The sequence below is a fragment of the Vibrio sp. FE10 genome, assembly GCF_030297155.1.
Lineage (GTDB): Bacteria > Pseudomonadota > Gammaproteobacteria > Enterobacterales > Vibrionaceae > Vibrio > Vibrio apostichopi.
Map to the genome: position 1 here is coordinate 1,730,146 of NZ_AP028068.1, position 57,671 is coordinate 1,787,816.

At 42.8% G+C, this 57,671-nt stretch carries 49 protein-coding genes (2 of these 49 only partly in view); 35 read left to right on the plus strand and 14 right to left on the minus strand.

Annotated features, from left to right (window positions below; translation table 11 throughout):
* The 5 genes from QUF19_RS24555 to QUF19_RS24575 all read left to right on the plus strand — a co-directional run.
* Nucleotides 1–759, plus strand: the 3' portion of a protein-coding gene (locus tag QUF19_RS24555; RefSeq protein WP_016785269.1) for a ketoacyl-ACP synthase III. Its footprint begins 339 nt before the window's first position; the window shows 759 of its 1,098 coding nt (coding positions 340–1,098); the start codon falls outside the window, past its left edge; its stop codon occupies nucleotides 757–759.
* Nucleotides 760–791: 32 nt separating this feature from the next.
* The gene (locus QUF19_RS24560) at nucleotides 792–1,256 is read left to right on the plus strand and encodes a GNAT family N-acetyltransferase (protein WP_286303301.1); all 465 of its coding nucleotides are present in this window, start codon (nucleotides 792–794) and stop codon (nucleotides 1,254–1,256) included.
* Nucleotides 1,257–1,365: 109 nt separating this feature from the next.
* On the plus strand, nucleotides 1,366–2,598 hold the full coding sequence (locus QUF19_RS24565; protein ID WP_286300607.1) for a glycosyltransferase: 1,233 nt from the start codon (nucleotides 1,366–1,368) through the stop codon (nucleotides 2,596–2,598).
* Nucleotides 2,599–2,807: 209 nt separating this feature from the next.
* Complete coding sequence (locus QUF19_RS24570) at nucleotides 2,808–3,269, plus strand: YeeE/YedE family protein (protein WP_286300608.1); 462 nt, start codon at nucleotides 2,808–2,810, stop codon at nucleotides 3,267–3,269.
* Nucleotides 3,269–3,700, plus strand: a complete 432-nt coding sequence (locus QUF19_RS24575) for a YeeE/YedE family protein (RefSeq protein WP_286300610.1) — start codon at nucleotides 3,269–3,271, stop codon at nucleotides 3,698–3,700. Before QUF19_RS24570 ends, QUF19_RS24575 begins: the two co-directional genes overlap by 1 nt.
* Nucleotides 3,701–3,863: 163 nt before the next feature.
* Here the strand turns inward: QUF19_RS24575 and QUF19_RS24580 are convergent, their stop codons facing one another.
* Nucleotides 3,864–4,739, minus strand: coding sequence for an endonuclease/exonuclease/phosphatase family protein (locus tag QUF19_RS24580; RefSeq protein WP_286300612.1), 876 nt, complete (start codon nucleotides 4,737–4,739; stop codon nucleotides 3,864–3,866).
* A 303-nt stretch (nucleotides 4,740–5,042) separates the two neighbouring features.
* Between QUF19_RS24580 and nrdD the strand changes: the two genes are divergently transcribed.
* Together nrdD and nrdG are read left to right on the plus strand one after the other, a co-directional pair.
* Nucleotides 5,043–7,163 carry an anaerobic ribonucleoside-triphosphate reductase gene (gene nrdD / locus QUF19_RS24585; RefSeq protein WP_286300613.1) on the plus strand — a complete coding sequence of 707 codons (2,121 nt, stop codon included), beginning with the start codon at nucleotides 5,043–5,045 and terminating at the stop codon, nucleotides 7,161–7,163.
* Nucleotides 7,164–7,336: 173 nt separating this feature from the next.
* Nucleotides 7,337–7,807 carry an anaerobic ribonucleoside-triphosphate reductase-activating protein gene (gene nrdG, locus QUF19_RS24590; RefSeq protein WP_286300614.1) on the plus strand — a complete coding sequence of 157 codons (471 nt, stop codon included), beginning with the start codon at nucleotides 7,337–7,339 and terminating at the stop codon, nucleotides 7,805–7,807.
* Nucleotides 7,808–7,921: 114 nt separating this feature from the next.
* Here the strand turns inward: nrdG and QUF19_RS24595 are convergent, their stop codons facing one another.
* A complete protein-coding gene (locus QUF19_RS24595; RefSeq protein ID WP_286300615.1) occupies nucleotides 7,922–9,307 on the minus strand; it encodes an MATE family efflux transporter in 1,386 nt (461 codons plus the stop codon).
* Nucleotides 9,308–9,439: 132 nt separating this feature from the next.
* Here QUF19_RS24595 and QUF19_RS24600 point away from each other — a divergent pair, with 132 nt between their 5' ends.
* The 4 genes from QUF19_RS24600 to QUF19_RS24615 all read left to right on the plus strand — a co-directional run bounded on the left by QUF19_RS24600 (nucleotide 9,440) and on the right by QUF19_RS24615 (nucleotide 14,317).
* Entirely contained in the window at nucleotides 9,440–10,276 is an 837-nt protein-coding gene (locus QUF19_RS24600) for an AraC family transcriptional regulator (protein ID WP_286300616.1), read from the plus strand.
* Between the two features lie 211 nt (nucleotides 10,277–10,487).
* Complete coding sequence (locus QUF19_RS24605) at nucleotides 10,488–11,672, plus strand: amino acid aminotransferase (RefSeq protein WP_192890866.1); 1,185 nt, start codon at nucleotides 10,488–10,490, stop codon at nucleotides 11,670–11,672.
* An 11-nt stretch (nucleotides 11,673–11,683) separates the two neighbouring features.
* Nucleotides 11,684–12,385 (plus strand): putative ATP-dependent zinc protease, encoded by a 702-nt coding sequence (locus QUF19_RS24610; RefSeq protein ID WP_286300619.1) that lies wholly within the window; start codon nucleotides 11,684–11,686, stop codon nucleotides 12,383–12,385.
* Nucleotides 12,386–12,709: 324 nt separating this feature from the next.
* Entirely contained in the window at nucleotides 12,710–14,317 is a 1,608-nt protein-coding gene (locus tag QUF19_RS24615; RefSeq protein WP_192890865.1) for an ABC-F family ATPase, read from the plus strand.
* 195 nt (nucleotides 14,318–14,512) lie between these two features.
* Here the strand turns inward: QUF19_RS24615 and QUF19_RS24620 are convergent, their stop codons facing one another.
* From QUF19_RS24620 to QUF19_RS24630, 3 genes are all read right to left on the minus strand, one after another.
* Nucleotides 14,513–16,399 (minus strand): methyl-accepting chemotaxis protein, encoded by a 1,887-nt coding sequence (locus QUF19_RS24620; RefSeq protein ID WP_286300621.1) that lies wholly within the window; start codon nucleotides 16,397–16,399, stop codon nucleotides 14,513–14,515.
* Between the two features lie 311 nt (nucleotides 16,400–16,710).
* On the minus strand, nucleotides 16,711–17,235 hold the full coding sequence (locus QUF19_RS24625) for a hypothetical protein (protein WP_176679660.1): 525 nt from the start codon (nucleotides 17,233–17,235) through the stop codon (nucleotides 16,711–16,713).
* Nucleotides 17,236–17,346: 111 nt separating this feature from the next.
* Complete coding sequence (locus tag QUF19_RS24630; RefSeq protein WP_286300624.1) at nucleotides 17,347–17,736, minus strand: YgiW/YdeI family stress tolerance OB fold protein; 390 nt, start codon at nucleotides 17,734–17,736, stop codon at nucleotides 17,347–17,349.
* Between the two features lie 285 nt (nucleotides 17,737–18,021).
* Between QUF19_RS24630 and QUF19_RS24635 the strand changes: the two genes are divergently transcribed.
* From QUF19_RS24635 to modC, 4 genes are read left to right on the plus strand one after another with little or no spacing between them, the layout of a single operon-like run.
* The gene (locus QUF19_RS24635) at nucleotides 18,022–19,488 is read left to right on the plus strand and encodes a cobyric acid synthase (protein ID WP_286300626.1); all 1,467 of its coding nucleotides are present in this window, start codon (nucleotides 18,022–18,024) and stop codon (nucleotides 19,486–19,488) included.
* A 56-nt stretch (nucleotides 19,489–19,544) separates the two neighbouring features.
* Nucleotides 19,545–20,303, plus strand: a complete 759-nt coding sequence (gene modA, locus QUF19_RS24640) for a molybdate ABC transporter substrate-binding protein (protein ID WP_286300628.1) — start codon at nucleotides 19,545–19,547, stop codon at nucleotides 20,301–20,303.
* The gene (gene modB, locus QUF19_RS24645) at nucleotides 20,304–21,002 is read left to right on the plus strand and encodes a molybdate ABC transporter permease subunit (protein WP_102298714.1); all 699 of its coding nucleotides are present in this window, start codon (nucleotides 20,304–20,306) and stop codon (nucleotides 21,000–21,002) included.
* Nucleotides 20,999–22,105, plus strand: coding sequence for a molybdenum ABC transporter ATP-binding protein ModC (gene modC, locus QUF19_RS24650; protein WP_286300634.1), 1,107 nt, complete (start codon nucleotides 20,999–21,001; stop codon nucleotides 22,103–22,105). Before modB ends, modC begins: the two co-directional genes overlap by 4 nt.
* A gap of 315 nt (nucleotides 22,106–22,420) precedes the next feature.
* Here the strand turns inward: modC and QUF19_RS24655 are convergent, their stop codons facing one another.
* Complete coding sequence (locus QUF19_RS24655; RefSeq protein WP_004731036.1) at nucleotides 22,421–22,858, minus strand: DUF3069 domain-containing protein; 438 nt, start codon at nucleotides 22,856–22,858, stop codon at nucleotides 22,421–22,423.
* A gap of 152 nt (nucleotides 22,859–23,010) precedes the next feature.
* On the opposite strand from QUF19_RS24655, the gene QUF19_RS24660 reads away from it, so the two are divergent.
* Both QUF19_RS24660 and QUF19_RS24665 read left to right on the plus strand, forming a co-directional pair.
* The gene (locus tag QUF19_RS24660) at nucleotides 23,011–23,961 is read left to right on the plus strand and encodes a GGDEF domain-containing response regulator (protein ID WP_286300647.1); all 951 of its coding nucleotides are present in this window, start codon (nucleotides 23,011–23,013) and stop codon (nucleotides 23,959–23,961) included.
* Between the two features lie 78 nt (nucleotides 23,962–24,039).
* A complete protein-coding gene (locus tag QUF19_RS24665; protein ID WP_102435159.1) occupies nucleotides 24,040–25,050 on the plus strand; it encodes a Solitary outer membrane autotransporter beta-barrel domain in 1,011 nt (336 codons plus the stop codon).
* Between the two features lie 188 nt (nucleotides 25,051–25,238).
* Here QUF19_RS24665 and QUF19_RS24670 read toward each other — a convergent pair whose 3' ends face one another.
* Complete coding sequence (locus QUF19_RS24670; RefSeq protein ID WP_286300653.1) at nucleotides 25,239–26,480, minus strand: GGDEF domain-containing protein; 1,242 nt, start codon at nucleotides 26,478–26,480, stop codon at nucleotides 25,239–25,241.
* A 338-nt stretch (nucleotides 26,481–26,818) separates the two neighbouring features.
* Here QUF19_RS24670 and QUF19_RS24675 point away from each other — a divergent pair, with 338 nt between their 5' ends.
* The 9 genes from QUF19_RS24675 (at nucleotide 26,819) to QUF19_RS24715 (ending at nucleotide 35,408) form a co-directional block, all read left to right on the plus strand.
* On the plus strand, nucleotides 26,819–27,187 hold the full coding sequence (locus tag QUF19_RS24675) for a late competence development ComFB family protein (RefSeq protein WP_065105775.1): 369 nt from the start codon (nucleotides 26,819–26,821) through the stop codon (nucleotides 27,185–27,187).
* Between the two features lie 39 nt (nucleotides 27,188–27,226).
* Nucleotides 27,227–27,508 (plus strand): HlyU family transcriptional regulator, encoded by a 282-nt coding sequence (locus QUF19_RS24680; protein ID WP_286300658.1) that lies wholly within the window; start codon nucleotides 27,227–27,229, stop codon nucleotides 27,506–27,508.
* Nucleotides 27,509–27,807: 299 nt separating this feature from the next.
* Entirely contained in the window at nucleotides 27,808–29,355 is a 1,548-nt protein-coding gene (gene pntA, locus QUF19_RS24685) for a Re/Si-specific NAD(P)(+) transhydrogenase subunit alpha (protein WP_286300660.1), read from the plus strand.
* 10 nt (nucleotides 29,356–29,365) lie between these two features.
* Nucleotides 29,366–30,745, plus strand: coding sequence for a Re/Si-specific NAD(P)(+) transhydrogenase subunit beta (pntB, locus tag QUF19_RS24690; RefSeq protein WP_102435155.1), 1,380 nt, complete (start codon nucleotides 29,366–29,368; stop codon nucleotides 30,743–30,745).
* A gap of 297 nt (nucleotides 30,746–31,042) precedes the next feature.
* A complete protein-coding gene (gene vxrA / locus QUF19_RS24695) occupies nucleotides 31,043–32,494 on the plus strand; it encodes a sensor histidine kinase VxrA (RefSeq protein ID WP_198595844.1) in 1,452 nt (483 codons plus the stop codon).
* Nucleotides 32,469–33,128, plus strand: a complete 660-nt coding sequence (gene vxrB / locus QUF19_RS24700) for a response regulator transcription factor VxrB (protein WP_017107022.1) — start codon at nucleotides 32,469–32,471, stop codon at nucleotides 33,126–33,128. The genes vxrA and vxrB overlap by 26 nt, the downstream gene beginning before the upstream one ends.
* Nucleotides 33,128–34,015 carry a DUF2861 family protein gene (locus tag QUF19_RS24705; protein ID WP_192890851.1) on the plus strand — a complete coding sequence of 296 codons (888 nt, stop codon included), beginning with the start codon at nucleotides 33,128–33,130 and terminating at the stop codon, nucleotides 34,013–34,015. The genes vxrB and QUF19_RS24705 overlap by 1 nt, the downstream gene beginning before the upstream one ends.
* A 50-nt stretch (nucleotides 34,016–34,065) precedes the next feature.
* The gene (locus QUF19_RS24710; RefSeq protein ID WP_286300664.1) at nucleotides 34,066–35,214 is read left to right on the plus strand and encodes a conjugal transfer protein TraF; all 1,149 of its coding nucleotides are present in this window, start codon (nucleotides 34,066–34,068) and stop codon (nucleotides 35,212–35,214) included.
* A 41-nt stretch (nucleotides 35,215–35,255) separates the two neighbouring features.
* Nucleotides 35,256–35,408, plus strand: a complete 153-nt coding sequence (locus QUF19_RS24715) for a YoaH family protein (RefSeq protein ID WP_004731009.1) — start codon at nucleotides 35,256–35,258, stop codon at nucleotides 35,406–35,408.
* Nucleotides 35,409–36,206: 798 nt separating this feature from the next.
* Here QUF19_RS24715 and QUF19_RS24720 read toward each other — a convergent pair.
* Nucleotides 36,207–37,514, minus strand: coding sequence for a GGDEF domain-containing protein (locus tag QUF19_RS24720; RefSeq protein ID WP_286303302.1), 1,308 nt, complete (start codon nucleotides 37,512–37,514; stop codon nucleotides 36,207–36,209).
* Nucleotides 37,515–37,892: 378 nt separating this feature from the next.
* Between QUF19_RS24720 and QUF19_RS24725 the strand changes: the two genes are divergently transcribed.
* The 4 genes from QUF19_RS24725 to QUF19_RS24740 all read left to right on the plus strand — a co-directional run bounded on the left by QUF19_RS24725 (nucleotide 37,893) and on the right by QUF19_RS24740 (nucleotide 40,232).
* Nucleotides 37,893–38,075, plus strand: coding sequence for a hypothetical protein (locus QUF19_RS24725; RefSeq protein WP_286300673.1), 183 nt, complete (start codon nucleotides 37,893–37,895; stop codon nucleotides 38,073–38,075).
* Nucleotides 38,062–38,256, plus strand: coding sequence for a hypothetical protein (locus QUF19_RS24730; protein WP_286303303.1), 195 nt, complete (start codon nucleotides 38,062–38,064; stop codon nucleotides 38,254–38,256). Before QUF19_RS24725 ends, QUF19_RS24730 begins: the two co-directional genes overlap by 14 nt.
* Before the next feature lie 346 nt (nucleotides 38,257–38,602).
* A complete protein-coding gene (locus tag QUF19_RS24735) occupies nucleotides 38,603–39,343 on the plus strand; it encodes an abortive infection family protein (protein WP_286300675.1) in 741 nt (246 codons plus the stop codon).
* A 739-nt stretch (nucleotides 39,344–40,082) separates the two neighbouring features.
* The gene (locus QUF19_RS24740) at nucleotides 40,083–40,232 is read left to right on the plus strand and encodes a hypothetical protein (protein WP_286300677.1); all 150 of its coding nucleotides are present in this window, start codon (nucleotides 40,083–40,085) and stop codon (nucleotides 40,230–40,232) included.
* Nucleotides 40,233–40,618: 386 nt separating this feature from the next.
* On the opposite strand, the gene QUF19_RS24745 is transcribed toward QUF19_RS24740, so the two are convergent.
* From QUF19_RS24745 to QUF19_RS24755, 4 genes are all read right to left on the minus strand, one after another.
* On the minus strand, nucleotides 40,619–40,885 hold the full coding sequence (locus tag QUF19_RS24745; protein WP_286300679.1) for a hypothetical protein: 267 nt from the start codon (nucleotides 40,883–40,885) through the stop codon (nucleotides 40,619–40,621).
* A 76-nt stretch (nucleotides 40,886–40,961) separates the two neighbouring features.
* On the minus strand, nucleotides 40,962–42,179 hold the full coding sequence (locus QUF19_RS24750; protein WP_286300681.1) for a GAF domain-containing protein: 1,218 nt from the start codon (nucleotides 42,177–42,179) through the stop codon (nucleotides 40,962–40,964).
* A 170-nt stretch (nucleotides 42,180–42,349) separates the two neighbouring features.
* Nucleotides 42,350–42,547, minus strand: coding sequence for a DUF3653 domain-containing protein (locus tag QUF19_RS26530; protein ID WP_434784927.1), 198 nt, complete (start codon nucleotides 42,545–42,547; stop codon nucleotides 42,350–42,352).
* A 677-nt stretch (nucleotides 42,548–43,224) separates the two neighbouring features.
* The gene (locus tag QUF19_RS24755) at nucleotides 43,225–44,559 is read right to left on the minus strand and encodes an ISNCY family transposase (protein WP_286303304.1); all 1,335 of its coding nucleotides are present in this window, start codon (nucleotides 44,557–44,559) and stop codon (nucleotides 43,225–43,227) included.
* A gap of 858 nt (nucleotides 44,560–45,417) precedes the next feature.
* On the opposite strand from QUF19_RS24755, the gene QUF19_RS24760 reads away from it, so the two are divergent.
* The 4 genes from QUF19_RS24760 to QUF19_RS24775 all read left to right on the plus strand — a co-directional run bounded on the left by QUF19_RS24760 (nucleotide 45,418) and on the right by QUF19_RS24775 (nucleotide 51,641).
* The gene (locus tag QUF19_RS24760) at nucleotides 45,418–46,938 is read left to right on the plus strand and encodes a site-specific integrase (protein WP_286300682.1); all 1,521 of its coding nucleotides are present in this window, start codon (nucleotides 45,418–45,420) and stop codon (nucleotides 46,936–46,938) included.
* Nucleotides 46,901–48,571: a site-specific integrase gene (locus QUF19_RS24765; protein WP_286300684.1), complete on the plus strand. Its 1,671-nt coding sequence runs from the start codon at nucleotides 46,901–46,903 to the stop codon at nucleotides 48,569–48,571. The genes QUF19_RS24760 and QUF19_RS24765 overlap by 38 nt, the downstream gene beginning before the upstream one ends.
* Nucleotides 48,572–48,688: 117 nt before the next feature.
* Nucleotides 48,689–51,151: a hypothetical protein gene (locus QUF19_RS24770; protein ID WP_286300687.1), complete on the plus strand. Its 2,463-nt coding sequence runs from the start codon at nucleotides 48,689–48,691 to the stop codon at nucleotides 51,149–51,151.
* The gene (locus QUF19_RS24775; protein ID WP_286300689.1) at nucleotides 51,144–51,641 is read left to right on the plus strand and encodes a hypothetical protein; all 498 of its coding nucleotides are present in this window, start codon (nucleotides 51,144–51,146) and stop codon (nucleotides 51,639–51,641) included. The genes QUF19_RS24770 and QUF19_RS24775 overlap by 8 nt, the downstream gene beginning before the upstream one ends.
* Before the next feature lie 227 nt (nucleotides 51,642–51,868).
* Here the strand turns inward: QUF19_RS24775 and QUF19_RS24780 are convergent, their stop codons facing one another.
* A complete protein-coding gene (locus tag QUF19_RS24780; RefSeq protein WP_286303305.1) occupies nucleotides 51,869–52,990 on the minus strand; it encodes a hypothetical protein in 1,122 nt (373 codons plus the stop codon).
* Nucleotides 52,991–53,221: 231 nt separating this feature from the next.
* Between QUF19_RS24780 and QUF19_RS24785 the strand changes: the two genes are divergently transcribed.
* Nucleotides 53,222–54,457 (plus strand): chromosome partitioning protein ParB, encoded by a 1,236-nt coding sequence (locus tag QUF19_RS24785; RefSeq protein ID WP_286300691.1) that lies wholly within the window; start codon nucleotides 53,222–53,224, stop codon nucleotides 54,455–54,457.
* A 274-nt stretch (nucleotides 54,458–54,731) separates the two neighbouring features.
* Here QUF19_RS24785 and QUF19_RS24790 read toward each other — a convergent pair whose 3' ends face one another.
* Nucleotides 54,732–57,671, minus strand: partial view of a type I restriction endonuclease subunit R gene (locus QUF19_RS24790; protein WP_286300693.1) — the 3' portion only. It continues 288 nt past the right edge of the window; only the last 2,940 of its 3,228 coding nucleotides appear in the window; its start codon lies beyond the right edge, outside the window; the stop codon is at nucleotides 54,732–54,734.

Below are 57,671 nucleotides of genomic sequence, written 5' to 3' on the forward strand. Positions count from 1 at the left end.
ACTGGATTTATTTACGGTGTTGAAACCGCGACTCGATTGATTCAAGCGGGCAACTACCGCAATGCGATCGTTGTCGGTGCTGAACGTCTTTCTTTCTTCATCGACTGGACCAAACGTGATACTGCAGTTCTGTTCGGTGATGGCGCTGGCGCTGTGGTTCTATCTCGCACTGAAGAACAAGTTGGTTTGCAAGAAGCTCAGATCGGTTGTGATGCTGAAGGACGCGATATTCTAGCGGTACCAAAATTCGGTACTTCTATGGACCGCTTTGCGGCTGATAACGGCTACTGGGACTTTGATTTCGTTGGTAAAGAGATCTTCAAACGTGCAGTGAAAGGCATGGGCGCAGCGGCACACACAGTATTGAGCCGCACAGGTATCTCAACCGACAACATTGACGTTGTGATTCCGCACCAAGCGAACATCCGAATCATTCAAACTCTGTGTGATATGGCAGGTATCGATCGCGAGAAAGCGTTTGTTAATATCCAAAACTACGGCAACACATCCGCAGCGACTGTGCCAATCGCATTGTGTGAATCGCTAGAACAAGGTTTCGTTAAGCCTAACGACAACATTCTTGTTGCGGCATTTGGTGCGGGCTTAACGTGGGGGGCTGGCCACATTAAATGGGGTAGCCGTGTTGAACCGCTAGGTCAATCAGATGCTAAGCTTCCAGAAGCCGACAAATCTGCTTTAGAGCTTCTAGAAAGAGCCATTTTACACTGTAAAACACACCCGAATTCAGCGAGCGAATAACGCTGATGGATACAGTAACCAAAGTACGTCTTATGACGAAAGCCGACCTTGATGGGGCGGCTTTAGTCCACCAAGCTACGTTTGTTCGACAACAGAACTCAAAAGATTGGTTACAATGTAACTTAAATGCCACGCCGCGCTTTCTTAACTTTGTTGCAGAGAGTGAAGGTGAGATCGTGGGTTACATCATCTGGGTTCAGAAAAGCGGCTTTAGACCTGAAGCTGTATTAGAGTTAGAACAACTTGCGGTATTAATGAACGCACAGGGGCAAGGATTGGGTAAAAAGCTGATTCTAGATTCCCTGCCGCAGGTAAAACAGCATTTGGCGCAGCAAGGCTCAACACTAAAGCATGTTTTAGTGACCACCAGAGCGGATAACTTTGCACAGAAGCTGTATCAGTCGACATTGGGTGCAGAGGTCGAAACCACGATTTCAAACCTGTACTCTGCGGATGAAGTGCTTATGATAGCTCGCAATGTGGGTGAGCGGATCTGATCGCTGAGTTCTTAGAATCAATTATAATCAGCGGTACAAACCGACCATCATCGATAAACGTTTAATTAGGGACTAATCTAGTCCCTTTTGTTATTTCTTAGGAAGTGTTTTGAAGAAAGTTTTAGCAATTGGCTACGTTTGGCCAGAACCGAATTCATCGGCGGCTGGTAGCCATATGATGTCTCTTTTACGTCTATTTAAGAGACAAGGTTGGTCTGTTGAGTTCGCAACGCCAGCTCAAGAAACCGAGCACATGATTGATCTCTTTGAAGAGGGCATCACCAGCCAATCCATTCAGCTAAATTGCGATAGCTTTGACCAGTACATCGAAGAGCTGCAACCCGATGTCGTGATGTTCGACCGTTTCATGATGGAAGAGCAGTTTGGTTGGCGTGTTGAGAAAGTAAGCCCGAATGCCTTTAAGTTACTGGATACGGAAGACTTGCAGTTCCTACGTAACGCGCGCCATGAAGCTGTTAAGAAAGAGACAGAACTGACTAAAGCGCATTTGTACAGTGACTTGGCTAAACGTGAAATTGCCGCGATTCTACGCTGTGATCTTTCGTTGATCATTTCTAGCCATGAGATGGAGTTGCTTCAATCTGAGTTCAATATCGATCCAAAACTGCTTCATCACTTGCCGTTCATGGTTGATCTCAATACTCTACCTGAAAGCACGAAAAGCTTTGAAGAACGTAAGCATTTCATGACGATAGGCAACTTTAGACACGCACCGAACTGGGATGCTGTACTTCAGTTGCAAAAGATTTGGCCGAAGATTCGTAAACAGTTACCTGAATCTGAGCTTCATATTTACGGATCTTACCCGCCGCCGAAAGCAACGGCTTTGCATAACCCTAAAACTGGCTTCCATATCAAAGGTTGGGCGAAAGACGCTCAAGAAGTGATGGAGCAGGCTCGTGTGTGTGTAGCACCTCTACGATTTGGCGCAGGCATTAAAGGCAAGTTACTTGATGCGATGAAGCTACAGACTCCGAACGTGACGAGTGAAATCGGTAGCGAAGGCATGTTGCCACAAGGAGAACTGCAATGGCCGGGCGCGGTTGCTGATGATATCGATGAGTTTGTTGAACAAGCTATCGCGCTCTATAAAGATGAAGAGAAGTGGCTTAAGGCACAAAGCCAATGTCATTCAATCCTTGAAGCGCACTACGAGCAGAATAAACTGGGCGACACATTGATTGAGCGATTGATTGCGTTAGAGTCGGATCTTGAATCTCATAGACTGGATAACTTCTTTGGTTCGATGCTCAAACACCACAGCATGGCGAGTACTAAGTACATGTCGCAGTGGATAGCTGAAAAGAACAAGACTAAGTAGCTTACACAATACAACCAATACAACCGAATTAAATCATAAGCCCTTAGGTTAACGCCTAGGGGCTTTTTTCATGCAGGGTGCTTGTTAATTCCAGACTTACAAAACGAAACATACCTTTAGTACATTAGCATTGACTAATTTATATTTATTAGTAAACTCTAATTTAAAGGTTGTTATGAGTTTATGATGTTTGTGGATAGGAGAGGTCTGTGCTTAGTTTGATTCCTTGGGATGCTTTTTTCGGTGGCATGTTGTTAGGCGTGTCGGCCATTGTTTTAATGTTGGGGATTGGTCGAGTTGCTGGCATTAGTGGCATTGTCAGCCGATTATTGCCAATTGGCACCAGTAACAAAGAACGTAATGACGCGGATACAGCAAACACCGAAACACATTGGCGCATCGCCTTTGTTGTGGGAATGGTCGCAAGTGGTTGGCTATTGATTCCGACGGGCTACCAACTTCCGCAGTTAGAAGAGATGAATCTCACTTTAGTGATTATTGCTGGCCTTCTGGTGGGCTTTGGTACTAAAACAGCGAACGGTTGTACTAGTGGCCATGGCATTGTCGGAATGGCTCGTTTATCTAAACGTTCTATTGTTGCGACCTGTGTATTTATGGGTGTGGCAATCGTAACCGTGTTTATCAAGAATCTGACTGGCTTGGGGGCATAATGAAAAACGCTTCATTTACTATCGTTATCGGTTTGGTCGCAGGTATTCTTTTTGGCTCTGGCATGATCATCTCAGGGATGGTTGATCCTGAGAAGGTACTCGGCTTCTTAGACATTACCGGTAACTGGGACATTAGTTTGGCATTCGTCATGGGTGGCGCGCTATTGGTCTTTGCACCGTTTTATCATCTGGTCATTAAAAAGCGCGCTAAAGCCATCAATGGCGAGCCGTTAGATAGCCGTAACAATTCGTTGATAGACAGAAAGCTGATTCTAGGCTCAACAGCATTTGGCTTAGGTTGGGGGATTGCAGGCTTTTGCCCAGGCCCTGCGGTAACTAGCCTAAGTGGCGGCAACCCGACGGTGTGGGTGTTTATGATAAGCATGTTGGTGGGAATGTGGCTAGCGGGTCGTACGAACAAAACCTGTTAGTAGCAAGCTTATCGCTGATTACATTGGCTTTGACGTCATTCGTTCTGAGCTGACCAAGCATAGAGGTTGACTCGCTTTCAGCAAGAAAGCCAGTCAGCCTCTTTTTATATCTACTGTTTCTACTATTTGCAGTTATCTACAATCTGCTGTTATCTAAAATCTATTATTTAATAGTCGTTGAAACTGGGCAGTGATCACTGAGTTTGTAGTCCAGCACATCTTGCGTTTCAAATACCTTTTGCTTAGCAGGAGAGGCATCCAAGGACTTGCTCACCACAATATGATCAATCACCGAACGGAACTGGTGTGTACGGTGATTGTTGCGGTTTGAGCGTACCTTACAATCTGCTCGAGTTTTTCGTGTTGCCAACTGAGCATCGGTATTTTGCGTCATATCTTTCCACATCCAATCTCTTGAATAGGAGAGGTTGTGGTTAAAGTCGCCCAGAATCGCGTAGTCTTCGCCTTTACGTTCTCTTTGCTGTATCCACTTATTCAGTTGTTGAGCTTGGTCTTTGAGCCTTGAACAATCGCGGTTAGACTTATACGCGCCGCTGCAACCCGCCTTTAAATGCACAGACAACATGTGAATTGGTTTTGTGTCCGTTTCTACAACCATATAGCTAGCAAACCTAAGCTTGCTGTTAGTACTCGTTTCTAGAGGAAAGTCAGCGTAGTCAGTGAGAGCGATTCCTTTACGAACCGCGAAGCCCGTATATTGGTTAACTTCTTTGAATTGTCGGTTACTATTTTTGGGCAATGAACGATCAGACATCAAGATTTCATATTGGTCACCAGCGATGCGTTGAATGGCATTTATGTCATCGACTTCTTGAAAAGCAACCACATCCGCATCTAAGGATTGGAAATACTGTTCGAGTTTATCGAAATCCGCTTGATCACGTTGGGCAGAAAACTTATTCACAGCCACATTGGTTGATAACCATTCGATATTCCAACTGGATATGGTCAAAGGTTCAGCAAATGCGTGGCTACTGAGTAAGCAACTTAGCATTACCCACTTTTGAAGTCGTTTCATTCCAAATATCCCTAATTTTGTCGTCCAATATAGTTGAGCCGTTATCCTACAACACTTACCAAAAATTCAACTCTTTTTAGCAGTTTTTTTATTGTTACATTGTTTCTTTTCGACTTGAGAACTCACGTAATAATATTGGATTTATCTTGTTCAGCGTGCGCGTTTTATTGATCCAAATCAATACTCAAAGTTGGTGGTTCTCGTTAAATACGCCACAATATCTAGTGTTAGTTAAACGATAAATCGCTCTATATAGTGTGTTTGTGGATAAGTCTGTGAATACCTCAAGAGTAAGGAGAAGTGGTGAAATCAATCGTAATCAAGCGTGATGGCTCAAGAGCTCCATTCAGTAGAGATCGCATTCAAGCTGCAGTGGAAGCAGCATCAGACAAAGCCGATAAGGAAATTGCTATTTATGCTCTGAATGTGGCATTAGCAGTTGAGTTGAAGCTCGAAGACTACGATGAAGTTCATATCTCTGAAATTCAAACCATGGTCGAGAACGAGCTAATGCAGGGACCTTATAAGTCTCTGGCTCGTGCCTACATTGAATATCGTCATGACCGCGACATCGCACGTGAAAAGCAAAGCGCTTTAACGCGTGAAATCGAAGGCCTGATCGAAGAAAGCAATGTTGATCTGATCAATGAGAATGCCAACAAAGATGGCAAAGTTATCCCAACTCAGCGTGATTTGCTGGCGGGTATCGTGGCTAAACACTATGCGAAAACTCACATTTTGCCGCGTGACATCGTACAAGCTCACGAGTGTGGTGACATTCACTACCACGATCTAGACTACGCACCGTTCTTCCCAATGTTTAACTGTATGCTTATCGATCTGAAAGGCATGTTAACGCATGGCTTCAAGATGGGTAACGCTGAAATCGACACTCCTAAGTCTATTTCTACGGCAACAGCGGTAACGGCGCAGATCATCGCGCAAGTAGCGAGCCACATTTATGGCGGTACAACGATTAACCGTATCGACGAGGTTTTAGAACCTTACGTAATGGCGAGCTACGAGAAGCATTTATCTCTAGCGAAAGAGTGGGACATTCACAGCCCAGAAGCTTTTGCTATCTCTCGTACTGAGAAAGAGTGTTACGACGCATTCCAATCTCTGGAGTACGAAGTAAACACGCTGCACACAGCTAACGGTCAAACACCATTCGTAACATTTGGTTTTGGTCTAGGCGAAAGCTGGGGTTCAAAACTTATCCAGCAATCTATCTTGAAAAACCGCATTGCAGGTTTGGGTAAGAACCGTAAAACAGCCGTGTTCCCTAAACTGGTGTTTGCGATTAAAGATGGTTTGAACCACCAGAAGCAAGATCCGAACTACGACATCAAGCAATTAGCGCTTGAGTGTGCGTCTAAGCGTATGTACCCAGACATTCTTAACTACGACAAAGTAGTAGAAGTGACAGGGTCATTTAAAACGCCTATGGGTTGCCGTAGCTTCTTGAATACTTACGAAGAAAATGGTGAGTTGATTCATGAAGGACGTAACAACTTAGGTGTTGTTAGCTTGAACTTGCCACGTATCGCGATTAACGCGAAGCAAGATATGGTTAAGTTCTACGAACTGCTTGATGAAAAACTCAAGCTGGCTCGTCGTGCTCTAGAAACTCGTATTTCTCGTCTAGAAAACGTGAAAGCGCGTGTTGCTCCAATCCTATATATGGAAGGTGCGTGTGGCGTTCGCTTGAAAGCAGACGACTCTATTGCCGATATCTTCAAGAATGGCCGTGCTTCTGTTTCTCTTGGTTACATCGGTATCCACGAAGCGATGACCGCACTTTACGGCACTGACGTTCACCTGTACGACGACGGCGAAATGCGTACTAAAGCGCTTGAGCTGGTGGAATACATGAAGCGTGAAGTGGAATCTTGGACAAAAGAGACAGGTTACGCATTCAGCCTATACGGCACACCAAGTGAAAACCTATGTAGCCGTTTCTGCAGCATCGATACCAAAGAATTTGGTGTGATTGATGGCGTAACAGACCGTGGTTACTACACAAACAGCTTCCACTTAGACGTACAGAAGAAAGTGAACCCATACGACAAGATCGATTTCGAGATGCCTTATCCTGAAATCTCTAGCGGTGGTTTCATTTGCTACGGTGAATTCCCGAACATGCAGAAGAACATCGAAGCACTAGAAAACGTATGGGATTACAGCTACACACGTGTTCCTTACTACGGCACCAATACGCCGATTGATGAGTGTTACGAGTGTGGATACAACGGTGAGTTTGACTGTACAAGTAAGGGCTTTATATGTCCTAAGTGTGGCAACCATGACTCAACAAAAGTATCGGTAACACGCCGTGTTTGTGGTTACCTTGGTAGCCCAGATGCACGACCATTTAACTTCGGTAAGCAAGAAGAAGTTAAACGCCGCGTGAAGCACCTTTGATCTAACGAAGGATCTTAGTAAGGTCTGCGATTTTTAGCTAGCTCACTTAGAAGAGCTACGTTTCAAGAAATAAGATTGGTATCGGCGCTATGTCGATACCAATTCTTTTGTTTCAGTTCTTACAGCATTTTGCTTCAAACTATTAAGCAATAACGAGTTTTCAATACTGCCTTATGAATTATCATCAATATCACCCAATCGACGTTGTAAACGGCCCAGGAACACGCTGCACTTTGTTTGTGTCGGGTTGTGTACACCAGTGTCGTGGGTGCTATAACCAGTCGACGCAAAGGTTGGACTCTGGGCATTTGTTTACTCAAGAACTGCAAGACCAAATTATTGCTGATCTCAATGATCCGCGGATCAAACGTCGTGGTTTATCACTTTCTGGTGGTGACCCAATGCATCCGGCAAACGTGTCAGAAGTGCTTAAGCTTGTTCAACGTGTAAAAGCTGAATGCGAAGGCAAAGACATCTGGATGTGGACTGGGTACGAGCTAGACGAGCTGGATAAAAAGCAGAAGCAAGTATTGGAATACGTTGATACCTTGATTGATGGTCGCTTTGAACAAGATAAAGCGGATCCAATGTTAGATTGGCGTGGTAGTTCAAACCAAATCATTCATCGATTTACTGACATATAACTGTTGTCGTGACTTAGCACACTCGTAAAGCGAAAAAGGGCGTCATGGTTAGCGCAATGCAACCAATCGGCCCTTGGGTGTGAGTTCTTTTCGTTTATTAGCTCAAACTATCATTCAAGCAGTGAGCTGGTCAGGTTCTTCTATTAGGTTGTTAATCCATTTCTTAGAGTGAATACGTTGGCTGGTCAAAGCGATCTTGACTAACTCCTCCAGTAGCACAATCATCAACACCCATTCTAAAGACCAACCCAACACCAAAGCGGTAAAATAGGCGAGGGGAATACCAATTGCCCACTGGCCAAATATGTCGATGAAGATGCTGTAGTTGATGTCTCCACCACTTTTTAAAACACCGCCAATGCCAACCATGTTGAATACTCTCAATATCATCCCAGCCGCCATCACTAGTGTGACGTTGACCGCCGTGTCTTTAAGTTCTAGATGCGTAAAACCGATCAGCTGAACAATGGCTGGCTTTGCGATAAAACACAGTAACGCGAGCAAAGCAGCAAGCGCACAACTGACGAACACATAGCCCCAAGCGGTATTTTCAACACGTTGGTAGTTTTTCGCCCCAATCTCATTGCCTAGAATGATCGAAGCGGCAACCGCAAAGCCTAAGAACGCGGAGATTAAGATACTTTCGACAGGCGATAACAGCGAAATGATCGCAAGCTCTCCAACACCCATCTGCCCAACTATTACGTTATAAATAAGAATCCCGCCCGCCCATGCTGTGTCATGAACCAACATAGGTATGGCTATCGTGAAGTACTTCTTTCTATGCTTTGGTAATATCGCATCTCGCCAATTGCTTAATGTCGGGAATAGATGCGCATAGTGTTTCTTCGCCATGATAAGCAGCGCTATCGTCTGAAAGAACCGAGACACCGTGGTGCCAATAGCCGCACCAACCACGCCTAGTTCTGGAAATCCAAACAAACCAAAGATCAGCAGTGCATTGAGAATCGCATTAACGATGATAGCCCAGATGCTGATCTTGGTGGGTAGCTTGGCTTCGCCGACCGATCGCAGTGCGCTTTCTAGGGGCACTACGATCGCGGTACCAATAAGGCTGGCTCCTGTTATCCAAAGGTAATCCGTTGCCAAGCGGACGTAATCAGGGTCTGAGGCCACCACAGACACCACTGATTCAGGAACCAATGTATAGATGAACACAAAGGGGATGATGGCAAAGATAGATAATGCCCATGATTGCGCTAGTGTGCGTCGAATTCCGTTAAAATCACCTGCGCCAAAATATTGCGAAGCTAGCACGCTCACAGCTCCGCTAATGCCCGACACCATGATTAAGTTGAAGAAGAATATACGGTTGCCAACACCAACAGCGGCGGTTGCGGAATCACCAAGCTGATTGACCATAAAAATATCGACCACGCCAAGCAATGAAAACAACATGGTTTGCAGTGAGACAGGTAAACCGATGTGTAATAGTTTTTGCCAAAATTCTTTGTCTAAATGACGATATGTCGAGAGCATCGCATTTCCCCTCTAGTGAATATGCGAGAAGTTTATCGGCATTTGTTTTGTCTGTATTGTTCCTGTTCATCACAAACTTTTGCCAAACTATCCAGTTTAGTGGTTTGGCAATTTATGCGAGCTAGCAATTGAATGAATGAGAAACAAGAACGGTACGAGATCTCTGAAAAGACTCACCAAGAGTTTGTCGATCAAAGCCATGTCTTGGCATTTGAAGAGCTCGGCATCGTTCAGTGTGGGACGGCATCGTGTCGAGACTTCTTTTCGGTCTATCGCAAGAACCAACAGAAACACATGTTGCTGTATACCGTGAGAGGCAAGGGCTGGCTCCAAAGCGCAGGATGTCGCTATATTCTTGAACCGGGCTCGTGCATTACCGTTCCAGCAGGTATCGAGAATGGCTTTGGTATGGAAGAAGAAACCTGGCAGATAGCGTGGATCTTTCTGTCGCCTGACAAGCAATGGGAAAATGTCGTCAGTGATGAAGTGAGTTATACACTGTCTCCCGCAGCAGAAGTCGTTTCGTCGTGCATTCACACTCTGTTGAGAAGCATTGCCTTACCCATCGATTTGGGTGGAGCGATTGCCATACACAGCGTAGCCCAAATAGAATTCATGATTAATGCACCGGTACCACAACAACAGTCACGAAATTTGATTCGCTTGAGACGCGTGTTCGACAACGTACAAAAGCAGCTTCACAAAGAGTGGAACGTTCATGAACTCGCGAGCTTATTTCCGTGCTCAGAGCCGCATTTCCATCGCTTGTGTCAACGATATTATTCTCATAGCCCGATGACCCACATTATGCGCATGAGAATGGAGTACGCGGCGAGATTACTCAGGTCGAGTGATTGGTCGATTCAACATATCGGTGAGATAGTTGGGTATCCTAACGCTGCTAACTTCAGTACCCGATTTAAGGCGTGGTCAGGAATGACACCAAGGCAATTCAAACAGAGTGTTTGATCGATGTAGCTGTGGGAGGTTAAACAATAAAGCTTATATATTGCGTAACTGGCTCTTAACTGTTCGAAATTTAAACGATATCTAGGCGTAAAATGACCAATCTCTGATTACTTATGGTAACTAAGCTCTTCTATTAAAAAATGTTTCTGATTTTAGTACGAAAATGTTAACGTGAAATCCATTACTTGAATTTCAAAGGGTTGTGACTTTCATGTTTTCACATCTACCAAAACCAACTTTAGATCCAATTTTATCTCTTTCTGTCGCTTACCGCGGCGATCCTCGTACTGACAAAGTCGACTTAGGCATTGGCGTTTACAAAAACGACCAAGGCGAAACACCTATCATGAAAGCCGTTTCTATGGCTCAAGATATTGTTGTCGAGACTCAGAAAACCAAAGCTTACGTTGGCCTAGCTGGCTGTGAAGAGTTTAACCAGAGCATGGTTGATCTGCTGCTTAAAGGGACTTCTGCAATTGGTCGTGTAGCCGCGATTCAAACACCGGGTGCAAGTGGTGCACTTCGTATGTTGGGTGACTTAATGAAAGTTTCTCAACCAGACACCACGGTTTGGATTTCAAACCCAAGCTACGTTAACCATAAACCGGTGATGGAAGCAGCAGGCCTAAAAGTTCGATACTACAATTACTTCAGTCCTGAAACGAAGCAAGTTGATGTTGCAAGAATGATGGAAGACCTATCAACTGCGGGTCCATCAGACGTTGTACTACTTCACGGTTGCTGCCATAACCCAACGGGTGCTGATATCAATTTTGAAGCGTGGCAGGAAATTACTAAGTTATCGCAAAAGAATGGTTTCTTACCGTTCGTTGATATTGCCTACCAAGGCTTTGGCGATGGCCTAGAAGAAGACGCGAAAGGTCTTCAGCACATGGCTAACAACGTTGAAGAAATGCTGATCACAACATCTTGCTCGAAGAACTTCGGTTTGTATCGTGAAAGAACGGGTGCGGCGATCGTTATCGGCAAGAACAGCGAACACGTTGGTAATGCAAGAGGTAAGCTTCTTACTCTGGCTCGTTCAACTTACACTATGCCGCCTGATCACGGTGCTGCTCTGGTTAAAACAATTCTTCAGAATCAAGAGCTAACAAAGATTTGGAAGCAAGAGTTGAGTGAAATGCAGCAACGTTTGTTAAATCTGCGCCAAAGTTTGTGTGATGAATTGCGAAATACTTATAACACGTCACAATTTGACTTCATTGAAAGCCATAAAGGTATGTTTAGTGTACTAGGCTTTAAAGAAACTCAAATGAATCAATTACGTGAAGAATATGGAGTCTATGGTGTTGGTGATGGACGCATCAATATTGCAGGCCTTTCCGAATCTCATATTCCTTACGTAGCAAAGGCGATAGCCAACGTATCAAAATAAAAGGTGACTGAATGTACAATTGGAAAGCGATTATAACCCTGATGTTAAGTGGTGGCCTGTTTGCTTGTTCGACGACGACTCAAGTTCCTGTCGAGCCAGAGCAAAAGCCTCAAATCGAACAACCTGTTGTTGATGATTCTTCGAAGGGTGAGACTGAAGCAACGGAAGGCGAGAAAGTAACTGAACCTACAGAAAAGTCTGAAGAAGTAAAACCAGTAGAGCCAGCGGAACCTGAGGTAAAACCTGCACCTGTTGAAAAGCCAGTAGAGAAGGCTAGAAAGACAAGTGATGGTAAATTGATCCTTGGTGAAGAAGAGTGGGTTTTTGTTCCTGGTCTTAAAGAAGCATTTAAAGCTCGTGTCGATACCGGTGCGACGACGTCATCAATCAGTGCAGTCGATATTGTCGATTTCGAACGTGACGGCAAAGATTGGGTTAAATTTAAGATTGAACATGATGGCATCACAACGGAAGAGGTGAGCTTACCTGTAGAACGTTGGGTGAAGATCAAGCAATCAAGTGCTGAAGGCACACAACGACGTGCTGTTGTTGTCGCTTCAATTCAAATCGGCGATCTAAAAGACAAGACTGAGTTTACGTTAGCAGACCGAACGCATCTTTCTTTCCCACTTCTACTAGGAAGAAGCTTCTTTAGAGATGTTGCGGTAGTAGATGTAAGCCAAAAATACGTTCAAAAGAAAATTACTAAGTAACGGTACGTCTCCTCCTCAAGGCTTCTAGTCTTGAAGAGAGATAGCTTTAAAAGCGATCAGCTTAGAACATTTTTAGTATCGATAAATAGAATCCCTGTCAGTTCAACTGGTGGGGATTTTTCTATTTACACGTTAATAACGTATGAAAAGCATCTAAATGGTCTATGTTTACCATTCGTTTACTGTTTAGCCTCGACAACGTGATCGAGATCTCTATATAATCCGCGCTTCGATTTTTGTTTAATCCATACTTTCGTACTTCTTATTTAGGTTATTGAAATAGTCTAATAATTATCTGTCAGTACACGCTTAGGAATTAGTTCTTTGATATCTACCGCGAACATCACAATGCAATTTGGCGCAGAGCCGCTGTTTGAAAACATCTCTGCTAAATTTGGTAACGGCAACCGCTACGGTTTGATCGGCGCTAATGGTTGCGGCAAATCAACGTTCATGAAAATCCTAAGTGGTGCATTAACGCCAAGCTCGGGTAACGTTTCTATCACTCCGGGAGAAAAACTGGGTGTTTTGAGCCAAGATCAGTTCGCGTTCGAACAGTACAGCGTTATCGACGTTGTGATCATGGGCGACAGAAAGTTGTGGGAAGTAAAACAAGAACGTGACCGCATTTACTCTTTGCCAGAAATGAGTGAAGACGATGGCATGAAAGTCGCTGAGCTTGAAAGCGAATTCGCGGAAATGGATGGCTACACAGCAGAAAGCCGTGCAGGTGACATCCTGATCCAAGCGGGTATTGAAGAAGAGTTTCACTTCGGCCTGATGCAACAAGTTGCTCCGGGTTGGAAACTGCGTGTGCTATTGGCACAGGCACTGTTCGCAAACCCAGATATCCTGCTTCTTGATGAACCAACCAACAACTTGGACATTCACACGATTAACTGGCTTGCTGAAGAGCTAAACCAGCGTAAATGTACAATGATCATCATTTCGCACGATAGACACTTCCTGAACTCTGTATGTACGCATATGGCAGATATCGACTACGGCGAGCTTCGTGTTTACCCAGGTAACTACGAGTACTTCCTAGAAGCGTCTGGTTTGATTCGTGACCAACTTCTAGCGAACAATGCTAAGAAAGCGGCTGAGATCAGCGAACTGCAAGACTTTGTAAACCGTTTTGGTGCGAACGCATCTAAAGCGAAACAAGCAAGTTCTCGTGCTAAGAAAATGGACAAGATCACGCTTGATGAAGTGAAATCTTCGAGCCGTATGAGCCCATCAATTGATTTTGGTGAAGGCAAGAAACTACACCGTCAAGCACTTGAACTTAAAGAACTTGGTCACGGCTTCGATGGCGAAACATTGTTTGCTGGTGGCAACTTGCTGCTTGAAGCGGGTACACGTCTTGCCGTTATCGGTGAGAACGGTGTGGGTAAAACCACGTTGCTACGTTGCCTAGTTCAAGAGCTAGAGCAAAACGAAGGCATCGTTAAATGGTCTGAAAACGCATCTGTAGGTTACTGCCCACAAGACAGCACAACAGACTTCGACAATGATTTGAGCATCTTCGATTGGATCTCACAATGGCGCACAGCGAAGCACGATGACCTTATGGTACGTGGCATTTTGGGCCGTCTATTGTTTACTGCTGATGATGCAAACAAGAAAGCACGTAACTGTTCTGGTGGTGAGAAAAACCGTCTGTTATTCGGCAAGCTAATGATGCAAGACATCAACGTACTTGTTATGGACGAACCAACCAACCACATGGACATGGAAGCAATCCAAGCTCTTAACGATGCGCTTAAGGTTTACACCGGCACGCTTATCTTCGTAAGTCATGACCGTGAGTTTGTTTCTTCACTAGCTAACCACATCATCGATGTGAAAGACCAACAGCTAGTAAGCTTCCAAGGTACTTATGAAGAGTACCTAGACCACCAGAAAAAGATGCTGATGGTTAACTTATAATCGTGTTGATTAGCTGCTAAGTAACTCGGTATATAAATAGCTCTGTATACAAACAAATTGCTCTGTATATAAACTAAGTCACGCACAGCTAATCTGATACGAACATAAAGAAAGCCCCCGAACACAATAGTGGTCGGGGGCTTTTTGTTTGGGCTGCGTTTATAAGCGACGACAGCTAGAATCTAATCACCACAATTAGTATTTGAACAGTTGAACTTGGGTATTCAATTGTTGGGCGATACAGCGCAGCTCTTCAGATAGGTGGCGAGAGTTGTCAGCTTCAGTCGACATGTTATCTGACACGTCATTAACCAACTGAATATTCTTACTTACTTCACCGGTTACGGTTCTTTGCTCGGAAGCCGCATTTGAAATTTGTGACGCCATATCTGAGATCTGTTGAATCGACGTCGCAATCTCTTCTAGTGCAGTCGTGGCGTTGTTTGCATCGTCGACACTGGATTGTGCCAAGTCTTGGCTACGTTGCATTGATTCCACTGCACTGACGCTGTTTTTCTGAAGAGTTTCAATCATTTCACGAATCTCGTCAGTAGAGCTGTGAGTACGTTGAGAAAGAACTCGAACTTCGTCTGCGACAACCGCAAATCCACGGCCCTGTTCACCAGCACGTGCAGCTTCAATGGCGGCATTCAGAGCGAGTAGGTTAGTTTGCTCTGCGATATCTGAAATTGTTGCCAATATCGCATTGATATCCAGTGCATTCTTCTCAACTTCTTGAATGATCCCTGAAGCGTTTTCTACCTGTTGAGCAAGGTTAGTGATCGAATCTTGGTTACGAATGATCACTTGCTTGCCTTGTTCACAGTTTTCGGTCGATCCAATCGCTGAATCTGCCGTCATCTGTGCATTGTTTGCCACTTCTTCTGCCGTTGCCGACATTTCGTGTACCGCCGTGGCGATTTGCGAGATCTCGTGAAGTTGAACCGACAAGCCTTCACTGGTCTGACGCGCAACATTGGTACTGACCTCAGATTGCTGATTAAGCTGATGAGAAGAGTCTGCAATATCACGCACGATCTCTTGTAGCTTAGCGATGAACGCGTTGACGTGGTGCGCAAGCGTGCCGATCTCGTCTTTGCTATTCACGGTAATACGCTGTGTTAAGTCGCCATCACCTTTAGACAGTGCTTCCATAGCTGAGCTTAACGTCGTTAATGGCGCAAGTGCTTTCTTGATAATGAACATCGCAACAAATGCGATAACGGCAAGTTGCATTAGGCCAAAGATCGCCGATTGACGCAGTAACGAGCGGTAAGAGGCAAAAGATTTGGTTTTATCGATAACGACCGTGAAATACCAATCGGTGTGTGGGACTTTTTTTGCCGAGAGTAGAGATTCAGCGCCATCAATCATTAGCTCTTCAAATGCTGGGTCTCGAGCAAGCGATTGGATCTTATGCGCAGAAAGGTTACTTGAAATGTTAGAAACCGACTTAAGGGTTAGGTTGCGGTCTCTATGGGCAACGATATTGCCTTTGCCGTCGACAAGAAATGCATAAACGCCAGGTTGCTCGATGTTCACCACATCTTTGATCAAGGTGGTGAGGTTAAGGTCTGCGCCGATGACACCAGAGTAACCGTTGGTGCTAAAAGGGCTCGCGATGGTTACCACAAGGTCATTCGTTGCCACATCAACGTAAGGTTCGGTGACCACGGTTTGCCCCGTTGCCATTGGTTTTTTGTACCAATCACGGGTGCGAGGGTCGTAGCCTTGAGGAACCGGCAAATCAACACCTTGTAGAAAGCGGCCATCAGAAAGACCAGCATAAGCGATCTGGAATTGACCTGCGTTGGTGCTTTGTGTGAAGTAACTGGTTGGGTCGTCTGTGTATTTAAATGCATCTTTGGCTGCGTTTACCACGTTGATCCGTCCTGCGACCCATTTCTCAATACCAGAAACATTGGCATTGGTAAGGGTTGTCGAATACTGCTGGATAGAGCGGTACGTTTCGTTAAGAAGTTGCTTCCCAGTTATGTATGTCTGAATCATTGTCATCGCGAAAATAACGACAACAAACATCAATGTTAATTTGTTCTTGATTGAAATGTTGCTAACACCCATTTTCGGTACTTCACTCTATTTGAATTTCTGGAGAGGGTATCAGTACGCCATACTATCGTAAAGTGGTTTTATCAATCAGAACCTATTGATAAATTCATCATATGAAAGGAACGTTAAAACAGAGAGTTAGAGAGGCTGTTGATCGCGAAGATCTTTGGTTTTTGTATCAAACAGAGAGATGTAAAACTGGGCGAAACGAAAGGGTTTTTAAGGCTAACCAGTGTTAGAACCGATTAGCCTTGAGGTCTAACATAGTAAGTTAATGAATTAGATATCAATTGCTTACTATGATTTAAGCATCGAATGGTTTATTAGAAACCGAATCGAGCCGACATTAAGATTTGGTGGCCGTAAGTGCCGTTGTTTCGCATATCAAGGCCAACAGAAAGTTGATCCGTAGAATGGAAACGTGCACCAACACCAACAATTGAACGCGTATCGTCATTGTCGATCAGTTGACCTAGACGTGCGTTAACTTCTACGTTTGCCATTAACCATGCTCTTAAACCGATGTTGATCTCAGTTTTGATGTGGTTGTCGTCATTACGTTCAATGTTGTGCAGTAGCATTTGGCCAGTAACGTCAGCAAATTGACTAATTGGACCGTTAAATCCCATACCTACAGCCGCATCCCAATCGCTTTCAAATTCAGAATCGATACGTGCAACGAAGTGTGAGTTCTGGGTGAACATTGTCGTGACTTCACCACCGAAAGTACTAGGGCTCGTACCCATGCGCAGCTCGAATGTGTTGTAGTTAAAGTTGTTTGCAGACGCAGAGAATGAACACAGTGCAGCTAACCCCAGAAGGACAGTCTTGTTTGTGCGACCTAGCATGGTGACTCCATATAAATTGTATTTTTCGGCAGTATATACAAAAAAGCCTGCAATATGCAGGCCAATTTATTGAAGCTCGTTATTTAAAGCGAGATGTTTGAGATTTGAAGCTTACAAAACTTGGATATGGTCAACTTCGATCTCAGGTGTCTTGCCACCTTCATACTCACCGAAGATACGTACTTTAGTATCAGCAGTGAGCGGTTGTGCTAGGTGGATGTCGTCATCTAGCTCAATTTGAATTTCGCTCTGGCCGTCAGAGAAGATAAATGTGTCATTCTTAAGCTGACGAACAATCTTGCCGTCTACAATCGCGTCCTGCTCTGAGAACATGCTTGTATCTGCAAGCAGTGTAGCAACAGAAACGGTTTCGATCGGTCCTGTGTAAGCAATAGGGCTCTCGTGCTTGCTGTTGCCGCTCTTGTTGTTGTGGTCACCAGCCATTGCGAAAGTAGGAGCAAGAATAATAGTGGTTGCGATAGCTAATACAGTTTTTTTCATGATGAATTCCTTAATGTTGTTTTTAGTAGAAACGTTGTTCTGAATTTGAAACATTTCTTTTCGTTAGTGAGTTTGTCGTTGATACGCTTATTTTGTTTGTAAGCTTTGTTTCGATGGAGCTATTAAACAACACTAGGGTTGAATCCAGAGTGAGTAAGGTATTCATTTTCCATTCATTTTATTGAGCATCTACTCGGCAATGACGTTAAGATGGAGGAAGAGAAATATTGCCCATAGCTAAAAATTGAATATTAAGAAATTAAAATATTAAGGATTGAAGTACAGATGCGAGCACCATTAAGCGCCCTTATGGTTCAAGGGACAACGTCAGATGCCGGGAAAAGTGTTTTGGTGGCAGGTTTATGCCGTGTATTGGCCAGAAAAGGCATCAAAGTGGCACCCTTTAAGCCACAAAACATGGCTTTAAACAGTGCAGTGACAAAAGATGGTGGCGAAATTGGTCGCGCGCAAGCGGTTCAGGCACAAGCTTGTAATATCGAACCTTCCGTTCACATGAACCCTGTATTGTTGAAACCGAACTCAGACACGGGCGCTCAAGTCATCCTTCAAGGCCGAGCGATCAGTAATATGGAAGCGACCGGCTACCACGATTATAAAAAAGTCGCGATGAATACGGTGATCGATTCATTCGACCGACTTTCTGCTGAATACGAAAGTGTCATGATCGAAGGCGCGGGCAGTCCCGCTGAAATCAACTTACGTGAAAATGACATCGCTAACATGGGATTTGCTGAGAAAGCGGACATCCCTGTGATTATCGTGGCGGATATCGACCGTGGCGGCGTGTTTGCGCACCTCTACGGCACATTGGCACTATTATCTGAATCTGAACAAGCTCGCGTAAAAGGTTTTGTGATTAATCGCTTTAGAGGCGATATTGCGCTGCTTCAATCTGGCCTTGATTGGCTAGAAGAGAAAACCGGCAAGCCAGTGATTGGTGTCTTGCCATACCTGCATGGTTTTAACCTTGAAGCGGAAGATGCCATCACTTCAGCCCAAGAGTCTGACGGAGAAGCTAAACTTAAAGTCGTGGTGCCTGTTCTAACCCGAATCAGCAACCACACAGACTTTGATGCGCTAAGGCTCAATCCATCCATTGATTTACGTTATGTAGGCAAAGGCGAGCGTGTAAACAACGCGGATTTGATTATCTTGCCGGGTACAAAATCAGTAAGAGCCGATCTGGATTACTTAAAAGAGCAAGGCTGGGACAAAGATATTCAGCGTCACTTACGTTTAGGCGGCAAGGTGATGGGTATTTGTGGCGGTTACCAGATGCTAGGAAAAATCATCCACGATCCGGATGGAGTTGAGAGTGAACCCGGCAGCAGTGAAGGGTTAGGGTATCTCGATACTGAAACGACCTTAACGCAACAGAAAACCTTAACTAACGTGCGCGGTACCATGACGCTGGATGGAAAATCAGCACAAGTAAAAGGTTATGAAATTCACGTAGGTAGGACTGATGTCAATGAAACGGCCTTACCGGTTCAGTTAGAATCAGGCAGCCTTGATGGTGCTGTGAATCAAGAAAACTCGATTTTTGGTACTTACCTGCATGGCGTATTCGATAACAGTGATGCGTTATCGCTTATTTGCGAATGGGCAGGAGCCAATGATGTAACCGCGATTGACCACGAACAACTGAAAGAGTTGGGTATTAACCGAATCGCCGATGCCATCGAAGAGCACTTAAATCTTGATCTGCTTTGGCCTGGGCTTAAAGCCTAGGTTTGAACTGGAAATATCGGTTAAGAAATCAAACGAACAACAGATAAGTGAGAACAATGAAAAAGCTAGTCACCCTTGTAACCTTGGCGTTAACGACTTCGTTGAGTTCGACTCATCTTTTGGCGGCAGAAAAGCTACGAGTTTATGCCGCTTCGTCTATGACTAACGCGGTTAATTTGTTGATGGAAGAATTTGAGAAAGAACATTCGGTCGATATTGTTCCCGTTTATGCCAGCACATCGTCATTGGTAAGACAGATTGAAAGAGGGGCGCCTGCGGACATTTTTATTTCAGCAAATGAAAAGTGGATGACGCATTTAGTCGACCGAAAATATGTTTCTAGTGACAATGTCACAAACTTGTGTGAAAACGAACTTGTGTTGATTTCCCCGAAAGAGACGTCGGTATCACTGGAACTCTCAAAGGGAGACCAATGGTCTAAACTGTTGACTAATGAACGACTTGCCGTCGGTAATACGATGTCGGTGCCTGCCGGTATCTACGCTAAGGAAGCGTTAGAAGCTCTGGGTGTTTGGGATAATGTGAGCTCTCGATTGGCACCAAGTAACAATGTTCGTATGGCATTGGCCTTGGTGGAACGCAGTGAAGCGAAGCTCGGTATTGTCTACAAAACCGACGCGTTATTATCGAAAGAAGTCGATGTTGTCGCAACGTTTCCTTCAAATCTCCACACACCAATACGTTACCCTGTAGCTAAATTGAACGACAAATTAACCACGAATGACTTCTATACTTTTCTAAACGATGAAAAGGCGAAGGACATTCTGAACAGTTTTGGTTTTGAAGCGCATTAAATGATGTTTTTATCTGAGTACGAATACCAAGCCTTAATTCTGAGCTTAAAAGTCGCTGGGTTCGCCATCTTATGGCTTATTCCCATCGGCATAGGCTTAGCGTGGCTACTTGCAAAGAAACAGTTTGTTGGCAAAAGCATAGTCGAGAGCATTGTGCACCTGCCTTTGGTGCTTCCTCCTGTGGTCATCGGTTATTTGCTGCTGGTGATGATGGGTAGACAAGGCGTTATTGGCTCATGGCTTAATGACGTGTTTGGTATCGTATTCAGCTTTAGCTGGAAGGGCGCGGCTCTCGCGTGTGTTGTTGTCGCGTTGCCACTAATGGTTCGCTCTATTCGACTGAGCTTAGAAACTGTTGATAGTAAACTTGAAGAGGCGGCAGCCACATTGGGCGCTTCGCCGATTCGTGTGTTTTTCACTATCACACTGCCTCTTATGATCCCCGGGATCATTACCGGCACTATGCTTTCTTTCGCAAGAAGCTTGGGTGAGTTTGGCGCGACGATCAGTTTCGTTTCAAATATTCCCGGTGAAACTCAGACTATCCCACTGGCCATGTATACCTTTATTGAAACCCCGGGCGCTGAAATGGAAGCGGCACGTTTGTGTATTATTTCTATCGTGATAGCGCTTGGCTCATTGATGCTATCTGAATGGCTCAATAAGAAGTCTGCACAACGACTAGGAGGCAATGCATGAGTGCTTTGATCCTCCAATATCAGCAACAGTTGGGTGAAACCTTCTTTGATATCGACTTGGAACTGCCAAGTAGTGGCATTACTGCGATCTTTGGTCGTTCTGGCGCGGGTAAAACATCACTTATCAATGCAATTAGTGGCCTTAAACAGCCAGATAAGGGCTTGATCAGCGTGTCGGGAACCACCTTGTTCGACAGTGATAAGGGCATTAACTTGCCGACTCACAAACGTAATGTCGGCTATGTATTTCAAGAGTCGCGATTGTTTCCGCACATGAAGGTGTCAGGCAATCTTAAATATGGCATCAAAGACTTCGATAAAACGCATTTCGATCAGATTGTCTCCTTGTTATCTCTCGGTTTATTACTAGACCGTTACCCAGCACGTTTGTCGGGTGGTGAGAAGCAACGCGTGGCGATTGGACGTGCTTTGCTGTCTAAGCCGAGCATTTTGTTGATGGATGAGCCTTTAGCGTCTCTCGACTTGCCTCGTAAGCGTGAAGTGATGCCGTTTTTGGAGAACTTATCTGAAACCGTACAAATTCCGATCATTTACGTGACGCACAGCCTTAACGAGATTCTACGTTTGGCCAATCATCTTGTGATCATTGAGCAAGGCAAAGTCATTTCGTCGGGTGTGACTGAGGAAGTATGGGCTTCACGAGCGATGCAGCCATGGCAATCATTCTCAGAACAAAGCTCATTGTTTGAGGGAACGTTGGCTGAGCACAATGATGATTACGCATTATCTCGTTTGAAGCTTGGCAAATCGACATCCTTGTGGGTTCAGAAGGTGTCGAGCGACATTGGGGCTGCAGTAAGGTTACAAGTTAGGGCAAATGATGTCTCTATCACGCTAGAGCAGCCGCAAGGCACTTCGATACGTAATATCCTTCCTGTGACCATTAAAAGCGTAGAGACACACCAGCAAGGCTCAAACAAGCAGAGTGTTGCGGTAGAGCTGGAGCTAGAACCTGGTTGTTACTTGTGGGCGACCATAACTTTGTGGGCGTTGGACGAACTTAATCTAGAAATTGGCCAACGTGTTTATGCGCAGATCAAAGGTGTGAGTGTTGCTCAACGAGACATCGCGGTGACACATTAGATCTGACAAGGTCAGCTTTTCGATATTGTCGTGATGCTGTCGGTTCTAGGCACTGAAAATACGATCTTGATTCCATGAATGGAGACATGCGTCATTTTTATACGGTATAACTGCCAGTTTTGCGCCACACTGTATGAGTGCAAAGTCATATTGTTTGTGCAACGACTAAACGCAACGACATATCGACGAGTAAACAGATAAGCGACGAATAGAAAAAGCAACAGGCACAAAAAAGCCGCATGTTTGAAGTAACATACGGCTTAATCATTAAGTTTTCGTTAAGCACTCAACCTAAATTTAGGTGAGATGAATGGCTTATCGGATGAAAACTTCTTTAAAATCACGCTTCAAGATAGCATCACGGCGTGCTTTCTTGATTTGCTTAGCCATGTCTTTTACACAGTTATGTAAAATTTGGTCAAGCAGTTGAGCTCGGTACTCTTCTTTTTCTTCATCAGACATGCCTTCTGGAAGTTTAAGAGTAGGGAACTCTTCCATCATGTTTACGCCAGCAAAAGCTTGGCTAACAGAGATTAGAGCGTGGAATTGCTCAAAGTTGTCCAAAACATTTTGTGCGCTTGCTGGAAGGCTGCTCCAAGTTTCACGCACTGCTTCTTCAGACACCTCATGAATAGAAGTAACCATGTTGTGCATCTCTTTAGGCACTTCATCAAATTCGATAACTTGGCGAAGCTCTGGTGAGATAGTGGTTAAATCGATTTCTTGTACTTCGTTGTTTGTAGCGTCTGACATAGTATTTCTCTTTAAAAAGAAACAATGCTAAAAAGATCTGTAAAAAAGTCAATATAATATAGAGATTAGGGCATGAATTAAGCCCAAAATTGAGCTACTTTCAATATTCAACGCTAGATAAAGGTGATGTGATGATAGAAAAGGGATCTTCGATGCGCATATTGCTGGTTGATGATGTTCAACTAGACAGGATGCAACTTGCTATTCGACTTAAGCAATTGGGACATATTGTGGAAGCGGTAGGTAGCGGTAAAGAAGCTCTAAACATCTATTCTGATTTTGATCCTGAACTCGTATTACTTGATATCAGCATGCCAGACATGGATGGTTTTGAGGTCGCGAATGAGGTTCGTAGACAATTCCCCGAATGGGTTCCCATCATATTTCTGAGTGGCCATGAAGAACCTGAAATGATCGCGAAAGCGATTGATGCAGGTGGTGATGATTACCTAATCAAACCAGTTAACAAAGTGGTGCTGAATTCAAAACTGATCGCGATGCAGCGTATTGCTCATATGAGGCGAGAGTTAAAACAAAGCACCGCCAAACTTGAAGAACTGAACATACTCCTGCAACAGCAAGCCAATGAAGATGGCTTAACAAAATTGTATAACCGTCGATATATGGATACTAAGCTTGAAGAGAGCATTGCGTGGCACGGACGACGTAATATACCCATGACTGTGATACTTCTAGATGTAGACTTTTTTAAGCCTTACAACGATAATTACGGACATATTCAAGGGGATAAGTGCTTACAAGGGCTTGCCAGTACCTTGAAGCAGCTGTTTGTTCGAGCTGGAGAGTTTGTTGGCCGTTATGGCGGTGAAGAGTTTGTTTTGGTCTTAAGTGACACGGACAGCGCTGCGGCTAAGTTACATGCGACTCGAATAAAAGAAGCATTGCATGACATGAACTATGCCCACGACCACTCAAGCGTATCTGATAGAGTGACAGCGTCACAAGGCGTGCTATCATTCGTGCCTGAAGGCGGTGAGTCGATCGCTTCTATTTATGAAAAGGTCGACCAAGCGCTTTACCAAGCAAAACAAAGCGGCAGAAATACCTTCATACTGCGCAATATTTTGGAGCTTGCAGGCTAGTTGGCGAGCTCTTCTGGATATTTGAATTTATACTTCTATTAGCGTTTGAGCTTGGAAGTACTTTAAGTGATAAGAGAAATGCCACATTCAAAGTCATTTTCTATGGCTAATACATGTTGGACACTGGTTGTCCCTGTATTCTGTTTATCTGTTCCTACCGTTGCTTCTGCAAACACGATATCTGATCTTGTTCGTAAGGAGATAGAGCGAAACTTTGCAACCAGCGTGCTTCTTAATGACACCGACGTATTCACTTTTGGTATCAATAACTTTGACCCAAATGAAGTCTTTCGTTTGGACAATGAAGAGATCGGTTCGAGTGACTCGGTAAGCCGAAGACAAAACATGGCCTCTCTCAGTCTTCCTTACACGTTCAAATTACCCGCCATTATTGAAGATAACCATCAAGAGGTGACGCTGCGTTTGTCTGCGTTGCGCACTGAGAATGAAGTCAATTATTCATCAGCGTCTGTGTCTGACCTCCAAAAAGAGACGGTCATTTCGGGGTATGTTGAGTTTTCGAATGTCGCCCAATTAGATGAATACTGGAGCTTTCATTCCGGTATTGGCAATCACATCTCATATTATCGCAATGACTACGATTATCGAGGTAATGTACCCCAGCCTCTGGTAGATGAACTTGATGGCGTTTATCTCAATACTGACGCTTGGGCTTACATCATCGAGCCTAAGATTAAATTGATCTATGAAGACAAGAATAACTGGGGTAAATACAAACTCAGTACCAGTTGGCATTATTTTAATGGTGTCGGTTGGGGAGAAGCCAATAACGGTAACATCGGCCACCCAGAAGGTTGGTATATCGCCAATGAAGCGAAGATCTTTTATGACTTAGTACGTTGGGATAAGAACATCACTTCCATGTACTCGAGCATCAAGAGAATTGATATTGGTGGAGATACTGTCGTGCCTATGGGTACAACATCATATTATGAGGGCAGCGTAGGCTGGTTGCTTAATCCAAACCTATTTAACGATTGGGTCGATAATGTTGGGATTGGGTTTACGATCAATTACGGTAGTAGCTTGAAAGGCGGGAGCTTGGTGATCTTCTTCAACCAAGACTAAGCTTCAGCCAAGACTTAGCTTCAATCAAAATAGAGTTTCTACTTGGATATAAGCTCTCTTCCAATGACTTGTTTTTCGCTATAGCGGCTAAAGCTTCTACTAAGATACAACGCTTCTTCCAAGGGCTCGTTTGTCGCTATATTGATCTAGTTTCTAATTATAGCGCTTAAAGCTTCTAGCCATAGCGTCTAGCTGTTAACGCACAGTTTATTTCGCCCAGTTTCCTTCGCTTTGTAAAGTGCATTATCGGCTAGCTTCAACACTTCTTCGGGCTGTTTGGTGGTTGTACTATCAGACAGGCCAATACTCACCGTGACATTCACCACTTCACTTGGCTTGCCATTCTTGCCGCGTTTTTGCATGCCCACTTCATGATCATCAGGGCGTTCGTGAGTATTACGAATGATCATATCGTAATTCTGGATCTCAGAAATTAGCACTTGAAGATGCTCTTTGGCTTGCTCAGTGTTCTTACCTTTGAAAATGATCGTGAACTCTTCACCACCATAACGATAAGCTTTCGCGCCACCTGTCGTTTCTCTTAATATACGCGCTACTAGCTTTAACACATCGTCGCCAATGTCATGCCCATAGGTATCATTGAATTTTTTGAAGTGATCGATATCGACCATGGCCATCGAGTATTTACGGCCTAGGTGCTTCATATCGACTTCTAATGCATGTCTGCCAGGGATGTTAGTCAGTTGGTCATTAAACGCCATATCGTGGCTAGCGGACATTACATAGACGATAATCAATATGCCTGACAAAGAGAACATGGTGCTTGAGATGTATTGGATATCAAAGAATATGAAGGTACTCGAAGACAACAAAATCGCGCTGTAGACAACGACATCGATAGAGCGGTTATAGACCAAAACCAAAATCGACGTTAGGCCCAGTAAACAAAGGCTATAGAGCACCAGAATAAAAGGCAGCTTAGAAAAGTCTCTAACGGTAAAGAGAATGCCTTCACTCCATGATTCAAAACCTCCGGCATGGAAGTGAGAAACAATAAGTTGCGCCCAGATCATGAATAGCACCACAACCAAGGCGTAAAGGAACATGGACTTTGAGTTAACCCCGTTATCAGGGAAGGCATACACCAATAAGCAAGTAACCGGCACTAAAGCGGCCAGCAGAGACAGCTCCAATAATGTGGTTCCAGTGTTTAATGGGGTTTGTAAGCGGACTTGGATGATCAAATAGGCAACGAGCATGGTGAGAGACACCATAGCCATACGACCTTGCCTGAATGTGTGGCACAGCAAAACGGCAACGCTCAATAAAATATACGGAAGGTTGCTAGCAAAACCTAAGTTTGAATCCGTCACGAGAATGACGTTGTTCATACCTACGAGTAACATTGCTAATAGAAGTAAGGGAAAGCAAAATCGAAACATGCTCGACGTTACAAAAGAAGATGCCATTTATGTGGTGAGCCTAAGTGTACTGATGATCTTATAATTTAATTTTATACGTAGGATACGGTTAAACAAGCGATTGCCAAGCTTTTTGCGTAAATCAGTGCAAAAACATAGTCATAGGTCGCTATTGGTGCAACCCTTTTTATATGTATTTGAGTTGCTATTAACCATAGAACGAACTACATAGTATATATGAGAAATTAATTAGTCGTTATAGTTAGTTAACATGCAGTTAGTAAATCTGTAGTAATGAGTAGGGTATAGTAAGGTAACAATATGTAGGTCGTTGCCAATCAGGCTAGAACACGATCTGTCGTGATAGCTACAAATGGAGGTGTAGTATGCAAATCAGTGTGGATGTACACAATTATATGGAAACGCTTGTTGGTCATGTACTGGCTACCGAGGAGTATGTGTCGAGTTATACAAGTGAGCAGCTTGCCGATCTCGCTTGCCTTGCGTTGGGCCAACTGAAACCTATCTATATCCGTTTTGATATTGATTTTCTTTCGGCATTACCGGAAGACAAATTAGTGCTCTATAAAAGAAATAGTGAGATCGCAGTCAAAAATGCAGAAAGCATGATTATTGAGGATCGAAGACGAGATCGAACGGACAATGTGCCCGTTATATTTAGTCAACACAATTTTGACGATGACGTAGAATTGCAATGGTATGAAAAGCCATTGTTGAACACTAAACAGTCGTGATAGTTTAGTGTCAGTACGGTCATTTAAGGAGTAAAAAACGTGGGATTCTTTTCTAGATTATTTGGTGGCAAAGAAAAAACCGAACAAAAAGTAGAGATTGAGCCAGTGGAATATAAAGGCTTCAATATCTATCAAGACGCCATTGCAGAATCTGGTCAGTACCGTGTGGCTGGTCGTATCGAGAAGGAAATCGACGGTGAAACTAAAACTCATCGTTTTATTCGTTCTGATGTTGTTTCAAACAAACAAGACGCCGATGAATTGATGCTTAAAAAATCGCAAATGTTCATTGACCAAATGGGCGACAATATATTTAGCTAACCAATTAGGGTTAGAATTGATGTTGGTCATAATTTAGAGAGCTTTCAGTGTATATGCTGAAAGCTCTTTTTAGTTTTAGGGATAAAGAACAGCTAGTAGGTTGTTATTAAAAGGATTATCGGCAAGTGGTTTGACCTCTTTATTCGAGAGAGCCGTCATTTATCTAAATTAAGTGCTCAAAATCCATCCAAATCGTTATAAGTAATAACTTTTCCTGTTCTTTGAACAAAACGCTTGAAGTATTAGTTGTCGTTAGATACAAACGAATAAGTCATTGTGCCAATAGTCAAGGAATCGCTATGCAAATTGGTGTACCAAAAGAAACACTCGCAGGTGAAACGCGAGTCGCTGCATCGCCGAAATCGGTAGAACAGCTTCTAAAATTAGGATTTGAAGTTTGTGTTGAATCACAAGCAGGTGCGTTAGCAAGTTTTGATGATACAGCTTATGAACAAGCTGGAGCAAAAGTTGTAACCGCAGATGAAGCTTGGAAATCCGATATTATCTTTAAAGTTAACGCTCCCATCGTTGACGAGTCTAAAAATGAAATCGAGTTACTTAAAGATGGCGCAACACTGGTCAGCTTTATTTGGCCTGCCCAAAACCCAGAATTAATGGAACAGCTTTCTAGCCGTAATGTTAATGTGATGGCAATGGACTCGGTACCACGTATTTCTAGAGCTCAAGCTTTGGATGCATTGAGCTCTATGGCAAACATTGCGGGTTACCGCGCTGTTGTTGAAGCCGCTCATGAGTTTGGTCGTTTCTTTACAGGTCAAATTACGGCTGCAGGTAAGGTTCCACCAGCGAAAGTATTGGTTGCTGGTGCGGGTGTTGCTGGCCTTGCGGCTATTGGCGCTGCGGGTAGCTTAGGTGCGATCGTTCGTTCATTCGATGTTCGTCCTGAAGTAAAAGAGCAAGTCGAGTCTATGGGCGCTGAATTCTTGGAAGTCGATTTCAAAGAAGACACAAGCGCTGGTGATGGCTACGCGAAAGAGATGTCTGACGCGTTCAACAAGAAAGCAGAAGAGCTCTACGCGGCTCAAGCGAAAGACGTTGATATCATCATTACGACGGCACTGATTCCAGGGCGTCCTGCGCCTAAGCTGATCACAAAAGAAATGGTAGATAGCATGAGCGCGGGTAGCGTGATTGTGGATCTTGCAGCGGCCAATGGTGGTAACTGTGAATATACCGTTGCTGATAAAGTGATCACGACCGCTAATGGCGTAAAAGTTGTGGGTTACACCGACATGGTCGGTCGCTTGCCGACTCAGTCGTCTCAACTGTACGCAACTAACTTGGTTAACTTGCTGAAACTGCTTTGCAAAGAGAAAGACGGCAATATCGATATCGACTTTGAAGATGTTGTGATTCGTGGTGTTACCGTGGTTAAAGCGGGCGAAGTCACTTGGCCAGCTCCACCAATTCAAGTTTCAGCGCAACCTCAACAAGCGAAACCTCAAGCTGTTAAGCCACAACCAAAAGTTCAAGAGCCTGTTTCCCCGGTTAAGAAAGCGGCGGGTATGGCAGTGGCAGTTGGTGCCTTTGCTTGGATAGCTTCGGTTGCGCCGGCTGCGTTCTTATCTCACTTTACCGTTTTTGTTCTCGCTTGTGTGGTGGGTTATTACGTAGTTTGGAATGTGAGTCATTCTCTGCATACGCCTTTGATGTCAGTAACAAACGCAATCTCAGGGATCATTGTTGTGGGCGCATTGTTGCAAATAGGACAAGGAAGTGGCGTTGTCACGTTCTTATCATTTATTGCCGTATTAATTGCAAGTATCAATATCTTTGGTGGCTTTACCGTGACCAAACGTATGCTTGAAATGTTCCGTAAAGACTAAGGAGTAGCAGATGTCTGAAGGATTAGTACAAGCAGCTTATATCATAGCTGCTGTATTCTTTATAATGAGCTTAGCCGGACTATCGAAACAGGAATCTGCTCGCGCAGGTAACTATTACGGTATCACTGGTATGGCAATCGCATTGATCGCAACGATCTTTGGCCCTCACTCTGCAGGTATTGTGTGGATCATCATTGCTATGGTGATCGGTGGTGGTATTGGTATCCACTACGCGAAGAAAGTAGAAATGACAGAAATGCCTGAGCTGGTGGCTATTTTGCACAGCTTCGTAGGTATGGCTGCGGTACTTGTTGGTTACAACAGCTACATTGACGCACCAGAAGCGGCAACCCACGCAGAACACGTTATCCATCTTGTAGAAGTTTTCCTTGGCGTGTTTATCGGTGCGGTTACGTTCACGGGCTCTATTGTTGCGTTTGGTAAGCTTCGTGGGACGATTTCATCGTCTGCATTGAACATCCCTCATAAGCACAAGTGGAACCTAGCGGCTATCGTTGCTTCTACATTGCTAATGATTATGTTCGTTAAAGCGGATGGCAGCATGTTTGCTCTTATGCTGATGACGCTTATCGCATTTGCTTTCGGTTACCACTTGGTGGCATCGATTGGTGGTGCAGATATGCCAGTGGTTGTATCGATGCTGAACTCTTACTCTGGTTGGGCAGCAGCGGCAGCAGGTTTCATGCTTGCAAACGACCTGTTGATCGTAACCGGTGCATTGGTTGGTTCGTCAGGTGCGATTCTGTCTTACATCATGTGTAAGGCAATGAACCGCTCGTTCATTAGCGTTATTGCTGGTGGATTTGGCCAAGAAGTGGTTGTGTCTGATGGCGATGAAGAGCAGGGTGAACACCGCGAAACATCAGCTGAAGATGTGGCTGACATGCTGAAAAACTCTAAGTCAGTCATCATCACTCCAGGATACGGCATGGCAGTAGCTCAAGCTCAATATCCAGTGCATGAAATCACTGAGAAGCTAAGAGCGCAGGGCATTAATGTTCGATTTGGCATCCACCCAGTTGCTGGTCGATTGCCGGGTCACATGAACGTACTGCTTGCTGAAGCGAAAGTACCTTATGATGTTGTTCTTGAAATGGACGAAATCAATGATGACTTTAATGAGACAGATACTGTATTGGTTATTGGTGCAAACGACACCGTAAACCCTGCAGCATTGGAAGATCCAAACAGCCCAATCGCTGGTATGCCAGTGCTTGAAGTTTGGAACGCTCAAAATGTTATCGTGTTCAAACGTTCTATGAATACAGGTTATGCCGGTGTGCAAAACCCGTTGTTCTTTAAAGACAATACTCAGATGTTGTTTGGTGATGCGAAGAAAAGCTGCTTAAGCATTTTAGAACATCTATAAACCGGAACAATTCTGCAGTAAAACTAAGGAGCTCATATGAGCTTATGAGCTCCTTTTTTTGATTCTAGTGAACTAAGCAGTTTAGAATCTAAGAACTTATTGTGCGCACAGATGCATTTCTTGTATTGGCAATAAGAGCAGGGTATTCACGGGTAAATTGATTGGTGAGCCCGCCGATTAAAGCTCGTAATCGTTTTCTCTTCAAATACACACCACTTTTCATGCGGTTAAAAATTTATCTTTGATAGCGAATGGTATATATTTGATTGATCTGTATGAATTTGCGCTTGGTTTGTGATCATCAAAAGAATATATACTCTGTTCATCGCTTCGTTAGTCGTTTCAGCAAATGCGTTTGCTGATTCTTTGCCTGAGCGTATCGATCACTTTACTAAGTTGTTTGATCATCAAACGGCCATCGAGTCTTATGATATTCGATTGCTTCAGGCGGATTATCCAACTCGCTTGATCATGCCGTCTTCAATGCTGCCACAAACAGCAGAGTACCCATTAAAAGATATTCAACGCCTCTACCAGTTATCTAAGACGTGTAGCGGGAAATTACCACTTAGCCCATTAATCACTGAGCCTTTGGTGTTTACTCGCGCAATGTGTAAAGGCACTAAACTTTCTGATCGTTGGTTTAGTCGTAGTGGGCTTATCCACCCAGGTGGTGGTTCTTATGCCGCGCGTTACGTTGAAAAGTACCCTGATAAGTTCGACTCCTTGAAGCGCTTTATGCATATTCAAGAGCGCCCAAACGTCGAACATGATGAATTGTTATCTCGCTTGCAGGATATGGACAGCGAAGCGATTACGGCACTGCTGGCTGGTGCAAGCATGTTTGTCGAACTTGATGAAATGTGGGTTAAACGCGGCGACAGATACTATTTATACAAAGAACCTGTTTGGTCTGAAAACGCAACACTAGCGGGTTTATCGCTCAGTTTATCTTCAGAAGGCAACAGTTGTTTCGTTCAACGCGGTAACGTGTGTTGGGAGATAGAAGATCACTCGGAACTTCTGCAAGTCGCCATGTTCATACTGGTGTTTGCCAATATCATGCTTGTGGTGGGTTGGGCGATATACCGTTGGAACAGTAAGAAGCAAGAGATGAAAAGTCGAATGCTTGTCCTTCAGATCTTAACGCACGAACTAAGAACACCGATCGCGAGTTTATCTCTAACGGTTGAAGGCTTTAGACGTGAATTCGAACACTTACCAGAAACGGTATATGATGAATTCCGTCGACTTTGTGAAGACACTCGTCGTTTAAGGCAGTTAGCTGAAGCGAGTAAAGATTACCTGCAGTCGGATAATCAACCACTGGCCACTGAGTGGGTGCCGAGTGTACAAGAATGGCTTGAATATAAAGTCGAAGAAGATTTTGCTCCGGGTATCGAACTCCGAGTAAACAAAGACATTGCTGCAAAATTGAACGTATATTGGTTAGGTACGTGTATCGATAACCTGATCAGAAACGCCGTGAAATACGGTGTGGCTCCAGTGATACTAGAACTGAATACTTCTGACAAGAAGCTGACATTCAAAGTTATAGATAATGGAGACTTGTCCCGTAAAGATTGGGGGCAACTAAGAAAGCCATTTGTAAGTAAAAGTGGACTAGGTTTAGGTCTGACGATAGTGGAATCTATGGTCGGAAAAATGGGCGGTCACATGACGCTGATAGGCCCCCCAACAACATTTATTTTGGAGATACCTTGTGAAACAGACATTGCTTCTCGTTGAAGATGATAAGAATTTAGCTGACGGTTTATTAGTTAGCCTTGAGCAAGCTGGATATGAATGTTTGCATGCAGAGTTAATCTCTGAAGTTGAAGGCTACTGGGAGCAAGCGGATCTAGTGATTCTAGATCGACAACTGCCAGACGGTGACTCAGTAGATTCACTACCAGCTTGGAAGAAGAAGAAAGACATTCCTGTCATTTTGCTGACGGCACTTGTGACAGTAAAAGACAAAGTCGCGGGCCTAGATTCAGGTGCAAACGACTACCTAACGAAGCCTTTCGCAGAAGCGGAACTGTTCGCTCGAATCCGTGCGCAGTTACGTCTGCCAGATGCTGAAGAGCAAGATGCATCAAAAGTGATGGCTCAGAACCTTGTTATCGACAAAGCTACTCGCGAAGTGTTTTTTAACGAGCTAGAAGTCACGCTAACACGTACTGAATTTGATCTACTCTTGTTCTTGGCAAGCAACTTGGGTCGCGTATTCACCCGTGATGAATTGCTTGACCACGTATGGGGTTACAACCATTTCCCAACAACACGTACCGTAGATACGCACGTTCTTCAACTAAGACAGAAATTACCAGGTCTTGAGATCGAAACGCTTCGTGGCGTTGGTTATAAGATGAAAGCGTAATGAAAAAAGCCTTACTTCCACTGTTAGCGTTAGCAAGTATCGTTAGCCCGGCACAAGCGGCCGATTGGTTTAAGAATAGTGATACTCTGACGCAAGTGCACAAACATCTGCTGGATAACGACTTATCCCAGATGTTTGATTCATTAGTGGAAGTTTGGCAAATTAATTCTTCTCAAGTAAGAGAAGATCACCTCAATGAATTATTTGACCAAGCGTTGAATAAGGATTGTGGAAAAACCCTCACCAAAAAGACCTTACCGGAATGGATTAATTCGGTGGTCGTCAAAAGACACACCATTCAAAGCCCTGGACGAGATACGTTTAGAGTCGTTATCGAAGTTGAATCTGAAGAGAATATCCAAGACATCACCTTCGAGAAATGGGTCGACAAAGTTGTATCATCAGACAGCGAACTCACTAAAGACAACGAAGTCGTGAATAACGCTTCAGTCAGTCTTTATAAGCAACGTTACAATTTACCTTCTCAATTGGACTCTGGCTTATACCGTTTGAATGTGAAAGCCGAAGGTGGCGTAGCATGGAGCACTTGGATCATTCTTGGTGAAATTACGATGCGACAACAAGTACGTTGGGCATCTAAAGACACCTGGAGAATCGACAAAAAAGAGCTTCTTAACCCATATTGCCCATTACCAAAGTTAGATGTTGGTTTGTACGATTACATCGACGAACATTATGAACAGGTGTGGGGAAAAAGCTACGAGTCAGATTATCCCATCAGTTTAAGTGCTGAAGAAGTTCCTAATGATCGCTACGTTTTGGCAGTTTCGATGATACATTCGCGCTGGCAAGGTGACATAGCGATAGAACAAGCACAAACTATCAGTAAAACTTATGATATTTCTAGCGAAGAAGAGTTAAAGTAATTTAAAATTGTGCCGTTAACTATGTAAGGGATCTAACAAAGATAAACGGCATGAAAAAAACTACTAAACTACTCGCAACGTCAATTGCATTCGCCAGTCTTCCTCTTTCAGCAGCAAACTACGCCATTGAAGCGCGTGGTGATGCGATGGGTGGTGTTGGTGTTGTTTCTGCAAACTTCTTAACCGCTCCATTCTATAATCCAGCATTGGTTGCTATCTATCGTCGTAACGATGATATGGGTATGATTACGCCAAGTTTTGGTGGTAGCTATAACGACCCAGACGACATGAAGTCGAACATCGATAGTGTTGTTGATGCTTCAAACACTGCAGACTTAGATGCCGCACTGAATAAACTGGATGGCAACCAAGCCAACGTTGAATTGGGCGGTGTCGTTGCATTCGCACTTCCTAACCAGTTTGTTGCTGCAAACCTTTTCGCGAAAGCTTACACAGAATCATTTGCGACCCCTAATGTTTACAGCACGGGTTCAGATACCGACAAGCTTGAGTTGTCTACTGTAGAAGCTGTTTCTATTGGAGTTGCAGAGGTTGGTCTTTCTCTAGCAAAATACCAAACCTTTATGGGCCAACACATCTCATTTGGTATCACACCTAAGATCCAACGCATTTACACATACAACTACGTTGCTTCAGTTAATGATTACGACTTATCTGACGTAAGAGAAAACAGTGACGGTGAAACAGCCTTCAACATGGACGCTGGTGCACTTTGGTTCTTCGGTCCATTCCGAGTCGGTGTTGCGGCTACCAACTTGATCTCTCGAGATATCGAAACTAAAGATACAACAAGAACACTAACCAGCAGCACAACTGGCGCGACTCACCAAGTCGGCGGTAAATACACTTATCAACTTGAGCCGGTTTACACCGTTGGTGCAGGTATTGTGTCTGACTACTTTACGTTTAGTGTCGATTACGATTTGAATGAGACTGAAAAGTTTACTTCGTTCGAAGACAACGAACAGATGATTCGTGTTGGTACCGAAGTTGATCTTCTACGTCAGCTTAAGCTAAGGGGAGGGTACTACAAGAACCTGGCTTACTCTGATTCAGAAGGAACAGTCACAGCCGGTATTGGTATTTCGCCACTCAACTTGTTCCAGTTAGATCTAAGTGCTAACTACACGAACGAAAATGCAATGGGCGCTTCAATCAATTTCCTTGCTAGTTACTAACAGTCCTTATATAGTTCTGCTCCTAAATAAAGGAGCAGAGCATGCTAAACGACTTACCAACCCTTTCTCACGAAGAACAACAGAAAGCTGTTGAACGAATTCAAGAAATGATGACTCAGGGCATCAGCACAGCACAAGCTATCAAAATCGTTGCTGAGCAAATTCGTGAAGAAATGAGTAATAAAGAAGAGTAGGGCATCAGCCCTTCTTTTTTAACACATTAGTGCACTATAACTAAATATATTACCCTCTAGTATATTATCTCGTACATACCCACTCTTTAGTTCCCACTAAATCTCAACCCGCCCACAACTCTCAAATTTTTATTATTCAATAGCTTACATCAGAGCAATCCACTTTATAGGGTTTTCTCTGTTTCTATTTGTAATTAAATTACAGCAAGATCTGAAAGTAAAACAATTGCCATTTTAGGTGTCAGTATTTATGTCACCATGTCTAAGTGGTTCAATATATAGCGTTTTTCAAGGCTAGTGACGTTGTGACTTCTGTTTTTAGCGGATACAAGTGTATGGATGTTCAGAAGCAGACAAATGAGGATTTCATCTAGGAACAGTGCGAGATAAGTAGCGACGGTAATGTTCAAAACCGGTACCGCGAGTGACTTACCACTGGTTAGAGCAAGCCTTACTCGCCATATATGTGACTTTAAGAACAAGTGCTTAGGAAGCTTAGAGGCGCAAGGAAGAACTGTTTATAGAGCGATTCAGGAACGATACGTATCAACAGGAGAATGCCATTGATGACGTTATTACAGGTGGTGTTATCGCAGGTGATGAGATCGCGCTTAGATAGAGGTGTCCGAATCGATTAGAATTCTGATGAGACAACAAAGCTTATGAACTTATTTAGTCAGCGGTTAAAAACCTAACGGCTGCTTAAGTGGAGAGTCGATATCAACAGGGTATTGATTGCGCGCTAATTGAGTATTAGCAGAGAGTTGAATGTGTAACTGTAATCCAGTCTCGCGAGTCTTAGTAAAACGTAACGACTTGGTTTCGTCCGTTGTCTTTCGCTTGGTAGAGAGCTTTGTCTGCACGTTTGATGGCAGTACGTATCGATTCATGCTCCTTAAGCTGCGTTACTCCGGTCGAAGCCGTTACTTTAAGGGCTTTAGGCCAAAGGCTTTGGTCCATTGCTAGGTAAAAATTATCGATAGATTCGTTACACTGTAGCGCAGTTTGTTCCAAGCAAACGAGTAGAAACTCTTCACCACCCCAGCGATAAAGCAAGTACTGCTCACCAAGGCTCTCGTTCGCCGTTGCGACAAACTGAATAAGTACTTTGTCACCCACTTCATGGCCATGTTGATCGTTGATCTGCTTAAAATGGTCTAAATCAAATAACGCGATGTGAATCATTTTTCCTTGTTGCGCCAACCATTCGAAATCATAGAAAGTATCTAACGCTTCGGTTCGGTTTCTACATCCGGTCAACGGATCGGTTGTGGCCTTTACCTTTAGCTCTTGAATTTCTTGGGTTAAATAGCGTTGTTGCTCTGCTGCACGCATTTTGCTTCGCTGTGCGATATGTAATGCGCAACCTATATAATAGATGGCATACATCACCCATAGTCCAACCAAAAGCTCAACTAACAAAGCTTTACTGATGATTTTACCGTGGAAAACAATGCTCGAGATCTTAAGTGAATGATGCCCATCGAGCGTGCTGGCACCAAGCCCAAGTTCAACAGACACCGCGTTTGTAATGTCTACCGCGCTATCAGAAACAGGGCGGTTATAATGATCAATCCACCAGAAAGGGACATTGAAGTAGCCCAAATCAATGTGGCTTGCATCTGGTAACGAGAAGTCTAAGCGATTGAACTTGTTCGACATAGCATCGCCTTTCACGCTGTAATTCTTGTCGTAATTACGAATGTAGAAGCGAAACCTTGGGTCTTCTTGGCCTTGGTAATCCATATTAATGGTGACCGAATCGAACGTAGAGAGATCGAGCCCTTTACCTTGTGTCGATATAACGAACTCAATTTCACAGTAGGGTAAGCTATAGGTCCGTTTAAAGTCACACTGTAACTCGATTCCATCTTCTGACCTGTTTAACGAGCCTACGGTGCCACCATCATGGTCTCTGTCTGTGTGAACGCGTGTAGGGTATTTGTCTGGTGTAATAACGTGGCTCTTATTCATGAGCGTATTAAATGAGATCAACGACACTAGGGTGGTTGCTAGGCAAAAAATCGAAAGGAATATGTTGAGTTTTCGGAATGCTTTGTCGCTCATGATACTAACCCGTACACGTGATTCGAACCTAATGTGCAATGCCTTAGAGTTGGCGCAATCGGAGATTAGAGTATTAGCATTCATAAAATTGCTATACCCAGAACTGATCCAGAATTGATGGTTATACAGGAAAGCGCACCATTAGACCAAATTCAAGTTTAAAAATTGAACGCAGACCCTTGATTTTGAATGTTATTTGCTCAATAAGTGCGGTTTATACGGGGGTAATAATTTAACTGTATATTTATACAGTTAAATTTAAAGTGGCTAGGTTTGTTGTAATCTGAGTAGTGTGTGCGAGTTTTATGGCGTGATAATGAGTCATGAGGCCACGGTTACTGTTCATCAATCAAAGTGGAGGGTAGTTATGTTGCAGTGTCACTTTTTAACTCAATTTTATTGAAAACTTTGTTGTCTATGAGAACTTTCGTACCATTCATCTTGTCTTTCATTCCTAATTACGCGCCATATGTCGAACAAGGCTTCAATCCACTGCAGAACATCCCTAACCCTTATTGGTTTGTGGCGGGTGTTGATGTGGTCGATACCTACTTGAATACTACGCATCTCCATGGAAAACGAAGTGATGGAATTCATTGATGCACTAATCATTACACAGATTACTGGTGGAGTCTCAAGCCTTGGCACGATTGCGGTTTTGAAAACAGACATCAACTGTATAAAGCGAGTGCAACAAGACCAAGAGCAACGGATACGAAAACTGGAGATACCTGATGAAAGGACACAAGTGCAAAGGCCGCCGACCAAACGGCCAACTTAAGAAAGGTTATACGCTCAAAAACGGGCGCGTAGTTAGGGCGAATACCACGCGGAAACGCTACAAAAAGCGCCGATAAAACCAATCAATTAAGAGAGCCATTTTCTTATAAAAGTGGCTCTTTTTACATTTCATCTATAAGTAATTAGACGCTTAGCATTTAGTTTTACAGCTAATGATTTAAATCACTGTTATAAATGAGGTTAATCTTTATAATCGCGACTTATGATTCAATAGAGACAGAAAAACCTGTATTCAATGCAGGGCTTTTCGTAGCCATTCAGCTTCAATTTATTGACTCGGGATAATTGTCCCGTTTAAAACTGCAAATAAAGACGTAGAGAGTACAATGTCAGACTTAAATGGAAAACAGCTGATAAAACTTGCAGTTGTCCTGCAAGATTTATTTAGCACTGGTGATTGGCAAGAGTTGTTCACTGTAACTGATACCGAAGATTTTATTGTTCTTCATTCTAGCTTTATGCGAGATGTAAATTGGCAAAATGCCACGTTAAAACAAGGGTGTATAAGTGCTGTAAAGTACGTGTTAGAAAGTGACGAGTCTAACCTTAATGAAATTTGGAAATTAGGTCAGGTACAGACATCCCTTAAGCGTGAAGAACCAGAGTTATATCTTGTTATCGAGGCTATCGTTGATGGTATCGAAGTAGTAGCAACACCAGATGTTGCCAACATAAATGATACTGTTTTTAAAGCACTTGAAGACGCTGAGGTACTTCTTTCAACTCAAGGGGCCGCGAGTGCGTATGATCGAACCCATACAGCTTTGCATGGGTTCTTGAGGCAAGTTTGTAAAAATAAAGGGATTGCATATTCGGATAATGATGCCATTACAGCATTGTTACCCAAAGTAAATGATTATATTAAACGACAGCCTGATATTGGTCGAAATGAACAAGTGTTCAATATGCTGAGGTCAGCAGGTTCTATGCTAAATACGATAAACTATCTACGTAATCATCATAGTTTATCTCATGCAAATCAAGACTTATTGACTGAAGCTGATGCTCAGTTTTCAATCAACCTGACTCGTTCAATTATGAGTTATATCGATGGTCTTGTAGGTTAAGCGCCTAACAAACTATAAAGAGTGATTTGCAAAGCGTGTTATCTGCTATCCGCAGTACTCAGTGTTTAAGTGGTCTAAATCTTATTTTGTGTGCACCTTTTAGTGAGTTAGGTAACCGGAGGTAATTTGGAAGTTTCGTTCAGTAATTGTGATATTCGAGCGTACCGAAACAAACGAGATCGGGTTGTACTTCATTGCCAAACCGTTGTATTTGTTGATTGTGGTGGTTGGGATTTTCCAAGTAAATACTTCTCACGAACTCAGTTTTCACTAGTGTTGTCTAACGGCGATAATGTGAAGTTTGAGGCTCAATTGTATTGTGACAGTGAGTTCGAATTTAATGGTACCAACAATACTTACACATTTAAGTTGAAAGCTACTACCCACTACCATGAGATTGAGGATCAAGTCGTAATTCTATGTTTATCTGCAGATATAGATTTTCCTCATGGTGTTTCACCTATACATCATAAGCAACTAGGTGTAATTAGGAGCACTGCCAATTAGCTTGTTTGTTTCAGTGTGGTTCCCTGCGTCGTGATTTACGACGCTGGGAACCACACTCTTATATTGAAATGAATTAGGAAAGGCGTTGACGTAATTCCTTGTTCGATCATGAAAATTTATAGAAATAGAAGTTTTCTCGACTTTGATCTTAGAATTAGTACCATTGATTAGCTGTAAAGGCATCGCTTACCAAAGCGTTAGGTTTAAGTCATGTTAACTAGTAGGAGCAATAATGTTAGATAAAGATTTCATAAAATATACATTAGAAGTTCATGGGTTTGAACTAGGAGACAGCAGCAACTTTGGCGAGCAATATTATCATTCATTCGATAAGTCTCAGCTTATTGTGCGTTCGTTGGAAACCCATTCGCGGGAAACTTGAATAAAGAAGCTTACGAAGATATAACAATCAATCTTGCCGATATGATCGGCACTAATTTTAAGTGTACATCTTTACCCTCGTTGGAGGAAAACCTTCACAAAATACTAAAGGTCCTGAAAGAAAACTCTGATGATGACGACATTTTAAAATGTCCTAAGTGTAAGACAAGGTACGTACAGTTAAAAAACCCAATTAGAGGTCAAAAATGGAAACCGTTTTTATCTTGTTCTGGAATGATAATTAAAGGGCGAGGAGCTAACAAGGGAGTGTTGTGTGATGGTACGTCAAAAAAAATCCCTGCTTTGATTAGGCTAGCCCCTTAATAGTTGGGACTTATACAAAAAAGCAGACCATGAGGGTCTGCTTTTTTGTATGATTCATTTGAGCTACATGGCACTTTTTAATTTCGTCGAATTGCTCTGATTAGTAGAACTGTTCTTTCTAGATGTTTTTAATTCTTCATGTAGTTTACGATAGTTATCAAGATACTCTCCAAGAAGTCTATCTAGATCATCCTTGAGGTCAGTGTTGTTGTCCAACAGTTCTGTTACTGTTGTAGAGTCAGCTTGATTTTGACATTCTTCAACCAGAACAGTCTCAGTCTCAGCTTTCTTTCTATGAAGTGCAGCCTCAACCCAGTAATTCTTTGTCATAGTTAGTCCCTTTTCAGTTGACTTGTAAGTCATCTTAGTCAATTTATGAGTTAATTTCAATTTTAAAGACATAGGGTTACATCTCCGAAATTGTTATTTGACTGTTGATTAAATAGCTAACAACATTTAAATGAGGACGTATAAAGTGATAAAAAGCTTTAGCTCTATCTTCACTTGATAACATGTTTTTTGTTTTGCTGTACACGTTTACCACCGCGATAACCTTATCACTTCTATCGTAGATTGGTATAGCTAGAAATGACCGCGTATTGTCATTTTTGTAATACAATCGAATTTCTTCTTTGTACTTATTGGTTAAGTAATCACCATGATAAGTACTTTCGATACGGTTAAAGAATTTTTCTGCGATTATCTTTGTATCAGGGACATACCTTGCTTCGTTTTTTTCTATTGAAGTAGGTGCACCTTCAAAGTTCGGATGGTGTTTTTTTGATTGACCAAGGACACTATAAGGAAAAATAAGAGGTTCACCTTGGACTGCTTTTTTACATGTGGAAAACTGCTGTTGAGATATTAGTAGTTGGTCACAAAAACTTAGTCTCGATTGAAGACTGTCAGTAAACAAGAAAAAAGGGGAGTTAACTAAAGCCTTATCCAAATCAGGCTCTGAAACGTAGTCAGAGATGTCCAAAACACTAAAGACGTTCACAGAATAATCTATGTTACCATGTCGTTGTTTTGTCCATTCATTTGCAATGTTGGCAATGCTTTCAATCACAGGAACTATGTGACTACTTGATATTTTTGTAGCATGTTGTTTGTGTTGGTCAAAGTCTGCTCGTGATAGTAACAATTTTTTGTATTTAAGTTCGCTAATCAATCCTGCTACGTTTTCAAATAGCTTCAGGTTGTCAATATGTAAGTTGGCGCCGCCTTCCAACACCGCAGTCGGAGGAAGGGACTTTTCTAATTCTTGTTTTAACTTATCTCCACGGTATCGACTAGTCATTAAGATAATCGCGATGCTGTTTGCAAGAAGAAAAGTAGCGCCAGTACTATCGATAGGTGATGTTTGTGTAAGAATTTGAGCCTGAAGTTCTTTGTTATAGATACTTACGCTAGATGCCCAGATAACTCCTGACAAATGTAGAATCAAATTAGCCATTGAGTTTGTACTTGAGATACAAAAACTTTTAATGACTTTATAATTCAAGTTCGCGATTGCTGAAGCTAAAAGTATGATAAGAATAGTGCTGACTACAAGCGTTAGACTTTGGTGATTGGCTAACAACTGTAACGTGTTCATAGTTTCTTCTAGTTCTAGTTGAGACATTTTTAAGCTCATGAATTTTTGGCATATTATCGCATAGCTTCAAAGTTGATTGAAGAGTTTGGAACCATTTTAGACAGTTTCCAAAGCTTGAGTTTGCTCGATAATTTTCATTGTTTAAGGCTTTGTTATTTATTTTTGGGTTCGTGAGGTTTAGAAACAAAGTATTTTAGTTATTCAATAGAGTAGGCGAGCCTATATCGAGAGTCCTGGAGAGCGAGTAATGTTATTGCGTGTGAAGGTTGCTTATTTAAACTTTGTTGGCACCCAAGGTTTCGCCGGCGTTCGACGAGCTGACGATGTTCGTCGCGCCAATACGCAAAATTGAGCAATTCTTTCGGATTAAATTCGCGTCGTTCAGGCGTGATCAAGGTGGCAGGTCAAAGTGTATCTTTAATCCATTCCAACGATAATCTAGGGTCAAGTAACCACGAGCGTGAATGTTTGTGAGTTTCGGTAAAGTAACTTAGTCCATGTGAACATGTCTGTTCGTGACATTACGTAGATCTGAGGAACACAGAGTAATCCAACAATCTAACCAACAAACATAAACTTTAGAGCGAGCTGTAAGTTTGGTTTAAAAAACTCAGCATGGGAATTTACAGACGAGCACGTGCGAGAAAACTTAACTGGCTTAGTGGAAAACACAAAACAGAATTCAACGTGTGTAGCCAACAAGAAACACGGTGGCGTGTGTAAAATCTGAAAAAGAAACGACAGCAATGCCCACAAGGTTTACACACAGCGCGGTGAATCATGAGTACAAGAAGATGTAAGTCAAACAGACGGAACAAATGTTCTCGTTGATCGACTTTGCGTAAACGAATCATGTAGATGTTAGCCGCACATATAATGATTGGGTTAAAAGAGCGTGTAGAGAATGCTGGTGAACTCAATATGCTTGAGACGCCAGTTGTATTAAGGGTTTAAAGGGAAACGATGATACGAATAACTTTGGAACATAGTGACATTACTATCTGGGGCCTACCCCCTCTGTCAATCCCATTTTAAAATGTCCTCATTTGCCCCAAATAGAAATGTCCCGTTGTTAGGTCTTTCGACTGGAGGCTTTGAATGGTTCGGTGAGGACTGGGTTGATTGTTTGAAGGGCTTTTTGCTGTGCGCGGCGTTTGGGGGCTTTCTTACTGCGAGTTTGTTGCTGTTGTTGTTCGAATTCTTCTTGTTGTTGCTGAGCAAACTTTAAAACTTGGCCGAGGCGTTTGTTGTCGACGATTTGGGTTTGTTGAACTTGCTCGAGTTTGTCGAAGGTTTTGAATTCGAGTTTTCGATGCCCGTATTGGATGGCGATTTCACCGTTTGGGTAGTCGAGTATCTTGACATGTTCGTGCGCTAGTCGGCTGTTTTCTTTAGTAGGTTCAATGAGATAAATCACTTTATCGTATTGAAATGTCAGCGACTTTGAGAGCTTGCGGGTTTCTTGCCAACTGAAAATATCGTCGAGTTCTTGCTTGGACTCTCGAACCGGACGATGCATGTCTTTTGGGTATTGAGCGGGCTTAGCAAAGCGATGGTTAAAATCGGCGATGAAGTAGGGAAGCCAGGCGTTGGCTTGTTCGATGGTGTCGATACCTTGTAAGCGCATCTCTTTAACCAGCCGGTCTTGCAGCGTGAGGTTGGCTCGCTCCACGCGTCCTTTGGCTTGGGAGCTGTTGGCACAGATGAGTTCTATGGCCAGTTCTTTCAACACGCGCCCGTATTGAGTTTGGCCAACTTGTTTGTGTTTCTCCTGATTCACTCGAAAAATCGAGTGCTTGTCACTGTAAAATGCGATGGGTTTACCGTGCTCATTAAGGTATTCACGCGTGGTCAGCATGTAATCAAACGCGGATTCTGTCTCACTGAATCTTAGGTTCATCAAGCGGCCAGTCGCATCATCAATGAACACCAGTAGGCAGCATTTGTCGCTGCGGCCCTCAAACCAGTCATGATGTGAGCCATCTATCTGAATCAATTCTCCAAGACAGTCTCGACGGTAACGAGGTTGATAGACTCTAGGTTTTCGTTGTGAGTGCGGGATCCAAAGGTTGTCGGCAATCATCCATTGGCGAAGTGTTTCTAACGAGATAGCTAAATTATGATTTTCTATGATCTTTTCACGTGCAAATGTGGGCGAGAAATCAGAATAGTATTTATGGATAGTCGAAAGAATCTCTTTGCGATACTCGTCAGAATAACGTCGATTACTGGGTTTACCTCTAGAAGCATGGGTTAAACTAGCCGCACCATGTTCACGTAGTTTGTTCATTAACCTTTGAACTTGACGCTCACTTAACGAAAGTATCTCTGCCGCATCAGTACGACGCAAACGATGTTCACAGACGTCTTGAATAACCTTGAATCGACTAATTTCTTTTTCACTCATGGCAATCAACATCTCAGTAGTCCTTAGTAACCGAAGTTGGTACATGAAATGTAGTCAGCAACCAGTACTAAGGTGACATTTTAATCTAGCTCAAAAGTGACATTACTATCTGGGGCTTACACCCTCACTACGTATTATGTACGTTATGTTAAATATGCTGGGTTATCTGTTATGTTCATATCTAATCCCAAATCAATCACTTACCTTCATATCAAGCACCTGCTAGTTTTTTGTGATGCGTCTTTAATAACTTCATAAGTAAGTGGTTTGGTTTTTCGTTAGCTTCATAAGTTCAACGTATTTAACAATCTTGGTTATTTACCATAAAATAGCTAATATTCATAAATACTGCCTCATGCGAATGCTTCGTATTCTTATGCTGCATATTTTGATATTACCATGGAGTCAAACAAGCTCCCGCTCTAGAGCTTTCCCCACAACTTACAGTGGTTAAATTCCTTTGGTCAGCGTTTGTTTCTTTGTCGTCGAAAAAGCAACGTATATTGATTCGACTAAGCTAAGCGACAGTATCTGTCACCAAAATCTCACCTTTATACTTGTTAAAATGTTTAATTTGGTGGTGAATAGACTATTTGGAGCGTAAGCAATACAAATTACGATCAAATTCTAATTCTTATCTAAATTTGATATTTTCACCTTATCACAAACTAAAAATTAAGTTTAACTAGCATAGAATGGCGTTACACTGTAACGAATGGCCATTATGTTGCCACATAAAATTCTGCATAACGTGTGATTTACAGAACTAAGTTTGCATTAATCTCTAAAGCTAGTATTAAATATTAACCAGCTACTTTGATGGGTTTTATACATAATTTTTAGGGTGTTTATTAGTTTATGACCTATTCCAATTTACATATTTCACGAAATGGACAGCTATCACACATCATGGTCGATGACGTGACGACCTTGCCATCCATGTTTGTGTCTATTTTTGGGAGAAATGAGCTTAGCCGAAAAAGTTTGGGCACTCAGGAAAATATTCTTATTTCATTGCGCTTCTTTTACATTTATTACTACAAGAAATACAAGAGAACGTTCGATTATGATTTTTACCAGCGCAAGTACAACATTTCGACTTTCATTCATGAGCTTGATGGATTCTTCAACTACCTACTTGGTGAGCAACACCTTAATAGCAAAGAAGATATTATAGCCGTTGGGCACTTACATACGGCCATTATAAAGGCAAACAAGGTTACCTATGGTGGTCATATAAGGTGTATTGGTCGCTTCATGCGGTATCTGAATTACCGATATATGAACTTGAAATATCAAGACCTGTCTCCACTGGAAGCTCATGAGGTCAATACTGCAAACCATCAAGACCTTGTAGAAAAGTTAAAGAGCTTTAGTCGCCTAGAAGTTTCACAAAATGAACCAGCAAGCAGATTCAAAAGTATTACGGAACAGCAGAGCATCAAGCTAAACAATATGCTTATCCCCTCTACCCCTACTTTCACTGACGAGGAAACTGGTGAGCATTTCGAAGAAGTAATAAATCCACAAAATCCCTTTAAGGAAGGGTTTCTTCAGTATCGAAATTACCTAATGCACAGGCTGATGTTCGCATATGGCTTACGAGTCGGTGAGGTGTTATTGCTTTCACTTGACTCAGTTGGGGAGACGTTACCAGATGCTCGCGGTAGCTCTCGATTCATCCTAATTGTCCAGAATTTACCTGATGACGTTGTAGACCCAAGAAGAAGACCGCCTTCTATTAAGACACTACATTCTTACCGTGATATTGAGCTGACTGATGATGATTTCATCATGTTTTCTATATACACGGAGCAATACCGTGCACCTTTATTTGAATTGAAAGGGATTGATGACCATGGGGTTATGTTTATCAAGGATAAAGGCGGTTTAACCCCCATCTCTTACGATGGAGTTCGCTCATTTTATAGGGACAAGATAGACCCTACTTTTATCGCTCTTCACCCTTATTACCGTAACGAATGCAAAAAAAACATTAATTATATGGTGGCTTTAACTCCCCACGTTGGCCGACATACTTGGGCGTACATCACTCTAGAGTTTATCTACAACGAAATATTCAAAGAAAACTTAATGATTGCTCGTGATTATGGCATTCGAGCTAGGATGCAAGGCGAATTGGATACTGCTGTTGAAAAACTCCGTTCATTGGGCGGTTGGTCTGTCAAAAGTAAGGTTCCACTCAAATACGCTTCACGATTCGTGGAAATAGTAAGTAACCAAAGCAACACGAAACGAACCAAGCGCGCTGATTGGCAGACTGCCATACCAGAAAGAGCTGCTTCGCAATATAAAGCTGAATCTACAGGAGATAATGGATATGACGAAGACATCCCATTCGACGACTTATTTAACTAGTAACTCGGTACAAGGGTCGATTCCATCTCAAACGATATCTCCCCTATTTACGTCTGAACAGTTTCTTTGGATTGACGATATTAAGATACCATCAAGGCTCTACCTTGTGAGAGCAACAGAGTTCGACGATCAATTTTTGAGTCTAACACCTAATGACTGGCGCTACCGATACTCGGGCGATAACAAAGCTATTCTTTTCAGTAATGGCTTACACTTTCGTAATTTGTCACCAGAAACAATCAAGCTCATCAAGTACCTCACAGTAGAGTATATTAAGGAAAACTCTGCAAGCGTTGCGGACAGGTTCGCGATGTTTGTTGCTATTACTTTTTCCGACATTGAATATGTTAGCCGCGAAAGCCTAATTGCGAAATTGCACCAACTTGTTGCGAAGGTTGACCGAAATCATTCAGACAATAGCCAGTTCTACTACACGCTTTATGCCCTACGTAAATTAGAACGAGGCAAGTTCTTTAAAAGCACTGGTGATGAAGGCGACCTTGAAGATTTACTGTTGGAAGTTCCACGACCTCGTAATAGCAATTGGGGGCGTTATCAGAACTTAGATTTAGTTATCCCAGATGAAGTATGCCTAATGATTGAGAACGGCGTGCACCTATGGGCATCAAAGCTATGTCCAAAACTGGATAGTAAAGAAGCTAAGGTGGCACACTTAAAGAAAGTAAAGAAAGTTACTAACCTATGTGCTTTAAGGGACTGCATCATTATTGGCATAGTCTATTACACGGGAGCACGGCCAGTTCAAATAGGTAAAATGGCCGGAGGTGATTATACCGTTGATACTGAAAATGAATATGGGATGCGTTATTCGATGTTAGTCCCATATGCCAAGCAGACAAAGCTCACCATTAATCGCGTGCGTGTTGCCATTCCAGACGAGCTAGGGAAATTGGTCACTCTATATAAATACTTAAGTGGGGTTGGCGATCAAGAGCAGTTGTTCTCTTCCGAGGTTTCTTCAACAAAAATGGTCGATAATTCGATCAAAAATATGCTCCTCAAATTCTCTTCCAGAGATATTCAAGAGGCTGTAAAAAATGATGGTTACGAGTTGCCTGTATACCCAGCGAGTCTATTTCGCCATAACGTTGGTCACTCGATGGCGATGCTTGGTGCGAGCGCCGCTGAGATTTCTTATGTCTTGGGTCATTCCAACCATATCGTAGCAAATAGATATATTGCAGCTACCCCTGAAATGTCTGACATCAGGGAACAGGCATTAGGTCGTAATCCTGTTTTCAAAAACATGATGGCTCTGATGTTGACTGGAAACTTAATCCACAGCACCAAATGGCAAGGCCGACGTGTTGCAGCATCAATTGGTGGGAAGTTACATCATCACCTCGGTGGTTGCAATTACGAAGAAAATATCTGCCCTTTCTCACAAGGCCGTGGATGCTATGGGTGTATTTACTTTACTCCTTTTGCTGACGGCTATCATCACAAAGCTCTTGATTCACTCTTTGATGAGATAGATGAAATTCGTAACGTTGCCGACGATGCTGGCCTAGTACACCATCCGCTATTAACCGAATTAATACGTCGTAAAGATCATGTACTTCAGGTAATGGCTCGAATTGAAATGGTTAATATTAAGGAAGAGGCTGTATAAATGACTCGGGACATTACTGATCTGAAAAGTAAGCAAGCAAAGAACCTCGACGCATATGTTCATAAGTATAAGGCTGAATTTGAAAAGCGCCTTGCTTTCTACAATGCGGTTGGACTATTGAACTGGGATCAAGAGTCGTGGCATTTTGGAGAGAAAGGTGTCGCTTGGTTAAAAGAAACCAAAGACCATGGTTTCCGATGGGATGAAGTATCTAATCGCGTCAAGGGGCTAAGTAAAATGAAGATAACCAAAGAGTATCAAGACTTTATGCGTGCCTACCAAATGCATCTAGTCACTATTACCGATGGCTTACCCTCAGGCTCAAAACTGGATAAGCCATTACAGGTCATGAAACGGTGGTATTGGGAGATGGTTACTACAAAAGGTTTCACGCACCCGATGCATCTAACAGCCGATATTATTCATGCTGCAATGGACCGTCATAAGGAGGCCTCGAATAGCCCGGAAAATGTAAGTGACTATTGTGATGTTGCCGTAAGTATTATTACACAGCTTCGTCGGTACGACTTGTTCACTGTGAATATCGAAGTTGAGAATAAACACGAATATCGCAACTCATCTGTTGGTACAAAGGCAAAGAAAAAGGCTCAAGCGTTAAGCCCAGAAGACACTGACGACAAGAAGCTGATTTCAATCCGTGCTTTCATGGCTGTCATTGAATTGATAGCACTAGCTGAAAACGACTATCAGCGTATCTTTTATAACATGTTGCTTCTTTGCATCATCTGTGGCTTTCGCTTTCAAGAAATTATGACGATTAACATGGATTCATTAGTTAAAAGGGAAATCACAGATGAGAATAAACGTCAGCATGCCGTTGACCAAGGCTGGCCTACTTACAAGTTAGGTATCGAGTATCTGGGCGCAAAAAAAGCAGGTTGGCGAATTCATTGGCTAGCACCTACCTCTTATCCGGTCATTGAGATGATCTATAAACAGGTCGAAAAGTTAACCGAAGGCTACCGTAACACAATCAAAGGTTTCAGAGATTCTAATTTTACAAACTACTTACCTAGCAAGGTTGATGAGCTTCCTTATGACGAAATAGAGTGTCGTGAGCTTGATGGGATCATGTTTACTGGTACGGGTGGGACGCGGAATGTTCTGCATAAGTCAATTTGTGTCTCAATGGAAAAGTTTGCTGGTCATGAGCCTATTATTATCCCTGTTCATAAACAGTTGAAAAAATACTATTTCACGAAAGAGCAGTTGAATGACTACGTCTATCAACGCTATTCCAAAACCAAGAACTTCACGAATGGGCATCAGTGTGTATTGTCAGTAAAGGACAGCGGTGACTTTGTGCATTTTAACTATGAAGACTTGATGTTCATTATGCCAGAAGGTGCCTTTAGTATTATTAATAATTTTGTGTCATTACAGAGCATTGTGCCTTTAGACGAGCACTCTGTTGAGGCATGGTTAGGCGGCTCCACAAATAAACGCAAATCTATCTTCGATTACTTTAATTTGTTCGAGGATGATGGATCTCGTATCGTACTTAAAAAGCACGTACCGAGGCACAATATCAATACTTTCTTAGCGATCGCAGGCGTGACTGATCACATCCAAGCTATTTTGATGGGTCGTGTTGATATAACCCAGAATAAACATTATCAGCACCAAGTCGAATCACAGTCCTACCAGACAGCTTCATTGGCAGTGACCATGCTGGAGAAGGCTTACGACGAAAATAAAAAGGCACTTTCAAAGAATGACCAGCTACCCCTTTTTAATACCGAAGGTGAACCAACAACTCTTCCAAATCCTACTTTTCCAGCCGATCAAGAACCGCCTAAGTCAGAGGTTAGTCGCCGGATGTCAGCTCTCGCCAGATCTGCTAGATCAATAAAGAATACAGGTGTTGCTAACGTTAGAGCGTCAACCTCAATAGCGATAGACCCTAACCTGAGCACTGAGCATAATCTTAAGCAAAATATGCAGACCTTTGGTGAAACAACTGCTGAAGTAGCTGATTACTTGGAGGGTGCGATATCAGATAAGTTCCTCCCTGAGCTTAAAACTGCTCATGACAAACTAGTAGAACAAGGCTTGATTCAAAAAGCAAAAGGATTATTGGAGCGGCATGCAAAGCTTTATCCTCTTGGCTTTGGTGCTTGCACCCGTGACGTAGCGCGCTGGGGTTGCCCCCATGCAATGAAATGCCAGTCAGGATTGCCATGTGGGTACTTCTCTCTAACAGGTCGTTTGGGCGAAGCTGAGGAAGTATCTCGACGTCTGGTTATCAAGCAAGATGAGGTTATTACGATTCGTAAACTTGCTGAAGATGACTCTAACTTCAAGTTGGCACTTGAAGAGCAAGAAGAGGCACTTCTTGTACTTAAAGCTCTCGAAGAAGATGCTATTGAAACTCAAAGCACTAAGAAACTGGTCGATCTTATGTCGGATGACCCAAACAATCCACTAGCCCGAATCATGGTGCGAATTAACGAGCAAATGCTAATTGGTAAGACCCCAAGAACCCTTGCAGATCTGTTCTTTATCGAACAGAAACGCTTAGAGAGAGATTCAGTACAGAAGGAAGATAATAATGGCTAAGACGCCACGTAGTCGAAATGCAGATGACAAAGTGATTCAGGGAGCGGAGCTTACTGCTTACATCAAGGCTGAACTACAAGCCATGGTTCGTGAGGGGCTTGATAAATCTCCTATCCAACCAGCTACGCTTCATGCACGTTTGAAAACCAAAGGCATCATCAAAGGTGGAATTAGTACCCTGACCTCCCGCAGAGACATCATCAATGAATATAAACTTCGTCAGCATAATAATCACGAGGATGGCAAGCGAGAGTTAACTGCTGAAGAGAGAGCTATGTTAACGAATGGGCGAACTGGAGCCGCTTATATCAGTAAGGCTGACCGCCTTGATAGTGAGTTGAAAGACTACAAGGCAAGGTATGAACGGAACATCTTAGCTGTCACAGACATCATAGAATATGTTGACCTCCAGAGTCCTATCAACGTTGAGAGTTTACTTGCTGATGACCTAATTAGGGAATTGGCTGAACGCAAGAGGAACGGGAAATGACGAGAAGAATTGCCGCATAGACTTCATAACTGGACTAAGGCAAAAACGTGAATCTATTATCATTACACTTGACCACCATGGATGGATTAATAAGCAAACTTCATGTTGAGGTTACCCCTAGCTCTACTCCAAGCTTTGCATACTCAAACCTCTAGGGATTCTAATACAGCACTCTTACAAGGCTAAATCGGTAAGCTGAAGAAGTGATTACCGATTTACTGTAGTGTTTAGATATTTGTAGCGTGAACAACTCTTACAAAATACTCAAACAACCCAACTCTGAATAACCGAGTCGAAGTCGCTGAATTCTTATAAATGCGTCCTCTGGCATCTAATTCCATTACCGAGCAACTTTCCCAGTGCTTGGCATCTTTACTATAATCAAGACTTCCCAAGATTTTACCAGCCGTTTTCAGATCGTTTAATGTAGCCCCACCACTAACTAAGCGATGGATCGTTAGCCCTAGTGCTTGCCAAACTTGCGGAGACAAATGGTATCCTGATCGGTTATTAGCGAATGCTTCATTTAATTGTTGTAGCCATGATTTTAAAAAGACAGCAACCTTACTGACATAATCATCAGACAGGACAGAAGCAAGGCTTACTCCACTAGCTAACGTAACGTCTTTAGACATCTTACTGTACTCTTGAGTGCCAACACCTGCGGCAGCGCCAACGATCAATTTGAATAGAACATATTGCGTAGTGATATATTGCTCTGAAACCTTCACATGTTTCGAGTCAAAACTTACTCCGCCGTAAGATTCGATGCTGGCCTTTTCAATTAATTGATCAATCGAATCTTTTAAGGGAAAATCATTATCAAGCAGTAAGGTATTACCATCACTAAGGTGAGGAAGACTTAAAGCAGAATCAAATACTTGGCCTTTTTTGAATAACTCAATGACATGGTTAACATCTAAGCCATTCTCATCGTCAAACAAGATTCGGATTTCAACGTTCTCCATCGCTAAACGCTGCCTAAGTTCGCTCTTTTGATTCGCTTCTTTTACGCTCAGCCTTGAACTAAGCAAAAAGGTCTTACTCCCTAGAAGCTTGCAAACTGCCACTAAGCACAAAACATTGCCAACAATACATGTATCTGATGAGTTATAACTCAACGTGGACATTGAATGAGAAGCTTTCAGAATACTCGGCTTTCCCATAACCGCAAACGTTAGTGATAATGGTGCTCCTACCCTGCTTTCAATCACCACTTTTTCTAATTCAGCCTGAATGGTTTGAACCTTAGTTGCATTTTTTGAGTTAACCGCTGAATCCGCCACCCATTTAAGTTCAGGTAATAAGCTTTCCGTAGAAAAATACTCACTAACTTCAACCATTGGCAGAGTAGTAATGAGAGTTTTTTGAGTCCGATCTTTCATGGCAAGTAACATACCAGTAATTTTTTTATCTACAATTCTCAATGTTTTTCATCCACTTATCTGATAAACGGAGTCTAAAAGAAAAATTTAATTTGATCTGACGCGCATGTCGGATCAATAATTAACCCTAGATTACTTCATTTGTGGCAGTTAGTCATCATTTTGCCACAACACAACAATTCAAAGGGTTTGCTCATGACAGACAAGAAAACAGATACTTTCGATGAGATCTCTGATGAAGTATTGGAGAAATCCATCGTTGATGTTTTATTAGCGCAATACAGCAAAAACGAAACGGTAAGTACGAGTTATATTGCGAGTTCCAAAAGATTACTTGAAACCTCTTCAAGTATTTTGCCAAACGATAAGAAGGAAGAGATTTTTAAGTCGAAAGCTCGGTATTACTCCGGGATCAAAGAGATTGAGACAACCCTCAAGCACACCGTCATTTACGTTAGCTCTCACTTAGCGCGTGACATGCTGGAGTTATCTAGACGAGGAGCTATAAACCCAGAGCACAAGAACCGTAAGATAAGTAAGTTAAAAGTTCAGAAATACGCTGAGGCAATGAAAGAAGGGAAATGGTGCCTCACTGGTGAGCCAATCATCATGTCTGATGATGGAGAAATACTCAATGGACATCACCGCCTGAAAGCTTCAATTGAGTCAAACGTTGGGTTTATTGCTCCAATCACCTACGGAGTGACGGATGATGTATCGTTTGCCACTATTGATGTGGGCAACGTTCGTTCTAGATCTCAAGTATTGGAAATGGCAGGCGTGGATGTAAATGCCAATGTTCTTTCTCGTGTTGCCATGCTTGCAAAAGCTTTTGAACAAACCAATAATGAGTTTGCATTTCGTGGAACTCAAGGTACATCGTTTCAACCTTCAGAGATAATGACATATGTCGGGGAAAATAAAGAACTCGCATTGTCGGTCGAGTTTGTCACAGGCGTGGTTAAACGCTATAAGTTAGAAAGCCAAGTATCAGAAACTATTTATGCTTTTGCACACTACCTGATTAAGCAGAAGCTCAAAGATAGCGTATTCAATGAAACGCTCCCTATTTCACCTGAAACCTACCTAACACGGATTATCTCCTCTTTGGGGCTAGAGTCAGAAAGTGATATTGAGTATCAAGTGCGCAATTATTTACAATCACTTGTGCGTGAATCAACTTCTTACTCCTTGCTATGTAAGCTCTCTGCGATTTTCAAAGGTTGGAACATGCTTTTGGGTATACCTGTCGCTGGCAATAAGATCAGTATTCGTCGTGTCGCTCGTTTTAGAAAAGATGACGAAGGTAACAAAATCCCCATGCCTGCTGCTGGAAACATAAACGAACCTTTTACTGTTCCATGCATAACCAAAGGAAAGGTTCCGAAAGCAATTCAAAAGCAGGGTAATATAAAAATTATTCAACGATAACAATTGCATGGTAAAGATATGGACTTAATACTGACAAAGGAGCAAATAAAAACTCTTATACATCTGGTAAAAGTCGAAATGAGTGGGGTTTGTGGAGATAGAGGATACGAAGAACTGTCAGCACTAAAGAGCATCCTTGAGTCTCAGTTAGAGCAATCGTCATCCACAAAACGAACATGAAATTAGAATGAGTCTAACAGGTAGACCCTTGATTTCAGATAATAAGTGCGGCATTTATGGAGGGCAATACTACACATATTGCCCTTTACTCTACTTAAGCCGCATACCACCCATCAGCCAGCACTTCAGCTTGCTCTAGCACAAGCTTAATTGCTTCTTCTGCCGCATCAGGCGGGTATTTCCATCGACGCAGTAATCGACGTACAAGATTACGCATTCGAGCGCGGACACTATCTCTCTTTTGCCAATCTACAGTGGCTGACTTACGCAGTTGATGAGTCAATTCAATAGCAAGCTTACGTAAGTTGTCGTCACCAAGTTCTCTAACCGAGGATTCGTTGTCGACCAAGGCGCGATAGAAAGCTATTTCGTCGACAGAGAGGTTGAGCTTGTCTAGTAACTCTCCATCTTCTTGCATCTCTTTCGCCCACTGAATCAACTCTTCGATAACTTGAGCCGTTTCAATGCTGCGGTTATGATATTTTTGAAGCGTCGACATAATACGTTCAGAGTATTTCTTCTCCTGAACGACATCATTCTTCATGCGAGCTTTAACCTCATCACGAAGTAGCTTTTCTAACAGCTCTACAGCGAGATTCTTCTCCTTCATGTTCTTCACATCTTCCAAGAACTCTTCAGAAAGAAGCCCGATATTCGGCTTATCAAGACCAACCATAGTGAAAATGTCATCAACACCATCGGCTACCACAGCATTATTTAGAATTTGCTTTAACGCTGTATTGCGCTCTTCATCGGTGCGTTTCTTGTCTACCGTTGAGTGCTTGATAAAAGCTGTCTTTATCGCAGAGTAAAAAGCAATTTCATTCTTATACCCATGAGTTTCATCCATGGTGCTACACAGTGAATATGCTTTAGCCAAAGCAGCCATCACATCGAGGAATCGCCTCTTACCATCTCTGACTTGTTTGCCATTAGCATCAGTATGAGATAAACCCGACAAATGGTTTACTGCTCCCGGTAACAAACGCAATGCATCCGTTTCAAAGTCTGGACGGTAATTGAATACCTTTGTATCAACGGGTGTTGCGAACATACCTCGAATGATATCAACTTTTTCCATCAATACTGAAAACGCTTCTGCCGTATCGACGGTGGGTTGTCCTTTGCCTTGGCTGTTGGTATAGGTTTTCAATGCATTTTTAAGCTCATTTGCGATACCAATATAATCGACAACCAAACCACCGGGTTTATCTTTGAATACTCGGTTAACACGTGCAATCGCCTGCATCAGGTTATGCCCTTTCATTGGTTTGTCGATATACATGGTATGGCAACAAGGTGCATCGAATCCTGTTAGCCACATATCTCGAACGATAACGAGTTGAAGCTCATCTTCAGTATCTTTGTAACGCTTCTCGAATAGTTTTTTTGTTTTCTTATCATGGATGTGAGGCTGCATCTTTTCTTTGTCTGATGCAGAGCCAGTCATCACAATCTTGATTGCACCTTTATCGGTATCTGGGTGATGCCACTCTGGTTTAATTGCCACAATAGCATTGTAGAGGTCGACACAGATTTCTCGGCTCATCGAGACAATCATTGCCTTGCCGGGAAATGTCGATGTTCGAGTAGTGAAATGCTCAACCAGATCTTTTGCTACTTGTTCAATGCGAGGCTCTGCGCCTACCAACTTTTCTAGCGTTGCCCATTCTGATTTTACTTTTTCACGATCTGCCGTTTCTTCATCTTCACCGATTTCATCTTCAACTTTATCGTTAAGCTGCTCAATTTCATCTTGGTTAATATCAAGCTTAGCGAGGCGAGATTCGTAGTAGATAGGAACCGTAGCACCATCATCAACGGCATCTTGAATATCGTAGATAGAGACATATTCGCCAAAAACACCACGCGTGTCTTTGTCATCCATTGCGATAGGTGTTCCTGTAAAGCCGATGAATGAAGCATTAGGCAGTGCGTCACGCATGTATTTGGAATAACCATAAACGTACTTGTGACCTGTTACAGTGCCGTTTTTATCCTTCACTTCCACCATCTTTGACTTATTGCCATACTGGCTTCGGTGCGCTTCATCAGAAACAACAACGATATTACTTCGCTCAGACAGTCTAGGGTGCTCAGTCTCTTCATCTAACAAAGCGAACTTTTGAATCGTCGTGAATATGATGCCGCCAGATTGGCGATTGAAAAGCAGTTCACGTAATGCATCACGGTCATCTGCTTGCTGTGGGATCTGCTTTAATGTTTCTTGCGCCATCCCAAAGGTGTTGTAAAGCTGACCATCTAGGTCATTTCTATCGGTCACCACTACAATCGTCGGGTTATTCATTGAGGCTTGTTGTAACAGTTTACTCGCGTAGCAAACCATAGAGATACTTTTACCACTCCCTTGCGTATGCCAAACAACCCCAGCCTTACCACTGCCTTGCTTGATCTTTTCTAGTGCAGGGATAGTGCTCTCAAGGAAGTGACCAGAGGTGTTGGCGGCACGAACCGTCGCCTCAACAGCCGCTCTCACTGCGTGGAATTGGTGATAACCTGCAATTTTTTTGATGATTTTGTCGTTGTCGGTTTCGAATAGTACAAAGTAACGAATATAATCGAGGAGTAGATCTTGCTTGAAAAAACCTTTTACTATTGTTTCCAATTGCCAATCAAAAAGGCGTCTATCTGTTTCATTCTCGACGGTTTTCCACGGCAAATATCTTTCTTTATTCGCTGTTAATGAGCCAACCTTTGCAGTCACCCCATCGCTGATCACTAATGCCTCATTGAAAACAAACAGATCTGAGATTTCATCTTTGTAGGTTTGAAGCTGATTAAACGCATTCCAAATATCCGCATGTTCATCTGCTGGGTTTTTCAACTCAATAACAGAGATGGGCAAGCCGTTAATAAACACCACAACATCGGGTCGTCGATTGCCCTTGGTGCCTGTAATCGTAAACTGATTCACGATAAGGAATTCATTATTATTAGGCGTTGTAAAATCCATTAACTGAGCGTGAGTATGCTTTGTCTTCGATTCACCGTCTTCAACAACCGTGTATTCGAC

Coding starts and splice junctions, on each gene's coding strand:
- QUF19_RS24560 (WP_286303301.1), top strand. CDS start 792: ATGACGAAAGCCGACCTTGATGGGGCGGCTTTAGTCCACCAAGCTACG.
- QUF19_RS24575 (WP_286300610.1), top strand. CDS start 3,269: ATGAAAAACGCTTCATTTACTATCGTTATCGGTTTGGTCGCAGGTATT.
- QUF19_RS24580 (WP_286300612.1), bottom strand. CDS start 4,739: ATGAAACGACTTCAAAAGTGGGTAATGCTAAGTTGCTTACTCAGTAGC.
- nrdG (WP_286300614.1), top strand. CDS start 7,337: ATGAATTATCATCAATATCACCCAATCGACGTTGTAAACGGCCCAGGA.
- QUF19_RS24595 (WP_286300615.1), bottom strand. CDS start 9,307: ATGCTCTCGACATATCGTCATTTAGACAAAGAATTTTGGCAAAAACTA.
- QUF19_RS24600 (WP_286300616.1), top strand. CDS start 9,440: ATGAATGAGAAACAAGAACGGTACGAGATCTCTGAAAAGACTCACCAA.
- QUF19_RS24605 (WP_192890866.1), top strand. CDS start 10,488: ATGTTTTCACATCTACCAAAACCAACTTTAGATCCAATTTTATCTCTT.
- QUF19_RS24610 (WP_286300619.1), top strand. CDS start 11,684: ATGTACAATTGGAAAGCGATTATAACCCTGATGTTAAGTGGTGGCCTG.
- QUF19_RS24620 (WP_286300621.1), bottom strand. CDS start 16,399: ATGGGTGTTAGCAACATTTCAATCAAGAACAAATTAACATTGATGTTT.
- QUF19_RS24625 (WP_176679660.1), bottom strand. CDS start 17,235: ATGCTAGGTCGCACAAACAAGACTGTCCTTCTGGGGTTAGCTGCACTG.
- QUF19_RS24630 (WP_286300624.1), bottom strand. CDS start 17,736: ATGAAAAAAACTGTATTAGCTATCGCAACCACTATTATTCTTGCTCCT.
- QUF19_RS24635 (WP_286300626.1), top strand. CDS start 18,022: ATGCGAGCACCATTAAGCGCCCTTATGGTTCAAGGGACAACGTCAGAT.
- modA (WP_286300628.1), top strand. CDS start 19,545: ATGAAAAAGCTAGTCACCCTTGTAACCTTGGCGTTAACGACTTCGTTG.
- modB (WP_102298714.1), top strand. CDS start 20,304: ATGATGTTTTTATCTGAGTACGAATACCAAGCCTTAATTCTGAGCTTA.
- modC (WP_286300634.1), top strand. CDS start 20,999: ATGAGTGCTTTGATCCTCCAATATCAGCAACAGTTGGGTGAAACCTTC.
- QUF19_RS24655 (WP_004731036.1), bottom strand. CDS start 22,858: ATGTCAGACGCTACAAACAACGAAGTACAAGAAATCGATTTAACCACT.
- QUF19_RS24660 (WP_286300647.1), top strand. CDS start 23,011: ATGCGCATATTGCTGGTTGATGATGTTCAACTAGACAGGATGCAACTT.
- QUF19_RS24665 (WP_102435159.1), top strand. CDS start 24,040: ATGCCACATTCAAAGTCATTTTCTATGGCTAATACATGTTGGACACTG.
- QUF19_RS24670 (WP_286300653.1), bottom strand. CDS start 26,480: ATGGCATCTTCTTTTGTAACGTCGAGCATGTTTCGATTTTGCTTTCCC.
- QUF19_RS24675 (WP_065105775.1), top strand. CDS start 26,819: ATGCAAATCAGTGTGGATGTACACAATTATATGGAAACGCTTGTTGGT.
- pntA (WP_286300660.1), top strand. CDS start 27,808: ATGCAAATTGGTGTACCAAAAGAAACACTCGCAGGTGAAACGCGAGTC.
- pntB (WP_102435155.1), top strand. CDS start 29,366: ATGTCTGAAGGATTAGTACAAGCAGCTTATATCATAGCTGCTGTATTC.
- QUF19_RS24705 (WP_192890851.1), top strand. CDS start 33,128: ATGAAAAAAGCCTTACTTCCACTGTTAGCGTTAGCAAGTATCGTTAGC.
- QUF19_RS24710 (WP_286300664.1), top strand. CDS start 34,066: ATGAAAAAAACTACTAAACTACTCGCAACGTCAATTGCATTCGCCAGT.
- QUF19_RS24715 (WP_004731009.1), top strand. CDS start 35,256: ATGCTAAACGACTTACCAACCCTTTCTCACGAAGAACAACAGAAAGCT.
- QUF19_RS24725 (WP_286300673.1), top strand. CDS start 37,893: ATGAGAACTTTCGTACCATTCATCTTGTCTTTCATTCCTAATTACGCG.
- QUF19_RS24730 (WP_286303303.1), top strand. CDS start 38,062: ATGGAATTCATTGATGCACTAATCATTACACAGATTACTGGTGGAGTC.
- QUF19_RS24735 (WP_286300675.1), top strand. CDS start 38,603: ATGTCAGACTTAAATGGAAAACAGCTGATAAAACTTGCAGTTGTCCTG.
- QUF19_RS24740 (WP_286300677.1), top strand. CDS start 40,083: ATGTTAGATAAAGATTTCATAAAATATACATTAGAAGTTCATGGGTTT.
- QUF19_RS24745 (WP_286300679.1), bottom strand. CDS start 40,885: ATGACAAAGAATTACTGGGTTGAGGCTGCACTTCATAGAAAGAAAGCT.
- QUF19_RS24750 (WP_286300681.1), bottom strand. CDS start 42,179: ATGTCTCAACTAGAACTAGAAGAAACTATGAACACGTTACAGTTGTTA.
- QUF19_RS24755 (WP_286303304.1), bottom strand. CDS start 44,559: ATGAGTGAAAAAGAAATTAGTCGATTCAAGGTTATTCAAGACGTCTGT.
- QUF19_RS24760 (WP_286300682.1), top strand. CDS start 45,418: ATGACCTATTCCAATTTACATATTTCACGAAATGGACAGCTATCACAC.
- QUF19_RS24765 (WP_286300684.1), top strand. CDS start 46,901: ATGACGAAGACATCCCATTCGACGACTTATTTAACTAGTAACTCGGTA.
- QUF19_RS24775 (WP_286300689.1), top strand. CDS start 51,144: ATGGCTAAGACGCCACGTAGTCGAAATGCAGATGACAAAGTGATTCAG.
- QUF19_RS24785 (WP_286300691.1), top strand. CDS start 53,222: ATGACAGACAAGAAAACAGATACTTTCGATGAGATCTCTGATGAAGTA.